At 37.8% G+C, this 57,671-nt stretch carries 45 protein-coding genes and 1 pseudogene (1 of these 46 running past the window's edge); 39 read left to right on the top strand and 7 right to left on the bottom strand.

Going from position 1 to position 57,671, the window contains the following annotated elements; genetic code table 11:
* Window positions 1–621 carry the 5' portion of a universal stress protein gene (locus LB465_RS09650; protein WP_224469660.1) on the bottom strand. It extends 210 nt beyond the left edge of the window, so 621 of the gene's 831 nt are visible here — the first part of the coding sequence; the start codon lies at window positions 619–621; its stop codon lies beyond the left edge, outside the window.
* A 159-nt stretch (window positions 622–780) separates the two neighbouring features.
* Between LB465_RS09650 and rimP the strand changes: the two genes are divergently transcribed.
* Genes rimP through infB form a run of 3 tightly spaced genes read left to right on the top strand, consistent with a single transcriptional unit; the run spans window position 781 to window position 5,302 of the window.
* Window positions 781–1,242 (top strand): ribosome assembly cofactor RimP, encoded by a 462-nt coding sequence (gene rimP, locus LB465_RS09645; protein WP_224469659.1) that lies wholly within the window; start codon window positions 781–783, stop codon window positions 1,240–1,242.
* 12 nt (window positions 1,243–1,254) lie between these two features.
* Window positions 1,255–2,487, top strand: coding sequence for a transcription termination factor NusA (gene nusA, locus LB465_RS09640; protein WP_224469658.1), 1,233 nt, complete (start codon window positions 1,255–1,257; stop codon window positions 2,485–2,487).
* Between the two features lie 55 nt (window positions 2,488–2,542).
* Window positions 2,543–5,302: a translation initiation factor IF-2 gene (gene infB, locus LB465_RS09635; protein ID WP_224469657.1), complete on the top strand. Its 2,760-nt coding sequence runs from the start codon at window positions 2,543–2,545 to the stop codon at window positions 5,300–5,302.
* A gap of 114 nt (window positions 5,303–5,416) precedes the next feature.
* Here the strand turns inward: infB and LB465_RS09630 are convergent, their stop codons facing one another.
* Entirely contained in the window at window positions 5,417–5,806 is a 390-nt protein-coding gene (locus LB465_RS09630; RefSeq protein ID WP_224469656.1) for an SPOR domain-containing protein, read from the bottom strand.
* 222 nt (window positions 5,807–6,028) lie between these two features.
* Between LB465_RS09630 and LB465_RS09625 the strand changes: the two genes are divergently transcribed.
* The 12 genes from LB465_RS09625 (at window position 6,029) to queG (ending at window position 22,258) form a co-directional block, all read left to right on the top strand.
* Complete coding sequence (locus LB465_RS09625; RefSeq protein WP_224469655.1) at window positions 6,029–7,399, top strand: cytochrome c3 family protein; 1,371 nt, start codon at window positions 6,029–6,031, stop codon at window positions 7,397–7,399.
* Between the two features lie 53 nt (window positions 7,400–7,452).
* On the top strand, window positions 7,453–10,518 hold the full coding sequence (locus LB465_RS09620; RefSeq protein ID WP_224469654.1) for a TAT-variant-translocated molybdopterin oxidoreductase: 3,066 nt from the start codon (window positions 7,453–7,455) through the stop codon (window positions 10,516–10,518).
* 32 nt (window positions 10,519–10,550) lie between these two features.
* Window positions 10,551–12,359: an NrfD/PsrC family molybdoenzyme membrane anchor subunit gene (gene nrfD, locus LB465_RS09615; protein ID WP_224469653.1), complete on the top strand. Its 1,809-nt coding sequence runs from the start codon at window positions 10,551–10,553 to the stop codon at window positions 12,357–12,359.
* A 5-nt stretch (window positions 12,360–12,364) separates the two neighbouring features.
* Window positions 12,365–12,892, top strand: a complete 528-nt coding sequence (locus LB465_RS09610; RefSeq protein ID WP_224469652.1) for a DUF3341 domain-containing protein — start codon at window positions 12,365–12,367, stop codon at window positions 12,890–12,892.
* Between the two features lie 5 nt (window positions 12,893–12,897).
* Window positions 12,898–13,593 (top strand): c-type cytochrome, encoded by a 696-nt coding sequence (locus LB465_RS09605; RefSeq protein ID WP_224469651.1) that lies wholly within the window; start codon window positions 12,898–12,900, stop codon window positions 13,591–13,593.
* Window positions 13,594–13,618: 25 nt separating this feature from the next.
* Window positions 13,619–14,992: a quinol:cytochrome C oxidoreductase gene (locus tag LB465_RS09600; protein WP_224469650.1), complete on the top strand. Its 1,374-nt coding sequence runs from the start codon at window positions 13,619–13,621 to the stop codon at window positions 14,990–14,992.
* A gap of 35 nt (window positions 14,993–15,027) precedes the next feature.
* The gene (locus LB465_RS09595; RefSeq protein WP_224469649.1) at window positions 15,028–16,095 is read left to right on the top strand and encodes a cytochrome c oxidase subunit II; all 1,068 of its coding nucleotides are present in this window, start codon (window positions 15,028–15,030) and stop codon (window positions 16,093–16,095) included.
* A gap of 29 nt (window positions 16,096–16,124) precedes the next feature.
* Entirely contained in the window at window positions 16,125–17,951 is a 1,827-nt protein-coding gene (locus LB465_RS09590) for a cytochrome c oxidase subunit I (protein WP_224469648.1), read from the top strand.
* A 171-nt stretch (window positions 17,952–18,122) separates the two neighbouring features.
* Complete coding sequence (ruvB, locus tag LB465_RS09585; protein ID WP_224469647.1) at window positions 18,123–19,145, top strand: Holliday junction branch migration DNA helicase RuvB; 1,023 nt, start codon at window positions 18,123–18,125, stop codon at window positions 19,143–19,145.
* Window positions 19,146–19,155: 10 nt separating this feature from the next.
* Entirely contained in the window at window positions 19,156–20,490 is a 1,335-nt protein-coding gene (locus tag LB465_RS09580; protein ID WP_224469646.1) for a cytochrome P450, read from the top strand.
* 248 nt (window positions 20,491–20,738) lie between these two features.
* Window positions 20,739–21,224 carry a nuclear transport factor 2 family protein gene (locus LB465_RS09575; RefSeq protein WP_224469645.1) on the top strand — a complete coding sequence of 162 codons (486 nt, stop codon included), beginning with the start codon at window positions 20,739–20,741 and terminating at the stop codon, window positions 21,222–21,224.
* 104 nt (window positions 21,225–21,328) lie between these two features.
* On the top strand, window positions 21,329–22,258 hold the full coding sequence (gene queG, locus LB465_RS09570) for a tRNA epoxyqueuosine(34) reductase QueG (RefSeq protein ID WP_224469644.1): 930 nt from the start codon (window positions 21,329–21,331) through the stop codon (window positions 22,256–22,258).
* Between the two features lie 50 nt (window positions 22,259–22,308).
* Here queG and LB465_RS09565 read toward each other — a convergent pair whose 3' ends face one another.
* Window positions 22,309–22,581, bottom strand: a complete 273-nt coding sequence (locus LB465_RS09565) for an energy transducer TonB (RefSeq protein ID WP_224469643.1) — start codon at window positions 22,579–22,581, stop codon at window positions 22,309–22,311.
* A 397-nt stretch (window positions 22,582–22,978) separates the two neighbouring features.
* On the opposite strand from LB465_RS09565, the gene LB465_RS09560 reads away from it, so the two are divergent.
* The 22 genes from LB465_RS09560 (at window position 22,979) to tsaB (ending at window position 50,287) form a co-directional block, all read left to right on the top strand.
* Complete coding sequence (locus LB465_RS09560; protein WP_224469642.1) at window positions 22,979–25,264, top strand: NADP-dependent malic enzyme; 2,286 nt, start codon at window positions 22,979–22,981, stop codon at window positions 25,262–25,264.
* A gap of 185 nt (window positions 25,265–25,449) precedes the next feature.
* On the top strand, window positions 25,450–26,031 hold the full coding sequence (gene ruvA, locus LB465_RS09555; protein ID WP_224469641.1) for a Holliday junction branch migration protein RuvA: 582 nt from the start codon (window positions 25,450–25,452) through the stop codon (window positions 26,029–26,031).
* Between the two features lie 25 nt (window positions 26,032–26,056).
* Window positions 26,057–33,199, top strand: a complete 7,143-nt coding sequence (gene sov / locus LB465_RS09550) for a T9SS outer membrane translocon Sov/SprA (protein ID WP_449619098.1) — start codon at window positions 26,057–26,059, stop codon at window positions 33,197–33,199.
* 62 nt (window positions 33,200–33,261) lie between these two features.
* Window positions 33,262–33,642, top strand: a complete 381-nt coding sequence (gene gcvH, locus LB465_RS09545) for a glycine cleavage system protein GcvH (protein WP_224469639.1) — start codon at window positions 33,262–33,264, stop codon at window positions 33,640–33,642.
* A 76-nt stretch (window positions 33,643–33,718) separates the two neighbouring features.
* The gene (locus tag LB465_RS09540; RefSeq protein ID WP_224469638.1) at window positions 33,719–34,036 is read left to right on the top strand and encodes a VanZ family protein; all 318 of its coding nucleotides are present in this window, start codon (window positions 33,719–33,721) and stop codon (window positions 34,034–34,036) included.
* A 44-nt stretch (window positions 34,037–34,080) separates the two neighbouring features.
* On the top strand, window positions 34,081–34,803 hold the full coding sequence (locus tag LB465_RS09535) for an energy transducer TonB (RefSeq protein WP_224469637.1): 723 nt from the start codon (window positions 34,081–34,083) through the stop codon (window positions 34,801–34,803).
* Between the two features lie 122 nt (window positions 34,804–34,925).
* Window positions 34,926–37,043 carry a gliding motility protein RemB gene (locus LB465_RS09530; RefSeq protein WP_224469636.1) on the top strand — a complete coding sequence of 706 codons (2,118 nt, stop codon included), beginning with the start codon at window positions 34,926–34,928 and terminating at the stop codon, window positions 37,041–37,043.
* 142 nt (window positions 37,044–37,185) lie between these two features.
* Window positions 37,186–38,088 carry a heme o synthase gene (gene cyoE, locus LB465_RS09525; protein WP_224469635.1) on the top strand — a complete coding sequence of 301 codons (903 nt, stop codon included), beginning with the start codon at window positions 37,186–37,188 and terminating at the stop codon, window positions 38,086–38,088.
* Window positions 38,079–38,660 (top strand): cytochrome c oxidase subunit 3, encoded by a 582-nt coding sequence (locus LB465_RS09520; protein WP_224469634.1) that lies wholly within the window; start codon window positions 38,079–38,081, stop codon window positions 38,658–38,660. The genes cyoE and LB465_RS09520 overlap by 10 nt, the downstream gene beginning before the upstream one ends.
* 47 nt (window positions 38,661–38,707) lie before the next feature.
* Entirely contained in the window at window positions 38,708–39,688 is a 981-nt protein-coding gene (locus LB465_RS09515; protein ID WP_224469633.1) for a cytochrome c oxidase subunit 3, read from the top strand.
* Between the two features lie 18 nt (window positions 39,689–39,706).
* On the top strand, window positions 39,707–40,069 hold the full coding sequence (locus LB465_RS09510) for a cytochrome C oxidase subunit IV family protein (protein WP_224469632.1): 363 nt from the start codon (window positions 39,707–39,709) through the stop codon (window positions 40,067–40,069).
* Window positions 40,070–40,154: 85 nt separating this feature from the next.
* Window positions 40,155–40,799 carry a hypothetical protein gene (locus LB465_RS09505; RefSeq protein WP_224469631.1) on the top strand — a complete coding sequence of 215 codons (645 nt, stop codon included), beginning with the start codon at window positions 40,155–40,157 and terminating at the stop codon, window positions 40,797–40,799.
* 1 nt (window position 40,800) lies between these two features.
* Window positions 40,801–41,538 carry an SCO family protein gene (locus tag LB465_RS09500; RefSeq protein WP_224469630.1) on the top strand — a complete coding sequence of 246 codons (738 nt, stop codon included), beginning with the start codon at window positions 40,801–40,803 and terminating at the stop codon, window positions 41,536–41,538.
* Window positions 41,535–42,074: a DUF420 domain-containing protein gene (locus LB465_RS09495; RefSeq protein WP_224469629.1), complete on the top strand. Its 540-nt coding sequence runs from the start codon at window positions 41,535–41,537 to the stop codon at window positions 42,072–42,074. Before LB465_RS09500 ends, LB465_RS09495 begins: the two co-directional genes overlap by 4 nt.
* A 91-nt stretch (window positions 42,075–42,165) precedes the next feature.
* Complete coding sequence (locus LB465_RS09490) at window positions 42,166–42,399, top strand: hypothetical protein (protein ID WP_224469628.1); 234 nt, start codon at window positions 42,166–42,168, stop codon at window positions 42,397–42,399.
* Window positions 42,400–42,505: 106 nt separating this feature from the next.
* A complete protein-coding gene (locus LB465_RS09485) occupies window positions 42,506–43,207 on the top strand; it encodes an ABC transporter ATP-binding protein (RefSeq protein ID WP_224469627.1) in 702 nt (233 codons plus the stop codon).
* Window positions 43,200–44,447: an ABC transporter permease gene (locus tag LB465_RS09480; protein ID WP_224469626.1), complete on the top strand. Its 1,248-nt coding sequence runs from the start codon at window positions 43,200–43,202 to the stop codon at window positions 44,445–44,447. The genes LB465_RS09485 and LB465_RS09480 overlap by 8 nt, the downstream gene beginning before the upstream one ends.
* Window position 44,448: 1 nt before the next feature.
* Window positions 44,449–45,714 (top strand): ABC transporter permease, encoded by a 1,266-nt coding sequence (locus LB465_RS09475; RefSeq protein ID WP_224469625.1) that lies wholly within the window; start codon window positions 44,449–44,451, stop codon window positions 45,712–45,714.
* A gap of 35 nt (window positions 45,715–45,749) precedes the next feature.
* Window positions 45,750–46,868 (top strand): efflux RND transporter periplasmic adaptor subunit, encoded by a 1,119-nt coding sequence (locus LB465_RS09470; RefSeq protein WP_224469624.1) that lies wholly within the window; start codon window positions 45,750–45,752, stop codon window positions 46,866–46,868.
* Between the two features lie 62 nt (window positions 46,869–46,930).
* Complete coding sequence (locus LB465_RS09465; protein ID WP_224469623.1) at window positions 46,931–48,370, top strand: TolC family protein; 1,440 nt, start codon at window positions 46,931–46,933, stop codon at window positions 48,368–48,370.
* 3 nt (window positions 48,371–48,373) lie between these two features.
* On the top strand, window positions 48,374–49,606 hold the full coding sequence (locus tag LB465_RS09460; RefSeq protein ID WP_224469622.1) for an efflux RND transporter periplasmic adaptor subunit: 1,233 nt from the start codon (window positions 48,374–48,376) through the stop codon (window positions 49,604–49,606).
* A 21-nt stretch (window positions 49,607–49,627) separates the two neighbouring features.
* Entirely contained in the window at window positions 49,628–50,287 is a 660-nt protein-coding gene (gene tsaB / locus LB465_RS09455) for a tRNA (adenosine(37)-N6)-threonylcarbamoyltransferase complex dimerization subunit type 1 TsaB (protein WP_224469621.1), read from the top strand.
* Here the strand turns inward: tsaB and LB465_RS09450 are convergent.
* The 3 genes from LB465_RS09450 to LB465_RS09440 form a co-directional block, all read right to left on the bottom strand.
* Window positions 50,284–51,168 carry a mechanosensitive ion channel family protein gene (locus LB465_RS09450; protein ID WP_224469620.1) on the bottom strand — a complete coding sequence of 295 codons (885 nt, stop codon included), beginning with the start codon at window positions 51,166–51,168 and terminating at the stop codon, window positions 50,284–50,286. The two genes, tsaB and LB465_RS09450, sit on opposite strands and share 4 nt — an antisense overlap.
* A gap of 72 nt (window positions 51,169–51,240) precedes the next feature.
* Complete coding sequence (locus LB465_RS09445; RefSeq protein WP_224469619.1) at window positions 51,241–53,283, bottom strand: thioredoxin domain-containing protein; 2,043 nt, start codon at window positions 53,281–53,283, stop codon at window positions 51,241–51,243.
* A 67-nt stretch (window positions 53,284–53,350) separates the two neighbouring features.
* Entirely contained in the window at window positions 53,351–53,551 is a 201-nt protein-coding gene (locus tag LB465_RS09440; protein ID WP_224469618.1) for a dodecin family protein, read from the bottom strand.
* Between the two features lie 241 nt (window positions 53,552–53,792).
* On the opposite strand from LB465_RS09440, the gene LB465_RS09435 reads away from it, so the two are divergent.
* Complete coding sequence (locus tag LB465_RS09435) at window positions 53,793–56,045, top strand: inorganic phosphate transporter (protein ID WP_224469617.1); 2,253 nt, start codon at window positions 53,793–53,795, stop codon at window positions 56,043–56,045.
* 12 nt (window positions 56,046–56,057) lie between these two features.
* Here the strand turns inward: LB465_RS09435 and LB465_RS09430 are convergent, their stop codons facing one another.
* Window positions 56,058–56,981 (bottom strand): NifU family protein, encoded by a 924-nt coding sequence (locus LB465_RS09430; protein WP_224469616.1) that lies wholly within the window; start codon window positions 56,979–56,981, stop codon window positions 56,058–56,060.
* Between the two features lie 129 nt (window positions 56,982–57,110).
* Between LB465_RS09430 and LB465_RS09425 the strand changes: the two are divergent.
* Window positions 57,111–57,620 (top strand): annotated as a pseudogene (locus LB465_RS09425) (PorP/SprF family type IX secretion system membrane protein); the annotation flags it as partial.
* Between the last annotated feature and the right edge of the window lie 51 nt (window positions 57,621–57,671).

Raw genomic sequence — 57,671 nt, 5'->3', positions numbered from 1 at the left:
AACAAAATGTTCTATCCGTTCCCTTACTTCGGTGCTGGTAATGAAATTGTTTGGTGTATTGATAAAAAGTAAATGAAATTGGGCTTCAATTAACTTTGAAAAATTGTAAGCTGTATCCAAGGTGTGTTTGTTGCTGGCATCGGCATCTGTAGCGAAAATAAAATTTTCAACCTCAAAATTTTCGTGTTCATTTTTAATTACAAGAACGGGTATGTGTGAAGAACGCACCACTTTTTCGGTATTACTACCTATAAACATTTCCTTAAAACCACTGGCGCCGTGGGAGCCCATAATAATTATATCACAATTATATTCTTCGCTTACTTCCATAATCCCTTCGAAAGCCTGGTGAAACATTACTGTCTCATGAATCTTAATATCTTTTAGAAAGGGTCTCTCCATAAGTTTGGCAAAACGTTGGTGAGCCAGTTTCATAAAAAAAATGGATTCGGGTAAATTCTGGCTATTGCCGCCTCCCACAGGGTCTATAAGTTGCATGGGCAGTTCTAACATATGTAGGAGATAGATCTCACTGTTGTGTTTTTTTGCCAGTTGCGCGGCAATTTTTAGTGCGTGCTCGGCGGTATCTGAAAAGTCGGTTGGAACAAGTATTTTTTTCATCAATTTACTCTAAAAGATTAAAAATGATTGCTTTATTAAAGTTAAGAATAAAATTTCATTTAAGGTCTGGTTTTCTTTCTCTGAAATTATTATTATATTTGCAGCGTTGAAACTAAAAAAGTACAGCGAGGGGACATAAAGTCCCCTCTTTTTATAGCTATGTTGCAGGATAAAGTAGAAAATTTGTTGAAGGAAGCTTTCCAGGAAAATAATTCACTATTTTTAATAGACCTAAACATTACCAACGACAACAAGATTTCTGTTGTGATTGATGGTGATAGTGGGGTTTCTGTTAACGATTGTATTGCGGTAAGTCGCAAAATTGAACACAATCTAGACAGGGAAGAAGAAGATTTTTCTTTGGAAGTTAGCTCGGCAGGAGTTTCTGAACCTTTACGCCTGGAACGGCAATACCGGAAAAACCTGGGGAGAAAACTGCAGGTGACTACCAATAACGAAAAAATTGAAGCAACTTTAACCGAAGTGGATCAGGACGGGATTAAGCTTAACTGGAAAGCCAGAGAGCCAAAACCGGTAGGAAAGGGAAAGCATACCGTAGAAAAAGAAGCGGTATTGCCATATTCTGAAATTGCAGACGCTAAAGTTATCATAACATTTTAACCTCAAATTGATATGGAAAATATCGCCTTGATTGAGTCATTTTCAGAGTTTAAGGATGACAAATTGATAGATCGTGTAACGCTTATGGCCATCCTTGAAGATGTGTTTAGAAGTGCGTTAAAGAAGAAATATGGTGAAGACGATAATTTTGATATTATTGTAAACCCAGATAAAGGAGATCTCGAAATTTGGAGAAACAGGGTTGTGGTAGCCGATGGTGAGGTGGAAGACCCAAACCAGGAAATTTCTCTTACAGAAGCTAGAAAAATTGAACCCGATTTTGAAGTTGGTGAAGATGTATCAGAAGAAGTAAAACTTGTAGATTTGGGGCGTCGTGCGATTTTAGCCTTAAGACAAAATCTTATTTCAAAAATCCACGAACACGATAATACTAATATCTTCAAGCACTTTAAAGAGCTTGAAGGCGAAATTTATACCGCAGAAGTTCATCATATTAGGCACAGGGCAATTATTTTGCTAGACGACGAAGGCAACGAGATCGTTCTGCCAAAAGATCGTCAGATTCCTTCAGACTTTTTCAGAAAAGGAGATAACGTAAAAGGAATAATAGAAAGTGTAGAGCTTAAAGGAAATAAGCCAACAATTATACTTTCACGTACTGCTCCGGTTTTCCTTGAAAAACTTTTTGAACAGGAGATTCCTGAAGTTTTTGACGGTTTAATTACTATTCAAAATGTAGTTCGTGTTCCTGGTGAAAAAGCTAAAGTGGCGGTAGATACTTACGATGATAGAATTGATCCTGTTGGTGCCTGTGTAGGTATGAAGGGGTCCAGAATTCATAGTATTGTACGTGAATTGGGGAATGAGAATATAGATGTGATTAATTTCACCACTAACGACCAGTTATACATCACAAGAGCTTTGAGTCCTGCAAAAATTACATCTATTAAATTAGATGAAGAAAATAAAACGGCCGAAGTTATGCTGAAGCCGGAAGAAGTTTCTAAAGCTATTGGCCGTGGAGGTCACAATATTAGGCTTGCCGGGCAATTAACCGGTTATGAAATAGATGTATTTAGAGAAGGTGTGGAAGAAGATGTAGAGTTAAAAGAATTCTCTGATGAAATTGAAGATTGGGTGATTAAGGAATTTTCCAGGGTTGGGCTGGACACTGCAAAAAGTGTTTTGGAACAGGAATTGGAAGACCTTATTAGACTTACCGATTTAGAAGAAGAAACCATTCGCGAAGTAGTGAAGGTTTTAAGAGAAGAGTTTGAAGAGTAGTAAAAAACTCATTGAATATATAATAATTAAAAGAGGTTAATTTAGAGGGCAATTTATGGCTGAAGCAAAAACAATGCGACTAAACAAAGTATTACGTGAATTCAATATTTCGTTAGACCGGGCTGTAGAATTTTTAAATTCTAAGGGTCACGATATTGAGGCGCGTCCTACTACTAAAATCTCATCCGAAGTTTATCAGGTGCTTTCTGATGAATTTGAGACCGACAAATCTAAAAAAGTCGAGTCTAAAGAGGTTGGTGAGGAAAAAAGAAAGGAGAAGGAAGAATTGCGTTTAGCAAGGGATAGAGAGCTCGAAGAAAAGCGCAAGGCCGAGGAGAAGAAAGAGGATGAGAAGCGTAAAGAAGAGGCAGTTACTGCCAGGGCTAAACTAGCCGGTCCTAAGAAAGTAGGTATGATTGATCTGGATAAAAAACCAGAGAAAAAAGCCGAAAAAGAAGAGGAAAAACCAGAACCAGCGCAACCTGAACAGCCCGAGGAAGCCAAAAAGCCTGAAGCCAAAGAAGAAAAGCCAGAAAAGTCCGAATCTCAAGAACCTAAGGAGGAAGCACCTTCTAAAGAGGAGAAAAAGACTGAGGAAGCTTCTAAGGAAGAAGCGCCTGCCGCTGCTGAAGAAGAGCGTAAGGATCCTGAGTCTATGACTCATAAAACAAATTACACCAAGCTTAACGGCCCTAATTTTACCGGAAAGAAAATTGACCTTTCTCAATTTAAAAAACCGGAAAAAAAGAAAGACGTAAAGAAAGCTGCTGATGACAAGAAGGAGCTGGAAAAACGTAAGAAGCGTCGTCGTAGAATTAGTAAAGATGTGAAGCCTGGAGCTTCAAATCAGGGAGCTAAAAAAGGAGGAGCAGCCAGAAAAAGAGCTAAACCTATTACTAAAGAAGAGCCTAGCGAAGAAGAAGTTCAAAAGCAGGTTAGAGAGACCCTTGAAAAACTTCAGGGTAAATCTGGTAAAGGTAAAGGAGCTAAATATAGAAGAGATAAAAGAGATCAACACCGTCAACGTTCAGAAGATGATCTTGCACAGCAGGAAACCGATAGTAAAGTTCTTAAAGTTACAGAGTTTGTAACTGTAAGTGAAGTTGCTACGATGATGGATGTGCCGGTAACGAAAGTGATTTCTGCCTGTATGTCTCTAGGGATGATGGTGACGATGAATCAGCGTTTAGATGCTGAAACACTTTCTATTGTTGCAGATGAATTTGGTTACGAAGTAGATTTTGTAACTGCAGATATCGAGGAAACAGTAGAAGAAGTTCCTGAAAATCCTGAAGATCTTGAAGATAGAGCGCCAATTGTAACTGTCATGGGTCACGTAGACCACGGTAAAACATCTTTACTGGATTATATTCGTAAAGAGAATGTGATTGCCGGTGAGAGTGGTGGTATTACCCAGCATATTGGAGCCTACAGTGTGAAGCTGAAAAACGGTGAAAAAATGACGTTCCTGGATACTCCTGGTCACGAAGCCTTTACGGCGATGCGTGCTCGTGGAGCTCAGGTAACAGATATTGCAATTATTGTAATTGCTGCAGATGATGATGTGATGCCGCAAACTAAAGAGGCTATTTCTCACGCCCAGGCTGCCGGTGTACCAATAGTATTTGCAATAAATAAATCTGATTTGCCAACAGCAAATCCGGAGAAAATTAAAGAGAAACTTGCGGGTATGAACCTGCTTGTGGAAGACTGGGGTGGTAAAGTTCAGTCTCATGATATATCAGCTAAAACTGGATTGGGAGTTGAAGAACTTCTAGAGAAAGTATTACTGGAATCTGAAATTCTTGAATTAAAAGCCAATCCTTCAAAAATGGCTTCAGGAACAGTAGTAGAAGCCTTCCTTGATAGAGGTAGAGGTTATATTGCGACTATCCTTGTGCAAACCGGAACTTTAAAAATTGGAGATTACGTATTAGCGGGTCGCCATAGTGGTAAAGTGAAGGCAATGCATGATGAGAGAGGCCACGAGGTTAAAGAAGCCGGACCCGCAACGCCTGTTTCTATTTTAGGTCTTGATGGTGCGCCTCAGGCCGGTGATAAATTTAAGGTGATGGCAGATGAGCGTGAAGCCAAAGATATTGCTGCTAAACGAACTCAGTTGCAACGTGAGCAGAGTGTGAGAACCCAGCGTCATATTACCCTTGATGAAATTGGGCGTAGAATTGCGTTAGGTGACTTTAAAGAACTTAATATTATCCTTAAAGGTGATGTTGATGGGTCTGTAGAAGCATTAACCGATAGCTTCCTGAAATTATCTACTGAAGAAATTCAGGTGAATATTATTCACAAAGGAGTAGGAGCCATTACAGAAAGTGATGTGTTGTTAGCTTCAGCTTCAGATGCGGTAATTATTGGATTTAACGTACGTCCTGCAGGAAATGCAAGACAGGTTGCCGATAAGGAAGAAATTGATATCAGGACTTACTCGATTATCTATGATGCGATCAACGATCTTAAAGATGCGATGGAAGGAATGCTTTCACCAGAACTTAAAGAAGAGATCACGGGTACTGCAGAGATTAGGGAAACCTTTAAGATCTCTAAGGTTGGAACCATTGCAGGTTGTATGGTTACCTCTGGTAAGATCTACAGAAGTGCTGGAATTCGTTTAATTCGCGAAGGAGTGGTAGTTTATACCGGAGAGCTTGCTTCACTGAAACGTTTCAAAGATGATGTGAAAGAAGTTGCTAAAGGTTACGACTGTGGTATCCAGGTTAAGAATTACAATGATATTAAAGAAGGGGATGTAATAGAATCATTCCGTGAAGTAGAAGTAAAGAAGAAGCTTAAGTAATTAGGTTTTATATTAAATAGAAAAAAGCGGCTTTAGGGCCGCTTTTTTTATTTTTAGGTTCAAATTAAATTCCAATAGGAATCATATTGAACTGTAATATATTTTTCTGAAAAATTATCTACGTCGCGGTTTTGGAATAAATGCGGAAGGAAAGCTTTCCTTTATTTTTAAAAGTGCTCTGTCTGCTTCCAAACGATTTCTAAAATTTCCTACCCAAACCTTATAGTTAGGTGCTTCGTAGGCAATTAGTGATGGATACTCAAATTTGCTTCGGTAATCTTTTATAACTTCATTGGCTTCGCCATTATTTCCGTAAAAAAGCTGAATTTTAAATCGATCACCAATTTCGTTGTCCTTGCTCATTTCAGATTTTAACTCTAAAAGTTTAGAAAGTTTAGCGTCATCACTTACATTTATTCGACTTTCTTGAGCTGTTAAATTCAGAAAAGAAAATCCTGAAAGAAAACAAATTAACAGAAGTTTGTTTATGCTTAATTTTCTCATAGTTATTTATTTAAGGCAAAAGTATAATTTAATAACTTAAACAAAGTTACTTTTATTATTTAGAACTGATATAAATTAAGGATTAACACTTATGTAACATTCCGAAAATCGACTATAAGTATTACTTTTGTTGCCGAATTTAAGGGTACAAAGAGTTAATATTACTAAGGCTTTAAGCTGTAAAAACCGTACCAAAGTTTAGACGTTAATTCAACTTATAATATGAAAAAGGTGAAATACCGCCACTCAACTTCGCGACTATTGCTCTTAAGTGTAGCATTTTTTATCTCATTTAGCGTTTTGGGAATTGCACAGGAAGAGGCCTCTCAGGATACTGCAGAGGAAGGCCAGGAGCAAACCGATGAATCATCGAGTGGATCTTCAGAGGCTGATGCAGCTGCATCAGGACTTGGGGATCCTGCGAATGGAAAGTCCTTGTTTAATTCACTTTGTGCTGCCTGTCACAAACCATATTCTGCTTCTATTGGTCCTGCTCTTCATGGCATTACTGAAAAAAGGGATATGGATTGGTTGTACCAATGGATTAAAAACAGTCAGGAGTTGATTTCTTCTGGAGATAATGAGGCTGTCGCGATTTACGAAGAGTATAATCAAACTGCGATGCCGGCTTTTCCTCAATTATCAGATGCTGACATTGATGATATTCTTGCTTATGTAGAGCAGCCGAAACCAGAACCTCAAACGGCGCAAGCCGGTGGTGAGTCTTCTGGCGGTGAATCTTCTGGAGGAGGTGTATCGGTAAATGTTATTTTAGGGATTCTGCTTTTTGTTTTGGTAATGCTGCTTGCGGTATTATTCCTTGTAAACAAAACGCTTCGAAATTTTGCTCAGGCAAGTGGAGTTGTTATTCCTGAAAAGCCAAAAAGAAAACCAATTTGGAAATCTTTTGTAGAGAACCAATTTCTTGTTTTGGTAAGTGCTGTGTTTGGATTGCTGGTTGTAGGCTATTTCGCTTATGGCTTCTTTATGCAGGTTGGAGTAGATCAGGGTTATGAACCAATTCAGCCAATTCATTATTCACACAGGATTCACGCAGGAGATAACCAAATAGATTGTAAATACTGTCACTCTTCAGCGAGGACGTCTAAGCAGGCGGGTATACCATCGCTAAATGTTTGTATGAATTGTCATAAAACAATATCTGAAGTGGCTCCTGAAACTGCTACTGCAGAATATTCAAAAGAGTTTTACGATGGTGAAATTGCAAAACTATACGATGCTGTAGGCTGGAGTCCTGCAGATCAGGATTACACTGGAGAAGAGAAACCGGTAAAATGGGTTCGTATTCATAATCTTCCAGATTTCGCTTACTTTAATCACTCTCAACACGTATCTGTTGCCGGGGTTCAATGTCAGAAATGTCACGGACCAATCGAGGAAATGGAAGTGGTTTATCAAGATGCTCCTTTAACAATGGGATGGTGTATAAACTGTCACCGCGAAACCAATGTTAGGATGGAAGGGAATGAGTATTACGAGAAAATTCACGAAGAATTATCCAAAAAGTACGGTGTAGAAGAGCTTACTGTAGCTCAAATGGGAGGCCTTGAGTGTGCTAAATGCCATTACTAAAAGTTTTTTCCCGGGTTTTCGGGGTTAATTAAGAAGTTAATATTTAGATATATATGTCATCAAACAAAAAATACTGGAAAAGTGTTGAAGAGCTAAATGAAAACAGCTCTGTTGTTGAGACGCTCCAACAAAAAGAATTTGCTGAAGAAATTCCGGTTGATGAATTTCTTGGGGATAAAGATTCCCTTGAAAGTTCAAAAACTTCAAGAAGGGATTTCTTAAAATATGTTGGGTTTAGTACAGCAGCAGCTTCTTTGGCTGCCTGTGAAGGGCCTGTTATTAAGTCTATTCCTTATGTGGTGCAGCCGGAGCGTATTGTTCCTGGGGTAGCTAATTACTATGCCTCTACAATTGCTGATGGTTTTGATTTTGCCAGCGTATTGGTAAAAACCAGGGAAGGAAGACCTATTAAGATTGAAAATAATGAATTAGCGAAGTCTAAAGGCGGTGTTAATGCTCGTGTACATGCATCTGTATTGTCAATGTATGACGTGAATAGGGTGAAACGCCCAATGATTGAAGGAAGAAATGTTTCGTGGGAAGAATTTGACCGTGAGGTTGGAAGTGCTCTTGATAATGTTTCTGGTGACATTGTTTTATTAACGCAAACTTTTGCTAGCCCTTCAACTACAAAATTAATTGGTGAATTTTCAGAAAAATATCCAAATGTACGTCACGTAGTTTACGATACGGTTTCTGAAGATGCTGCCTTAAATGCTTTTCAGGCTAAATATGGAAAGCGTGCATTACCAAATTACGATTTCTCTAAAGCAGAAACAATAGTTTCTGTTGGAGCCGATTTCCTTAGTGACTGGCAGGGTGGAGGATATGATTCGGCGTATGCTCAGGGTCGTATTCCAAAAAACGGGAAAATGTCCCGTCATGTTCAGTTTGAATCTAATATGAGTTTAACCGGTGCTAATGCCGATAAACGTTACCCTGTAACTCCATCTCAGCAAAAGGCTGTTTTAGCTGCGCTTTATGGTTATGTTGCGGGTGGTTCTTCTACGAGTGATTTGCCTGCTAAAATTGATGACGCTGTAGTTAAAGCTGCTCGCCAGTTAAGAAAAGCTGGAAATGGAGCTGTTGTTGTTTCTGGAATTCCAGATGAGAATGCTCAGGCTTTAGTACTTGCAATCAACGAAGCTCTTGGTAGTGTAGTGATGGATGCTGATAATCCAAGATTAACCCGCCAGGGTAATGCTGATGAAGTTATGCAGGTGGTCGAAGATATGAAATCTGGTTCTCTTGGCGCCGTGTTAATGGCGGGTGTGAATCCTGCTTATTCATTGCCTAACGGAGCAGAATTTGCTGAAGCTTTATCTAATGTAGAAGTTTCGCTTGCCTTCAGTATGAAGCCCGATGAAACTGCACAACTTTGTAAATATGTAGCTGCAACTCCTCATTATTTGGAGAGCTGGGGTGATATTCAATATACTACTTCAGAATTTAGTTTGATGCAGCCTGCAATCAGGCCATTGTTTGATACAAGGCAATTTCAGGATTGCTTGTTAAGATGGACTGATAATGATAAATCTTATCACGACTATATAAAAGAAACCTGGAGCGGTAATATTCCTTCTTGGAATACAGCGCTTCACGATGGTGTTTTTGAAGCAACTTCTCCTGTAGAGGTTGAAACTTCAGAGGTAGGTTCTGTAAATGTTGCGGCTGCGGCAAGTGAACTTGGGCGTCCTTCAGAAAATAAGGGGATGGAGTTAACGCTTTATACCAAAGTTTCTATGGGAGCCGGTGATCAAGCCAGTAACCCGTGGTTGCAAGAAATGCCAGATCCTCTAACCAGAGCATCCTGGGATAATTACCTTACGGTATCTAAAGCTGATGCCGAAGCTTTTGGTTTTGAAAGCGAACATGCTTCTAATGGAGGTTTAAACGGGAGCTATGCCAATGTAACTGTAGATGGTACGGTGGTTAAAAATGTTCCTGTAATTATTCAGCCGGGACAGGCAAAAGGTTCAGTGGGACTTGCGCTTGGTTATGGAAAGAAAGAAGGATTACAAGAGGAAATGCAAGTAGGGGTAAATGCTTATCCACTATATAAGAAATTAAATGCAGTGCAGTCGGTGACTATTGAAAAAGCTCCGGGAGTGCATGAATTTGCTTGCGTTCAGCTTCATAATACCTTAATGGGACGTGGAGACATTATAAAAGAAACTACCCTTGAAATATTCAATACTAAAGACGCAAGTGTATGGAATTCTGTTCCTCAGGTTTCTTTAGATCACGTTGAAAAACCAGTAACTTCTCCTGAAGTTGATATGTGGGATGGTTTTGACCGTAGTATTGGTCATCACTTTAACCTTTCTATAGATCTTAATGCCTGTACCGGTTGTGGTGCCTGTGTTATTGCCTGTCACGCCGAGAATAATGTTCCGGTGGTAGGAAAGAGTGAAATAAGACGATCTCGTGATATGCACTGGTTGCGTATTGATAGATATTATTCTTCGGAAGATAGTTTTATTGACGATCTTGATAAGAAAGAGAATATATCAGGTTTAGGAAGTTCTCTTTCTGAATTTGGTGAATTGGAAGAGCCTGCAGATAATCCTCAGGTAGTATTCCAGCCTGTAATGTGTCAGCACTGTAACCACGCTCCTTGTGAGACTGTGTGTCCTGTTGCTGCAACTTCTCACGGAAGACAGGGACAAAACCAAATGATTTACAACCGTTGTGTAGGTACAAGATACTGTGCTAACAACTGTCCTTACAAAGTACGTCGTTTCAACTGGTTTAACTATGCTCAAAACGAGGAGTTTGATTACCATATGAACAATGATCTTGGTAGAATGGTAATTAATCCCGATGTAACTGTACGTTCTAGAGGTGTTATGGAGAAATGTTCTATGTGTATTCAAAAAACACAAAAAACCATTCTTGATGCCAAACGTGAAGGTAGAGTTATTGAAGATGGAGAATTCCAAACAGCTTGTTCTTCTGCTTGTGATAAAGGAGCAATGACTTTTGGTGATATTAATAATGAAGGTGCTGTAATTCGCGATAGAAAAGAAGATGATAGAATGTATCACCTATTGGAATACGTGGGTACTAAGCCTAATGTGATGTACCAGACTAAGGTTAGAAATACAACAGAAGCTTAATAAATTAATAAAGAAATCAATTAAAAAAGGATATGTCTCATTACGAAGCACCTATACGAAAGCCTTTAGTTACCGGAGATAAAAGCTACCACGATGTGACCGTGGATGTGGCTGCGCCGGTAGAAGGAAGGGCAAATAAATCCTGGTGGATTGTCTTTTCAATTGCACTTGTTGCCTTTCTTTGGGGTGTAGGTTGTATAATTTACACTGTCTCCACAGGTATTGGTGTCTGGGGACTTAATAAAACAGTAGGTTGGGCCTGGGATATTACCAACTTTGTTTGGTGGGTAGGTATTGGTCACGCCGGGACTCTAATTTCGGCTGTACTTTTATTGTTCAGGCAAAAATGGAGGATGGCTATTAACCGCTCTGCAGAGGCGATGACTATTTTCTCTGTAATGCAGGCCGGTTTATTTCCTATAATTCACATGGGTCGTCCGTGGTTGGCTTATTGGGTACTTCCAATTCCAAACCAATTTGGTTCTTTGTGGGTAAATTTTAACTCGCCACTATTATGGGATGTGTTCGCTATTTCAACTTATCTTTCTGTTTCGTTGGTATTCTGGTGGACAGGTTTGCTTCCAGATTTCGCCATGATTCGTGATAGGGCAATTACTCCTTTCAATAAAAAAATCTACGGAATATTAAGTTTTGGATGGAGTGGGCGTGCAAAAGACTGGCAACGTTTTGAAGAAGTTTCATTGGTACTTGCCGGTTTGGCGACTCCTCTTGTACTTTCTGTACACACCATTGTATCTTTTGACTTTGCTACATCGGTTATACCTGGATGGCACACCACGATTTTCCCTCCTTACTTTGTTGCTGGAGCGGTATTCTCTGGGTTTGCAATGGTAAACACCCTTCTTATTATTATGAGAAAGGTGTCTAATCTTGAAGATTATATAACCATACAGCATATAGAATTGATGAACATAGTAATTATGATCACAGGTTCTATTGTTGGGGTAGCTTATATAACCGAGCTTGTTATCGCCTGGTATTCTGGAGTAGAGTACGAACAATATGCATTCCTTAACAGGGCAACAGGGCCTTATGCCTGGGCATATTGGGCAATGATGACCTGTAACGTGTTTTCACCCCAGTTTATGTGGTTTAAGAAATTACGTACGAGTATTATGTTCTCCTTCTTTATTTCTATTGTAGTAAACATCGGGATGTGGTTTGAGCGTTTTGTGATTATTGTTACTTCGCTTCACCGCGATTACCTTCCATCCTCGTGGACTATGTTCTCTCCAACATTTGTAGATATAGGTGTTTTTATAGGGACCATTGGATTCTTCTTTGTATTGTTCCTGCTATACGCTAGGTCTTTCCCTGTAATTGCACAGGCAGAAGTAAAAACAATCCTTAAGTCTTCAGGAGCGAAGTATAAAAAACTAAGAGAAGAACATGGGGATGATGTTAAACATTATACGCCGGTAAACATAGGTGAGCCTAAGAAAAATATCGCTACCAAAGTAGATAAGAAAATCGATGATGAGGATGCTTACAATAAAGACGATAGAGATGGACATAATAAAACTGTAAATGCAGATGCGTTAACTCTTTCTGAAGTTCAAAAGGATGGAATAGACGGAATGCTTGAAAGAACCGGCTCATTTAATCCAGAAAATCAAACGGCAGATGAACTACAGAAACTTAAAGCAGTAGGTCCTTTCCTTGAACAGCGCTTACATCAGTTAGGTCTTTATACCTATGTTCAGATAAGTAAACTTACCGAGGATGATTTTGAATTGCTTGATGAAGTGATAGAGAACTTCCCTAATGCGGCACAACGTGAAGATTGGGTAGCACAGGCAAATGAACTAAAAAATAAGTAATTAAGATGGCATCAAAAGTTATACACGCTATTTACAATGATGACGATCTGCTTTTACAAGCCGTAAAGCAGGTAAGAGAAGCCCGTTATCATATTGGTGAAATTTATACCCCAATGCCTGTTCACGGTTTAGATAAAGCAATGGGATTAGAGCCTACGCGTTTGGCAATCACTTCTTTTCTTTATGGTGTTGTTGGATTTGCAGTTTCGATTGCAATGATGAATTTTATTATGATCGAAGACTGGCCTCAGGATATAGGCGGTAAGCCAAGCTTTAGTTTTATTCAAAATATGCCGGCCTTTGTACCAATTATGTTTGAGCTCACCGTGTTTTTTGCGGCTCACCTTATGGTAATTACTTTTTATATGAGAAGTAGACTATGGCCATTCAAAGAAGCTGAAAATCCTGATGTTAGAACAACCGATGATATGTTCTTAATGGAAGTAGACGCTGCAAATCATAATGTAGATGAATTAACTAAATTCCTTTACGATACCGGTGCCGCTGAAATTAAATTAATAGATAATAAATAGCCAGAATGAGAAATTTGTTCTATAAAGCGATAATATTGTTCCTGGTTGGGGGCGTTGTAATATCTTGTGCAGATAGTGACTCACCTAATTACCAGTACATGCCAGATATGTATGAGCCTATAGGTTATGAAACCTATGGTGAATATGATATTTTTGAAAACGGACAGGAGGCTAAACTTCCTGTAGAGGGTTCTATCCCAAGAGGATGGATGCCTTATGATTACGAAAATACACCTGATGGGTTGGCAAATGCTAAAGCCAATCTTAATAATCTATTGCCATATACAGAAGAAAACCTAAACGAAGGAAAACAACTGTATACTATTTACTGTGCCGTTTGTCACGGAGACAATGGAGATGGTCAGGGAATTCTTGCCGAAAGGGAAAAAATACTAGGAGTTCCTTCTTACGATGATGCCGGGCGTGCTATTACTGAGGGAAGTGTTTACCACGTGATTTATTACGGATTAAACTCTATGGGTTCTTATGCTTCACAAACCAATGAAGAAGAACGTTGGCAAATCACCCATTACGTGATGTATCTTAAAAATCAGCTTGAAGGAGGCGAAGAAATTCCTTATGAAAACCCTTCTATTGCTGAAGCTAACCCAGTAGAAGTTCAAAGAGCTCAGGAAAATGCTGAAGAAGTGCAGGGAGAAGGTGGAGCTATGACTGATGACGAGGAAGAAAACAATAATTAAGAATAAAGCATTTAGATCTATAAATATGTATACGCTATCCAGTAAATTAAAATTAACAGCAATTATTTTTATGATTGTTGGTGCCATTGGGCTCGTAATTGGGTTTTTACAGGCGCCATCAAATTTGGATGATGTTAGGGAAATGATGGCTGCAGAGGAGCATCACGGGGAAACTTCGCATTCAGAGGAAGGTGAAACAACCTTTGCTGAAGCAGAACACAGCCTGTTATTAGATGATGAACCCAGTAGAAACGCAGAAGAAGATCACGGTGCTGAAGCTGGAGCGCATGACACTGAGCATCTTGAACATACATTGCATCAATTACAAAATAAGCCCTGGGCAGCAGTCTATGTGGCGGCATTCTTTTTCTTTATGATCTCTCTGGGGGTTTTAGCGTTCTATGCTTTGCAATATGCTTCACAAGCAGGTTGGTCTCCGGTTTTATTTAGGGTGATGGAAGCTATTTCAGCCTACATTGTCCCGGGTGGTATCATTATGTTTGTACTTTTAGCGCTTTCAGGCCTTCATATGAACCATCTATTTGTTTGGATGGACCCTGAAGTTGTAGCCCACGACGAAATTATTCAGAAGAAAACAGCTTATTTGAATGTACCTTTCTTCTTAATAAGAGCAGCTATATTTTTAGCCGGTTGGTTCTTATTTAGACATTTCTTAGTAAGAAATTCAAGAAGACTTGATGAAGCTACGGATAACTATTACTTTAAAAAGAACTTTAAACTGGCAGCAGGATTTTTAGTATTCTTCCTTATTTCAGAATCTATAATGAGCTGGGACTGGATTATGAGTTTAGATCCACACTGGTTTAGTACTTTATTTGGGTGGTATGTATTCTCTAGTATGTTCGTTTCAGGAATTACTGTTATTGCTTTGGTGAGTATTTATTTAAAATCAAGAGGTTATTTACCATTTGTTAATAATAGTCATATACATGATTTAGCCAAGTTTATGTTCGGTATAAGTATTTTCTGGACTTACTTATGGTTCTCACAATTTATGCTTATTTGGTACTCCAATATTCCTGAGGAAGTAGTTTACTTTATTAGTAGAATTGAGAATTATAGTTTGCCATTCTTTGGTATGGTAGTATTAAACTTTGTATTCCCACTATTGGTATTAATGAATAGTGATTATAAGAGAATAAATTGGTTTGTGGTAATGACAGGTATCGTTATACTTATAGGGCATTATTTAGATGTCTTTACTATGGTGATGCCGGCAACAGTAGGAGAATCATGGTTTATTGGAATTCCTGAGATAAGTGCAGTACTTTTCTTTGGAGGATTGTTTACTTTTGTGGTCTTTAATGCGCTAACTAAAGCTCCGTTACTTGCTAAACGCAACCCATTTATAAAGGAAAGTGAACATTTCCACTATTAATAAAAGATTTGATTGTTTAAAGAAGAACTTATAAAATGACCGTATTTTTAGTAATAATAGTATTAGCCCTTTTGGCCGTTACCGGTTGGCAAATGTCTAAGATTTTTCAGCTGTCTCAAGGTCCTGAGGCCGATAGTTCTGAAATAGCTAACGATAATGATAATAGACAACAAGCCAAGCTAATGCTTTGGTTTATGATCTTTCTCTATGTTGGTATGGCTTATAGCTTTTGGCAATGGAGTAAATTATACCTTCCAGAAGCTGCGTCAGAACATGGTAATCAAGTAGACACCTTAATGTTCATTTCTATCGGACTCATAATGGTAGTGCAGGTAATTACACAAGCATTACTACACTGGTTTGCCTATAAATATCAGGGAAAAAAGGGGAACAGAGCACTTTTCTTTGCCGATAATGATAAACTTGAATTTATCTGGACAATTATTCCGGTAATTACCCTTGCAGGTTTAATTATTTATGGATTATTTACCTGGAGTGATATTATGAATATTAGTGAAGATAACGATCCTATTGTTATTGAACTCTACGCTAAGCAGTTTAGCTGGCAGGCAAGATATGCCGGTGAAGATAATACCCTTGGTGAAGCTAATGTTAGATTCATAGAAGGTATAAACACGGTAGGGCTTAATGTAAATGATCCTTATGCAGATGACGACAAAATTACAACAGAGCTTCACCTTCCTGTAGGAAAGGAAGTATTGTTTAAATTTAGATCACAGGATGTGCTTCACTCTGCTTATTTCCCACACTTTAGGGCGCAAATGAACGTAGTACCTGGTATGGTTACCCAATTTGCTTTTACTCCAGATATTACTACTGAAGAAATGAGAACTTCAGAATATATGGTAGATAAAGTGAGAACCATTAACGAAATTAGAAAAGATAATAGCGAGGCTTTAATGGCTGAAGGAGAAGCACCATTAGATTCCTACGAGTTTGATTACTTCCTGCTTTGTAACAAAATTTGTGGTGACGCGCACTACAATATGCAGATGAAGATTGTTGTTGAAAGCGAGGAAGATTACAATGAATGGTTGAGTGAACAGGATACGTTTGAATCAACTATGGAATCAGTAGAATAATACAGAACTAAAAAGAAGATAATTAAGATATGTCAGCAATAGCAACAGCACCGGCTCAAGATCACCACGACGATCACGGACATCATCATAAACAAACTTTTATTACTAAATATATATTTAGTACAGACCATAAGATGATTGCCAAGCAATATCTTATAACAGGTATTTTAATGGGAATTGTAGGGATTATGATGTCCGTGCTTTTCCGTATGCAGTTAGCCTGGCCAGAAGAATCCTTTATGCTTTTCGAATGGCTACTGGGAGATAAATGGGCTCCAGACGGAGTTATGACGCCGTCTATTTACCTGGCTTTGGTAACCATCCACGGTACCATCATGGTATTCTTTGTATTAACTGCCGGTTTAAGTGGTACGTTTAGTAACCTGCTAATTCCCCTTCAAATTGGAGCTCGGGATATGGCCTCCGGTTTTATGAACATGCTGTCATACTGGTTGTTCTTCATCTCTTGTATGATTATGCTTAGCTCATTGTTTATTGAGTCTGGTCCTGCATCTGCCGGTTGGACGATATATCCTCCGCTTAGTGCCCTGCCTCAGGCTATTGGAGGTTCAGGAATGGGGATGACGCTTTGGTTAATTTCCATGGCAATCTTTATTGCTTCGTCACTTTTAGGATCACTTAACTATATAGTTACCGTTCTTAACCTTAGAACTAAGGGAATGTCTATGATGAGACTTCCACTTACAATATGGGCGTTTTTTGTTACTGCTATTATTGGTGTGGTTTCGTTCCCGGTACTATTATCGGCTGCGCTTCTACTTATTATGGATAGAAGTTTTGGTACTTCTTTCTTCCTAAGTGATATTTATCTGCAAGGAGAAGTATTAAGTCACCAGGGAGGTTCTCCGGTTTTATTTGAACACTTATTCTGGTTCCTTGGTCACCCGGAAGTTTATATTGTAATTCTACCTGCAATGGGTATTGTTTCAGAAGTTTTAGCAACAAATTCACGTAAACCAATCTTTGGTTACCGTGCGATGGTTGCGTCAATTCTGGCAATTGCATTTCTGTCAACAATCGTATGGGGTCACCATATGTTCGTTTCAGGGATGAATCCATTCCTTGGTTCAGTATTTACATTTACAACATTATTAATTGCAATTCCTTCTGCAGTAAAAGCCTTTAACTGGATTACAACGCTCTGGAAAGGTAACCTGCAAATGAACCCTGCGATGCTGTTCTCTATTGGTTTTGTATCAACATTCATTACCGGTGGTTTAACAGGAATTATCCTTGGAGATTCAACATTAGATATTAACGTTCACGATACTTATTTCGTAATTGCTCACTTCCACCTGGTAATGGGTATCTCTGCGATCTACGGACTTTTGGCCGGTGTTTATCACTGGTTCCCGAAAATGTTTGGTAGAATGATGAACAAGAACCTTGGTTATGTTCACTTCTGGATAACAGCAGTTGGTGCTTACGGGGTATTCTTCCCAATGCACTTTATTGGTTTAGCAGGTTTGCCAAGACGTTATTATACAAACACGGCATTCCCATACTTTGATGACCTTGCCGATGTTAACGTGATTATCACCATTTTTGCCCTTATAACGGCTGGTGTACAGGTAGTTTTCCTATATAATTTCTTTAGCTCTATTTTCTCCGGACAAAAAGCTACACAGAACCCTTGGAATGCAACTACCTTAGAATGGACAACTCCGGTAGAACACCTTCACGGAAACTGGCCTGGTGCGATTCCTTCAGTTTATCGTTGGTCTTACGACTATAGTAAGATGAACCTTGAAGGAACCGATTATGTCATTCCTGGTCAGGACTTTGTTCCGCAGAATGTTCCGCTTCAGGATCACGAAGAAGAATTGAATCATTAGAATTGATTAAAAGATATTATAAAAAACCTCTTCAGAAACGGAGAGGTTTTTTGCTTTTAGTATATTTTGAAATGCTTGCTAATTGAATTTATAACTTATGTTCTTTTAAATTTGGCCCACGCTATTTTACTTATCTTTGTTAATCAAGCACGTCTTTAATCTTGTTGATTTATGAATGAAAACCTGGATCCCAGTGGAGAAAATTTCACTCCTGAAGAATTTGATATCGAAAGGGCATTGCGCCCCTTAAGTTTTGATGATTTTGCCGGCCAGGATCAGGTTCTGGATAATCTTAAGGTATTTGTTGAAGCCGCCAATCAACGTGGTGAAGCTTTAGACCATACACTATTTCACGGCCCTCCCGGATTAGGGAAAACTACCCTGGCACATATTCTCGCTAATGAATTGGAAGTAGGTATAAAAGTTACTTCAGGTCCCGTATTGGATAAACCGGGAGATCTCGCCGGTTTACTTACTAATCTCGAAGAAAGGGATATCCTTTTTATCGATGAAATTCATAGGTTAAGTCCTGTTGTTGAAGAATACCTCTATTCGGCAATGGAAGATTATCGTATAGATATTATGATTGAATCTGGGCCAAATGCAAGAACAGTTCAAATCAATTTAAATCCGTTCACACTTATTGGTGCTACAACGCGTTCAGGTTTGTTAACAGCGCCTATGCGGGCACGTTTTGGTATTTCCAGCCGCTTACAGTATTATTCAACAGAATTGCTTTCAGATATTGTACAACGTAGTTCTGAAATTCTTCGTGTTCCAATTAGTATTGATGCTGCTATAGAAATTGCAGGCCGAAGCCGGGGAACTCCGCGAATTGCCAATGCTCTACTGCGCCGGGTTAGAGATTTTGCCCAAATTAAAGGAAATGGTAAAATCGATATGGAAATCGCTAGATACGGACTTAAAGCATTAAATGTAGATGCCCACGGTTTAGATGAAATGGATAATAAGATCCTGGAAACCATTATTGATAAATTTAAAGGTGGCCCGGTAGGATTAACTACCTTATCTACCGCGGTAAGCGAAAGTGCCGAAACCATTGAAGAGGTGTACGAGCCTTTTCTTATTCAGCAAGGGTTCATTTATAGAACTCCAAGAGGAAGGGAAGTTACCGAAGCCGCTTACAAACATTTGGGCAGGGTAAAAGGAGATATTCAGGGCGGACTTTTTTAAACAAAAATTTATGACTGAATCTGGCAAAATACCTGAAGTATCTTTAATAAAATTTCTAAAGCATTCTGCTAATATCTTAAAAAATCCTCTGCCCTTTCATCATGATAATTTTCAGAAGAAAGGAGATACATTTCGGTTAAATATTGGATTTAATAAATCGGTGATATTTTCCAGGGATGCGGGATTGGTGGAATATGTACTTCAAAAGAATCGGAAGAATTTCGTGAAGTCTGAAATCCAAACTAAGGATCTGGTGAAATATGTTGGAAAAGGTTTGCTTACCTCAGAAGGGGAGCACTGGAAAAAACAACGAAAGCTAATTCAGCCGGCATTTCATAAAAAACAACTTGCCAATCTGCTTGATTCCATAAAGCAGGCAATATTACTGGAGTATAAAGAGATCAAAGTAAATGAAGAACTGGATATTTTTCCTATTTATAATGATCTCGCTTTTCAAACCGTGGTAAAATCTTTGTTTAGTAGTGCCGCGAATCAGGATGAGATCAACAGGCTGCAATATATTACGGAAGAGACCCAGAAAATGCTTGTTAAGGAACTGCGGCAGCCCTATCTGGGTTGGTGGTTTAGAGCAAGCGGGAAGATTGATAGCTATCTTAAACTTACTGCCGAAGCCCGGAACATTCTAAGAAAGATAGTTCAGGAAAGAAGGGACTCAAAAGAAAAATATGATGATCTTTTGGATATGTTGCTGGAAGCAAAGTATGATGACGGAAATTTTATGGATGAGGAGCAACTTATTGATGAGATTCTGATCCTTTTTACGGCCGGTCACGAGACTACTTCCAATTCACTAACCTTTACGGCTCAATTGCTGGCGCTAAATCCGCAATGGCAGGAAAAGATCTATGAAGAGATTTATACCTTAAAAGAACAGGAGTTGGACTTAATGAACTATGTAACCCAATGCCAGATTACTCAGCAGGTGATTGAAGAGTCTATGAGATTATATCCGCCGGCATATTTTATAGACCGGGTTAACCTGGAAGAAGATAATTTCGAAGGAAAATATTTCGAACCTGGTTCAAATTTATTGTTCTCCATTTATGAGGTTCATCGTCACCCTGATCTATGGGAAGATCCCGATGCTTTTAAACCGGAACGTTTCGCAGAAGGAGGAAGAAAATTTTCTTCGCAATATTTTCCTTTTGGCGCCGGTCCCAGGAAGTGTATAGGTAATAACTTCGCCATGTTCGAGATGATCATTGCAGTCGCCGAATTGGTAAGCCGGTATAAAATAGTTCCTGGTTTTGATGAGATCGATATTAAGCCACTTATTACACTCAAACCAAAAAATGCTATTCTAAAATTTCAAACAAGATCCTGATTTTATATTCTGTTAAAACCATCTACTTTATTACTGATTACCATAATATTGATCTGGCTTCAGATCAATAAATAATCGATTTCACCTTATTATTACTTAAAGCACTTAAGTTTTCTAAAAAACTATTCTTCCAAAAGATCGCTCAGGTAACATTTTAAAAACCCCTGCAAACCCTTATTGTTTTGTAAATCAGTTAGTTGTAAATTAGGTGATCACATATTTGAAAAAAATTAACCTTAAAACTAAATATGATGAAAGCTAAAATTTTTATTCTAATTGCCTTACTTTTTGGATTCAGCTCGGCTTACTCCCAAATTGATCTGACTAAGGAATACGCGCAAGAAAAGGAGGAAGTGAAGGAAGCTCTTGACGAGATTGAGCAAAGCATAAGAAATAACGAGACAGATAAATTAATCTCGATGCATGCCTACGGACCAAAATTTACCGAATTCCAGGATGGCGGTAAAAGACAGGGTCCTAAAGAAAATGAAGAATTCGAACGAAATTTTCTTGGTAGCATTACTGAAGTTGAAAAGTGGGATTGGGAAGACCTGGAAATCCATATATATGGTGGTGACGTAGCTAATGTGACTTTTCATACCAATTTCAAATTTGAAAGGGGCGAAGAAGCTTATGATTTTAAGATGCAGGGAACTTTACTCTTCATTAAAACCAGTGATGGCTGGAAAATCACCCATGAGCATATGGCTCCACTAGCCGAAAACACACCATAGCCATATTTACCGAATATTTTTCAAAGCAAGGATATAATTTTGTTTCCAGAGCTCTTGGTTTTTAAATCCTTCAAATGTTTTAAAAATCGCATCTTTGTAAAACTATGAAGGATACTCTGAAGGAAGCTTACACAAATTTGATAAAATCCGAAGCCGAACGCCTCGGATTTTTATCTTGTGGTATCTCCAAAGCAGAATTCCTGGAGGAAGAAGCACCGCGTTTAGAAGAATTTCTCAAGAAAAACCATCACGGTGAAATGCGCTGGATGGAGAATAACTTTGATAAGCGACTGGATCCTACAAAATTGGTAGAAGGTTCTAAAAGTGTGATTTCACTCTTGTTAAATTATTATCCAGGCGAAACCCAGAGAGAAGATTCTTATAAAATCAGTAAATATGCTTATGGAAGGGATTATCATTTTGTAATTAAAGATAAGCTGAAACAATTATTGCAGTTTATGCAAGATGAAATTGGAGAAATTAATGGGCGTGCTTTTGTAGATTCGGCACCGGTTATGGATAAAGTCTGGGCAGCAAAAAGCGGACTCGGCTGGATTGGGAAGCACTCCAATTTGCTCTCCAAACAAACAGGTTCTTTCTATTTTATCGCCGAATTAATTGTAGATCTGGATCTGGAATACGATACACCGGTTACAGATCATTGCGGAAGCTGTACCGCTTGTATAGACGCCTGTCCTACTCATGCGATTGTAGATCCTTATAAGGTAGATGGCAGCAAATGCATTTCATATTTCACCATAGAGCTTAAAGACGAATTACCTAATTCTTATAAAAACCAGTTTGAAGACTGGATGTTTGGCTGCGATATTTGCCAGGATGTTTGCCCCTGGAATAGATTTTCAAAACCGCATAATGAACCATTATTTAATCCGCATCCCGAATTATTGGAAAAAGATAAGCAGGGCTGGGAGGAACTTACCAAAGAAACTTTTAATGAAATCTTTAGAAAATCAGCAGTAAAAAGAACCAAATTTGAAGGGTTAAAGAGAAATATTGAGTTTCTGCAGAAATGAGAATCCAATGTTTTCCGACGTAAATATCAAGTTTACCTAATTAAAGAAAACTAATTTTTGCTTTTTAATTTTCTCCCGAATTCCTCATAACTATCGAATTCTGATAAGTTAAAAGTGATTGGGATGGTGTGTTTTAAGGAAACATTTTTAGAATTTATTATAGCCGGTTGTTTAATTTTGAGATCGGCAAATAACCTTATGGCCTCCTTCTCTAAATACTTATTTCTTGTTCTAACTTTTACCTTTTTAACTTCTTCTGTTTCTTTAATTACAAATTGAACATACGCTTTACCGGGCAAATTTTTCTTTTTTACTAGCTTCATTATATCAATATTCCTTTTTATATATTGATTCAGTTTTTCAGTAAAACAATCTGCAGAGTTGATACTATCTGTACATTTGGAAATAAGTGGAGCTTTATCAACTTCCGATAGGCTAAATGTTTGAGATTGAGCCAGAATATTGACAGGAAATAAAAAGAAGCAGGAAAAAATAAATATAAGATGTTTCAAAAAACAATTAGATTTTGAAGCGTAAATTTACATTTATTTGATAAAATTAATAGCATTTTGAAGATAAGTTTAAAATTAGATGATATCAAGTGCCGAACTTCAATTTTTATAAGTATACACCATCAAAAAATAATACTTTCTTTTATACATAGAAGTTCAATATTGCAGCTGAGCTTGCTACCTTTGTAGTAAGTAGAAAAATTAAATTATGAGCAATAATCCTAGAAAGAGAAGAGAAGCACTGGTTTACCACGCCAAACCCAAGCCAGGGAAAATAGAAGTAGTACCTACCAAAAAATATGCAACACAACGGGATCTTTCCCTCGCATATTCCCCTGGAGTGGCAGAACCTTGCCTGGAGATAGAAAAAGATAAAGAAAACGCTTATAAATATACTACCAAGGGAAATCTCGTTGCGGTTATTTCTAACGGAACAGCCGTTTTAGGACTTGGAGACATTGGTCCTGAAGCCTCTAAACCGGTTATGGAAGGAAAAGGTTTGCTTTTTAAGATTTTTGCCGATATAGATGTTTTTGATATTGAAGTAGATACTAAAGATGTAGATAAATTCATTGAAACGGTAAAAAATATAGCGCCCACTTTTGGGGGAATTAACCTTGAAGATATCAAAGCTCCCGAGGCTTTTGAGATTGAAAGAAGATTAAAAGAAGAGCTTGATATCCCGGTGATGCATGACGACCAGCATGGGACAGCCATCATATCGGCTGCAGCATTATTAAATGCGCTGGAGCTGGCTAAGAAAAAGATGGAAAAAGTGAAGATCGTGATAAGCGGTGCCGGTGCAGCAGCGGTTTCATGTACTAAACTTTATAAAGCTTTTGGAGCAAAAGCCGAAAATATTATAATGACAGATAGTAAGGGCGTAATTAGAAAAGATCGTCCAAATCTTTCTGAAGAAAAAATGGAATTTGCCACTTCCAGGAAAATAGATACCCTTGAAGAAGCCATGAAAGATGCCGATGTTTTTGTAGGCCTTTCTATCGCTGATATTGTTTCTCCTGAAATGCTAAAAAGTATGGCGAAACGCCCTATCGTTTTTGCCATGGCGAATCCAAATCCAGAGATCGATTATCAACTGGCAATGGATACCCGTAAGGACATTATTATGGCTACGGGTAGAAGTGACCACCCAAACCAGGTGAATAATGTTCTTGGATTTCCTTTTATTTTCAGGGGTGCTTTAGATGTTAGGGCAACAAAGATTAATGAAGAAATGAAAATGGCCGCGGTAAAAGCTTTAGCCGAAATGGCCAAGGAACCGGTGCCGGAACAGGTGAATATCGCTTATGGTGAAACCCGTCTAAATTTTGGTTCAGAATATATTATTCCGAAGCCATTTGATCCGCGTTTAATAGCCAAAGTACCACCGGCTGTTGCTAGGGCGGCGATGGAAAGCGGTGTGGCGAGACAACCTATCCAGGATTGGGATAGATATGAAGAAGAACTGCTTGAAAGAATGGGCAGTGACAACAAGATCACCAGGTTGTTACTTAACCGTGCGAAAATGAATCCCAAACGAATTGTTTTTGCTGAAGCCGATCATCTTGACGTGCTTAAAGCAGCGCAAATTGTTCACGACGAAGGAATCGCAATTCCAATTTTACTTGGTCGTCGTAAAGTTATTGAGGAGTTAATGGCAGAAATAGATTTTCACGAAGAAGTTGCCATTATCGATCCAAAATCTGATGAGGAAGAAGAGCATAGAAAGGCTTACGCCCAGGTATACTGGAAAACCAGAAATCGTAGCGGGGTTACCCTTTATGATGCCGAAAAACTAATGCGTGAACGTAATTATTTTGCTGCAATGATGGTTAATGAAGGAGATGCCGATGGCTTGCTTTCAGGATATTCCAGAGCATATCCTGCGGTGGTAAAACCAATGCTGGAACTTATTGGAATGGCGCCCGGTGTAACTCGTGTGGCAGCTACCAACCTTATGAATACTTCCAGAGGGCCACTTTTTATAAGTGATACCTCTATCAATATAGATCCGCCGGCAAAAGATCTTGCTAAAATTGCGCAAATGACGGCTAGAACTGTGCAGTTATTTGGTTTAGAACCGGTAATTGCAATGATGTCTTATGCCAATTTTGGGTCGTCCAAAGATCCGCGCGCTACGAAGGTGAAAGAAGCAGTTTCTTATCTACACCGTAATCACCCGGAATTAAATGTTGATGGAGAGTTACAGGCAGATTTTGCCCTAAACCGAGAAATGCTTCAAAATAAATTTCCGTTTTCGAAACTGGCTGGAAAAAAAGTGAATACTTTAATTTACCCTAACCTAGACTCAGCTAATAGTACTTATAAACTTATTAAAGAACTTAATAAGGTAGATTCTATTGGGCCTATTATGATGGGAATGCGCAGGCCAGTTCATATTCTTCAACTTGGAGCAAGTGTAGAGGAAATTGTGAATATGACGGCGGTTACTGTGGTAGATGCCCAGGAAAAAGTAAAAAAGCAAAAGAAGTAAATTATATTCGGGGATAAGATTACGATACATTTAAAGGAAAGAAGATATTAGTTATAAAATTAACCCGAAACACATAAATATCGATTACCTACTAAAATAAGTTGGAAATACAGTAGTTAAGCCCGGGTCAAAGATTTCGGGCTTAACTTTTATTTACTACATTTGGCTCGTTAAGTTTAAATTTTATGATTCATCATCTTAAGGGGCAATTAATAGAGAAGAATCCTACTTACTTAGTAATCGCTTGCAATGGCGTTGGGTATATGGTTAATATTTCTCTTCATACCTTTTCCCTCATCCCAGCTTCCGAAAATATAAGTATTTACACCCATTTACATGTAAAGGAAGATTCCCATACGCTTTATGGTTTTTATCAAAAGTCTGAACGGGATATTTTTAGGTTACTAATTTCTGTTTCCGGCGTGGGGACTAGCACTGCAAGAACAATGTTGTCTTCTTTAGAACCCAATCAGGTTAAAGACGCCATTGCCAATGGCGATGTGCCTACCATACAGAGTGTAAAAGGAATTGGAGCAAAAACAGCACAACGGGTAATTTTAGATTTAAAAGATAAGATATTGAAAGTCTATGGGGACGATGAAGTTTTTGTTCCTAAAGACAATACTATAAAAGAAGAAGCGTTATCTGCATTAGAGACTCTCGGCTTCGCAAGAAAGCAGGCTACCAGGGTAGTAGATAAAATCATGAAAGATGCTACCAACCCTACCGTAGAATCTATTATAAAAATGGCTCTTAAAAATTTGTAAAGAATTGAGGCACAATTACTGGAAATTGTCAACTTCGGTTAAGCTCAGCTTGTTGTTGTCATTGATAATTTCATTGAGTTCCACTGCACAAGAAACCCCTCAGGATACCACCGAAACCGGGTATGCTTTGGGTGAAATATCGCTGCCTGATTCTGAATTAATCTCTTCTTTCTACGAATACGATCCTATTTTAGACCGCTATATTTACCGCGAACAGTTAGGAGATTTAGATCTTTCTATCCCTTTAATTTTAACTCCCGAAGAATACGAAAATCTCGTTTTAGATGAAGAAATGCGCGATTATTTTAAACGTAAAGTTGATGCGCAAGCTGGTCGTAAAGAGGGAACAGAGGCAATTCAGCGAGATTTGTTACCGGACTTTTATGTAAATAATAATTTTTTTGAAAGCATTTTTGGAGGTTCAGAAATTAATATTGTTCCGCAGGGAACGGTAGAGATGGACCTGGGTTTGCTTTATACCAAACAGGATAATCCAGCCTTTTCACCGCGAAATCGTAGCAATCTTACTTTTGATTTCGACCAGCGAATAAGTCTTAGTTTACTTGGTCAAATTGGGGAACGCTTACAAATTACCGCCAATTACGATACAGAGTCTACTTTCGACTTTCAAAATCAATTAAAACTCGAATATACACCTACTGAAGACGATATAGTTCGAAAGATTGAAGTGGGTAACGTTAATATGCCGCTCAATAATGCATTGATGCAGGGCGCCCAAAGTCTATTCGGATTTAAAACCGAATTGCAATTTGGAAAAACCCGAATAACCGGGGTTTTTTCTGAACAAAAATCTGAGCGAAGAACAGTAAATGTTGAAGGTGGATCTACTGTTGAAGAATTTGAAAAATTTGCTCTTGATTATGATCAGGACAGGCACTTTTTTCTTTCACATTACTTCAGGGATAATTATGATGACGCACTTCAGGATTATCCGTTTATCAATACTAATATTCAAATTAAAAGAGTTCAGGTTTGGGTAACCAACCGAACCAATAACGTACAAAACCTTACCGATACCAGGAATATAGTAGGTATTCAGGATTTAGGAGAAACCAATATTCCCGGGAATATTGGTTTAGATAATATTCCCGCCGGATTCTTTAACCAGCCAGGGGGAAGCTTTCCTGATAATGCTAACAACGATTTTAATCCGTTTGGGATAGATGGTTCAGTAGAATCTGTACTAACACCTGCCATTAGAGACGTGGCTACCGTAGATAATGGTTTTAGCGGGGTTCAGGTTTCGGAAGGCTTGGATTATGTAAAGCTGGAGAATGCACGCCAATTACAGCCTAATGAATACAGCTTAAATACCCAATTAGGATATATTTCGTTAAATCAACGCTTAAGTAATGACGAAATTCTTGCAGTGGCTTATCAATATACTGTAAATGGAGAAGTTTACCAGGTTGGAGAGTTTGCCAATGATGGGGTAAATGCCACGGGAGATAATAATGTTGAGCAAGATCCGATGGAACCTAGCTCTAACCAGCGGGTAAACCGAAACCTGGTAGTTAAAATGCTCAAAAGCACCATTACCAATGTAGATGAGCCGGTTTGGGATTTAATGATGAAGAATATTTATAGTCTTGGAGCTTATCAATTAGAGCGTGAAGATTTCAGGTTGAATATTCTGTATACAGATCCACAACCTTTAAACTATATAAAACCGGCTGGAGATGGTTCTGTCTCGCTTCCGGAAGATGTTAGCGATACGCCGCTGCTTCGTGTGTTTAATTTAGATAAACTGAATAATAATAACGATCCTATAAATGGCGGGGATGGTTTCTTCGATTATGTGCCGGGCCTAACAATAGACCCTCAAAACGGAAATATCATCTTCACAACGGTAGAACCTTTTGGTAGACATTTATTTGAAGAACTTGATAATTCCCCAAATACAGGAACCGAGGAATATGATAATCCCGAAACCTGGAACACCAATCAAGAAAAATATGTTTTCAGATCCTTATACAGGACTACGAAAACCCAGGCAGAACAGGAAGACGCCGATAAAAATAAGTTTCAGTTAAAAGGAAGGTATAAGTCTGGAGAAGTTGAAGGAATTCCAATTGGTTTTAATCTCCCACCAGGATCAGTAACCGTAACCGCTGGCGGTAGGATTTTGCAGGAAGGTGTAGATTATGTGGTGAATTATGAATTGGGTAGAGTGCAAATTCTGGACGAGGCTTTGCTTGCTTCAGATATTCCAATTCAGGTAAATACCGAAAATAATGCATTGTTTGGTCAACAAACTAAACGATTTACCGGAATAAATGTTGAGCATCAGTTTAATGAAAATCTTCTGGTTGGAGCCACTTATTTAAACCTCAAAGAACGTCCGCTAACCCAAAAAGCAAATTATAGTTACGAGCCGATAAATAATTCAATTTTCGGATTCAATGTAAATTATTCTACCGAGGTTCCTCTGTTTACAAGATTGGTAAATAAATTACCAAATATTGATACCGATGTGCCATCTAATTTTTCAGTAACGGGGGAATTTGCCTATTTACAACCGGGAGCACCGGCAATTAACGACTTCCAGGGAGAGGCAACGACATATATTGATGATTTTGAATCAGCCCAAACAACTATAGATATTAGTTCTCCACTAAGCTGGGATTTAAGTAGTGTTCCCCTGGGTTATGGAGGGGAATTGGCCAATGGCGATATTAAAGTTGGGCAAAAAAGGGCAAAAATGGCCTGGTATACCATAGATCCTATTTTTTATAGCAGCAACCGTCCCGACGGAATTACAGATAACGACATTTCTACCTACGCAACCAGAAGGGTAGCCTTAAGTGAGATTTTCCCAAATACCGATGTTGTGCAAGGGCAACCACAGGTGGTTTATACTATGGATGTGGCTTATTTTCCTGAAGAACGTGGGCCTTATAATTTTAATCCCGCAGCAACAGATGGCACTTTGCCAAATCCTTCGCAAAGTTTCGGCGGAATAATGCGCGGAATAAACACTACGAATTTTGAACAAAGCAATGTAGAGTTTATAGAATTTTGGGTGATGGACCCCTATATTTATTCAGAAAACAGCGGGAATTCAGCCGGAACTATCAATTTTAATTTGGGAAATATTTCTGAAGATGTTTTAAAAGATGGTAGAAAGCAATTTGAAAATGGATTACCACCCACGGGTGGTACTGAAAATACCATAGAAACCCAGGTAGCAAAAGTTCCGGCAGATCAATCTTTAATTTACGCTTTTGATTCTGAAGGAGAAGAACGTCTTAATCAGGATGTGGGTTACGATGGGTTTTCAGATGCACAGGAAGCTTTGAAATTTCCTGAATTCAGTAATTTTCCCGATCCTGCCGCAGATAATTATGAATATTTTTTAAATACCGATGGTGATATTGTTAATCGCTACCGAAATTATAATGGCCCCGACGGGAATTCACCGCCGGAAATTGGCGCGACCAATAGGGGAAATACCACTTTGCCAACTACCGAAGATGTGAATCGAGATAACACGATGAACACTATTGATAGTTATTTTGAATATGAAATACCTTTCTTCCCCGGAATGGGCGTTGAGAATAATCAATATATCACCGACGAGAAAGAACTTACCACCACGCTTAGAAATGGAAATGAATTACCCGTACGTTGGCTCCAATTTAAAATTCCAATTTATGAACCCACAGATGCTAAAGGAGGTATAGCCGATTATAGATCTATACGTTTTATGAGAATGTTTCTTAGTGGTTTTGAAGAAGAAACTTTGCTGCGTTTTGGAACTATGGAGTTGGTGAGAGGAGATTACCGGCGTTATAATCGCGGTTTAAGAGATAGAAACATTCTTCCGGAAAATCAAAATACCCTTTTTGAAGTTTCAGCAGTAAATATTGAGGAAAATGAAAATCGACAACCGGTACCGTATGTATTACCTCCGGGCGTAATAAGGGAAGAACTTTTTGAAAACAATACAAATATTAGGCAAAATGAGCAATCTCTTTCTCTTAGAGTTTGTGATTTAGAACCTCAGGACGCAAGAGCGGTTTACAAGAATTTCCAGATAGATATGCGGCAATATAAGAATCTGGAAATGTTTTTACACGCTGAATCGCTACCCAACCAAACTCCTCTAAAAGATGGGCAGTTGGTAGCTTTTGTGAGAATGGGAACCGATTTCACCGATAATTATTATCAAATGGAAATCCCTTTAAGTCCAACTGCTTTTGGAGCGATGAGTGCCGAAGAAATCTGGCCTCAAGTTAACCGAATGAACCTGCCGCTGGAATTGTTGCAGCGAGTAAAAACAAGTGTATTAGGAGATCCTTCCTTAAACTCTGGAGAGCTTAATTTCTTTACCGAGAATTTAGATTTGGTAGATGAAGAAGATTCTTATGAAATGGATCAATTGCGATTGGGAATAAAAGGAAATCCCAGTTTTGGAAATGTTCGGGTATTGATGTTGGGATTAAAGAACGGAACTCCTACCAATGGCGTTCAGGATTTATGTGGAGAGGTTTGGTTTAACGAATTAAGACTTTCAGATCTTGATAACGAAGGCGGTTGGGCGACCATAGTTAATATGGATACCAATTTAGCCGATTTTGCTACGGTAGCCGCCACCGGTAGAAAAAGCACCGTGGGATTTGGAACTATAGAGCAGGGTCCTAATCAGCGAAGCAGGGAAAATTCTCAGCAGTATGATGTTGTGACCAGTATAAACGCAGGGCAATTACTTCCTCAGAAATGGGGTGTGAAAATTCCGTTTAATTATAGTAGGGGAGAAGAATTAATTACACCCAAATACGATCAGGAATTTCTTGATTTAGAATTGGATACCAGACTGGCAGATATTGTAGATCCCGCAGAAAGAGAACTGGTTAAAAAGCAATCGCAATCTTATACAAAACGACAAAGTGTAAATATTATCGGTTTGCGTAAAGAGCGCACCGGGGAGGCAAAACCTATGCCTTACGATATTGAAAATTTTGCTTTTACAACTGCTTATAATCAGGTAAATCATCGTGATTTTGAAATTGAAGAGTCTTTAGACCAAAATGTGCGGGCGGGCGCCACCTATGAGTTTAATTTTGAGCCAAAACAGGTAGAGCCTTTTAAAAATATTTCGGCTTTAGATAGCAGCGATTATTATTCGTTGGTGAGAGATTTTAATGTGAATTTATTGCCTTCTAATATCAACGCCAGTTCTACTATTTTAAGACAATATAACGAGCAAAAGTTTAGGTCGCTAGAGCTTTCAGACGAGGATTTAGGGATTCCAACCTTATACCAACGAAACTATATGTTTAACTGGGAGTACGGTGTAAATTATAATCTTACTAATTCTTTGAATTTCAGTTTTAATGCTTCTAACAATCGTATTGTTAGAAATTATATAGATGAAGAAGGTTTTGCCAATAATAATATTGGGGTTTGGGATAATTTTTTCAGTATCGGTACACCAGATTTGCATTATCAAAACCTACAGGTAAATTATGATATTCCTTTTGATAAAATTCCTGTTCTCGAATTTATAAATGCTACTTATTCTTATACCGGCGATTTTCAATGGCAGCGTGGATCGAGGATCTATGAAAACCTTGAAGGGATTCCTGATATTGGAAACAGTGTTCAAAACTCAAGTTCTCACCAAATAAATGCCAGCCTGGATATGGAGAATTTATATTCATACTTGGGTCTGGAAAAGAAAGAAGGTCGTAACGGGCAAACTATAAAACAGCGAAGCGCCGGTGTTCCTACATTAGATGGAAGCCCACAAGATGCAGAGCGTACTCAAAATGCCGAAGTAGTTGAGAAAACCAGCAAAAGCTTCAATACTTTTGTAGATTTCGTGACTATTTTAAGCAGATTACAAATAAATTATCGCCAAAATGAAGGAACTTTTCTTCCGGGCTATACTCCTAGTGTCGGGTTTATGGGAACTCTACAACCCAGCACAGCCTTTACTTTTGGTTGGCAGGAGGAGGTGAGGTACGCCGCGGCCAGAAGAGGTTGGTTAACCTTGTTTCAAAATTTTAATCAGCAGTTTTCTACTTTAGAAAACGAGCAATTAGATGTCCAGGCTTCTTTGAATATTATCCCGGATCTTACGTTAGACATTAGCGCAAACCGGAATTATTCAGAAAATTTTTCAGAGAATTATAGAGTAAATCCCACTACCTTGGAGTATATACCTTTAACGCCTTATAACTATGGTAACTTTAATATCTCTACTATTCTTATAAAAACAGCTTTTAATCAGTCAGACGAACAATCGTCAGAAACTTTTGAAAGCTTTAGGGAAAACCGTCTTGATATAGCCCGCCGACTTGCCAGGGAGCGAGGTTTAGATCCTAATGATGTAGATGAAGATGGCTATCCAGTAGGGATTGGTAAAACAAACCAGGCGGTATTATTACCTGCTTTTGTTTCGGCTTATGCCGGGAAAGATCCTGAAAATATAAAGCTGGGTGCATTCAGGGATATGCCTTTGCCTAACTGGAATATGAAGTATACCGGATTAATGCGAATTGGTTGGTTTAAAGATAAATTTAGAAGGATTTCTATAAATCACGGCTATCAGTCTAACTATACCATCAATCAATTTCAAACTAACCTGGATTACGATCCTGACAATGAATTCGACACCAACCAGGCAGGAGATTTTAAAAACCCCATGTTGTATTCCAATATTGTTTTAACTGAATTATTTACGCCGCTTTTTCGTTTAGATCTGGAAACTCAAAATGCAATTCAATTATTGGCTGAAATAAGAAAAGACCGAATGCTTTCCCTTAGCTTCGATAATAATTTATTAACCGAGACAACCGGAAACGAATACATACTTGGTGCCGGTTACAGAATTAGCGATTTAAGGATAGCGACCGGCCTGGGAGGAACCAACCGAATTTTAAGCAGTGATCTTAACTTTAAAGCCGATGTTTCCTTTAGGAGAAATAAAAGCATAATCAGGTATTTAGATTTAGAAACCAGCCAGGTAATTGCCGGCCAGGATATATGGCGTATTAATTTTACTACAGATTATGCCATTTCCAGTAATCTTACTGCGATATTCTATTACGAGCATAATTTCTCTGAATATGCAGTGTCTACTGCTTTTCCGCAAACAACCATAAGATCTGGGATCACACTTAGATATAATTTTGGAAATTAATTGAGGCTTGTTTGAAGTATTGCTTTAAAAAATTAACTTTGCTATAATATAAAATAGAACTAATGAATATTCCACAGGATTTAAAGTACACCAAAGACCACGAATGGATTAAGGTGGAAGGCGATACGGCTACAATAGGTATTACAGATTTCGCTCAAAGCGAATTGGGAGATATCGTTTATGTAGAAGTAGAAACCGTAGATGAAACCCTTGATAAAGAAGAGGTTTTTGGGACAGTTGAAGCTGTAAAAACAGTTTCAGACCTTTATTTGCCTTTATCTGGCGAAATAATTGAATTTAACGAGAGCCTTGAAGATGAGCCGGAAAAAGTAAATTCAGATCCTTATGGAGAAGGGTGGATGATTAAAATAAAATTTTCTGATGAATCTCAGCTGGAAGATCTTTTAAGTGCTGATGCTTATAAAGAAGTTCTTGGTAGCTAAAATAACTTTATTTGTAGCGGCCCTTTATACTATTCTGCTTACTGTTTCATCTTTAGTGAAACTCGGTAAAATTAGTATGGGGAGCTTTAGTCCTACAGATAAACTTTTGCATCTTGGAGCTTATTTTGGACTTGTAGTATTGTGGAAGGTGTATTTTATGCAAAAAGATAAACCTCACAATACTTATAAAAAAAACCTTTTTAAAATAGCCGGCCTCTCCATACTTTTTGGTATGTTAATTGAGGTTTTACAGGGTGTGCTTACCAGTTATAGAGAGCCAGATTGGTTTGATATTTTGGCTAATACTACTGGAATTTTCCTTGCTGTTATTATCTTTCTCTTATTTGAAAAGAGTCTAAAAAGGTTAAATAGTAAGATTAATTTAATTTTTTAGAAAAAATATTTAATTTAGCAATCCTTATTAATCAATAACCTATTATGGAACCAAAGAAAAATCCAAAAGCCGATTTAACCAGAAGAAGTGTATTCTTTCTGCAAGTGGGGCTTATCATTGTCCTGTTAATTACCTGGAGGGCAATTGAATGGAAGACTTACGACAAGGAAGCCATTGATACCGGCCAGTTAAATATGGACGATTTAGATGATGAAGAAATCCCAATTACAGAGATGCAGAATACGCCACCACCTCCACCACCTCCACCACCGGCACCAGAGGTTATTGAAGTTGTAGAGGATGAGGAAGAGGTAGAAGAAGATGAAATTGAGTCTACTGAAACTAATTTGGATGAAATCGTTGAGGTAGAAGAGGTGGTTGAAGCTCCTACTGAAGAAGAAGTAGCCGATGTTCCTTTTGCAGTAATTGAAGATGTACCAATTTTCCCAGGTTGTGAAAACCTGAAAAACAACGAAGAGCGTAAGCAATGTATGAGCCAAAAGATTAGTCAGTTTGTTAACCGGGAGTTCGATACAGATCTTGGTGCGGAACTTGGTCTTTCTGGTGTAAACAGGGTAATCGTTCAGTTTAAAATTGATGAAAAAGGGAATATTACCAACGTACAATCCAGAGCGCCACACCCAAGGTTAGAGCGTGAAGCAGCAAGGGTAATTAATAAATTACCAAGTATGCAGCCAGGTAAACAACGTGGTAAGGCAGTAGGAGTTATGTACTCTTTACCAATTGTATTCCAGATTCAAGACTAAGAGATTATTTAGTATAAATTTAAATCCCGGGCTCGTCCCGGGATTTTTTATTTTAAGCTGGTTTACTCTATTTAAAAAAATGTATATTTCGAAGGTGTAACCAATCTTTCCCTACTTATAGTATGAAGAACTACCTGTTTCTTCTTTTCTTGCTAAGTGCGATTAGTTCAAAATCTCAGGCCCAGGATAATAGCCAGCGCTTTCCGGAATTTCCTCAATGTGCTCAAGTAGACTTTGCTAATAAGGAAACTTGCTTTAAAAATACCCTTACCGCATTTGTTTTAAATAACTACAAGGTCCCGGCAGAGGTGACCAGGGAGAATTACAGAGGTGAAATTACCGTAATTTTTGAAATTGATAAAAATGGTGATTTTCAAATTATTTATCTTGATGCCGTCTATACTGAACTAAAGGAAGAGATTCACCGTGTTTTTGATTTGCTTCCACAAATTAAACCTGCTACTTATAATTCGCGGCCAATTTCTGTTCAGTTTAAAATGCCGGTAAAAATTCCCCTGGAGTTAAATCCTAAAGAATTTTCTACTACATCTCAAGTTCAGCCTAATATTCCTGAAATCAATGTTAAGCAACCCGATGAGGATGACCTAACTGATGAATATGATGAAATTCAATCTGGAGAGTTTACACGACCACGTTATGAAAGTCAGATAAATATTCCGCTATCACACGAATATTATAGTCGTTTCGACGCTGAGTTTAATAAAATTGGAGTAAATACTCACGCGGCTTCAAAGCCTTTGCTTTTTTCTGAAGTTTCCAAATATTACGATTTTAAGGCTGAAGAAGATAAAATGCTTCGGGATGCAAATTCCTGGTTTGGAAGAAAGTTATGGAATGAACATTTGGTGCAATATCAAACTGAAGATTACTGGTTTACCTTAGATTTTGCGTTAGATCTTCAGCTGGGGAAAGATTTTCAGCAGACAGATTTCGATTTCACTTATAACAATACCCGCGCCCTAATTTTTCAGGGAGGTTTAGGAAAAAACTTTAATTTTTATACTGTAGCCTACGAAAACCAGGGCAGATTTGCCGATTATTACAATCGCTTTGCAGAATCGATACGGCCAGATGGCGGTGATCCAGCTATAATTCCCGGGAGGGGAATTGCCAAACCTTTTATGGACGAAGGGTACGATTACCCTGTAGCCGAAGGTTATTTGTCTTATACGCCTAATAAAATCTTTAATCTTCAATTTGGTCACGGCAAAAATTTTATTGGTGATGGTTATCGTTCACTTTTAATGAGTGATAATGCTACTCCATACCCTTATTTTAAATTGAATACTACTTTTTGGAAATTAAAATACACCAACACCTGGATGTCTTTACGCGACGTCAGGCCTGCCGTTACAGAGAATGGTTCTTTCAGAACAAAATATATGGCTAATCATTATTTAAGCTATAATGTTACCAAACGGCTTAATATTGGTTTGTTTGAATCTGTAGTTTGGGAAAATGACAATAGCAGAGGTTTCGATTTAAATTATTTGAATCCTGTGATTTTTTACCGCGCTATAGAATTTTCTACAGGAGCTCGTGGGGGAAATGCAATTATTGGTTTAACTTCAAAGTATAAGTTTTCAGATAAAATCAATGTGTATGGCCAAATGATCATAGATGAATTCTCTACTTCAGATGTTTTTGGTGGACAGCAGAGCTGGAAGAACAAATTGGGCTATCAATTAGGGTTAAAATATTTTGACGCTTTTAATATTTCGGGTCTATTTCTTCAGGCAGAATATAATCAGGTTCGGCCTTATACTTATTCGCATAATACAGGAGTTTTAAATTACGGACATAACAACCAGTCAATGGCTCATTTATGGGGTTCAAATTTCAGGGAAATTCTGGGTATTGCGCGCTATAAAAATGATAGATGGTATGGAAATGCTAAGGTAATTTATGGTAAAAGAGGTTTTGATTATAATATGGCAACTAATCAGGCTGCTTACGGAGGAGATATTTATACCAGTGAACGCCAGCGACCCTTTGAAACCGGTGTGGAAATTGGTCAGGGAAACACTACTACTTCCTTCTTTTCCAGTATTGAGGCCGGTTATATAGTAAATCCTGCGACAAACTTAAAGCTCTATGGAAGCTTTATTTATCGCTCTTTTGACCCTGATGTTAAAACTTTCCAGACCTTTGATAATACGACTTCCTGGATAAATTTTGGGCTGCGAACCGATATTTTTAATTGGTATTACGATTACTAGGGAATCAGTATTTTTAAGAAAGGACTGGTATAAGTTTTTTTGAATATTTCTTCAATTCGCTAAGTGCTGAAAATTAACATTTTTGCCCCCTTGCCAAAACCCAATTAAGGAGTATCTTTGCGCCAATTGAAAAAACCTATTTTTGAGCAGCACCGGCGTACATAATCCCTCGGCTTCTATCTTAACAGACTTTAAAGAAATAACCAAGGTGCGGCTTGCCGTAAGCGTAGTTTTTTCTTCGATTGCAGGCTATTTTCTGGGTGCTGATAATATAGATTTCGTTACCGTTTTTTTGCTGGCTATAGGTGGTTATTTTATGGTTGGGGCATCTAATGCGTATAATCAAATTATAGAGCGCGATCTTGATGCGCTTATGGATCGCACTAAAAACCGGCCTATCCCCGATGGGAGAATGTCTGTAAGTATGGCTTTTTTAATAGCCAGTGTTTTTACCATCGCCGGGCTTATAGTTTTATATATTATTAACCCTAAAACAGCGATGTTTGGGGCGATAAGTATCTTTTTGTATGTAAGTTTATACACACCTCTTAAGACTAAAACACCATTATCAGTTTTTGTAGGTGCAATTCCTGGAGCTATTCCTTTTATGTTGGGTTGGGTCGCGGCAACCGGAGATTTCAGTATAGAACCCGGTACTTTATTTATGATACAGTTCTTCTGGCAGTTTCCCCATTTTTGGGCAATTGGTTGGTGGCTGTATGACGATTATAAAAAAGGAGGCTTCTTTATGCTGCCTACTGGAAAAAGGGATAAAGGAACCGCAATACAGATAATTCTTTATACGGTCTGGACCATTTTAGTATCCTTGATTCCTGTTTTTGGAGTAACAGGAAAACTTTTTCTGTCTCCGGTAGCGGGGGTAATCATCCTTTTATTAGGACTGGGAATGCTGTATTATGCTTTGAAATTGTATAAGGAAAAAACGGCGCAGGCCGCTAAAAAATTAATGTTTGCAAGTGTATCTTATATTACGCTTCTTCAAATAGTATATGTTTTCGATAAATTTATAAGAGAATGGATTTAACTCAGGGTGCAGAAAAGCACAAATACGACAGGGCAAAGAAGATGATGCTCTGGTTTGGTATAATAAGTATGATAATGACCTTTGGTGGTTTAACCAGTGCTTATGTGGTAAGTAAAACAAGACCAGATTGGTTAACTGAATTTGATCTGCCAAATGCCTTTTTTTGGAGTACTATTGTAATAGTTTTAAGTAGTGTCACTTTTATCCTGGCCAAACAAAGTATTCTTTCCGGAAATCGAAGAAACGCTTCAGCTTTACTCATAGGAACACTGATACTTGCTGTACTTTTTGTAGCTCTTCAATTTAATGGTTTTACTGAGATTATTGGAGAAGGTTATTACTTCACAGGAAGCGAAAGTAGTATTACAACTTCCTTCATTTATGTGTTGGTTTTAGTGCATATGGCGCATCTATTGGCGGGTGTTATCACGCTTTTAGTAGTAATTTATAACCATTTTAAACAACGTTATAAAAAAGGTCAAATGCTTGGAATTGAGCTGGGTGCGACTTTTTGGCATTTTGTTGATCTTATGTGGATATACCTGTTTGTGTTTTTATATTTCTTTAAATAATAAAATTGCGTATTTTTGCGCAATACTTAAAATTTAAATACTCTTCTATGGAAGCTACTGTTGTTAGAACAGGCACCGAAGGTAAAACCTGGGGTGGTGGTAATGAGCCTTTAAAGGCCAGTTATGGCAAATTGATGATGTGGTTTTTTATCACTTCCGATGCACTTACCTTCTCTGGTTTTCTTGCAGCTTATGGGTTTTCCCGCTTTAAATTTATGGATTCGTGGCCAATTGCCGACGAAGTTTTTAATCACTTTCCATTCTTACACGGTGTAGATGCACCTATGTATTATGTGGCATTAATGACATTTATCCTTATTTTTTCTTCGGTAACAATGGTATTGGCGGTAGATGCTGGTCACCAGTTAAACAAAGCGAAAGTTACCTTTTATATGTTCCTTACCATTATTGGAGGGGTTATTTTCCTTGGTTCTCAAGCCTGGGAATGGAAAAATTTTATCAATGGTACTTATGGAGCTGTTTATACTGAAGGAGGGAATATCCTACAGTTTATTGATGGCGATGGTCACAGGGTAGCCCTGGCGGATATCGCTGCTCCTGCGGCATCAGTGAGAGTAGAACACGAAGCAAGAAATGGTGTATGGTTTGAGAGTGAAGGATCTTTGCCATCTTATTCTATAGAAGAAGTAAAAGCTGGTTTTGTTGCAAATCCAGATCTTTTAATAAGAACGCAAATAATGACCGAAGAGGGTGAAAAAACCATCCTTTCTCGTGAAGAATCTTTAGCTAAATTAGATAATGAAGCTGCAGGTGTGGTAGAAGGAGCTAACCTTACACGTAACGAATATGGTCCGCCATTATTCGGAGATTTCTTTTTCTTTATTACCGGTTTTCACGGTTTTCACGTTTTTACAGGGGTTCTTATTAATATCATTATTTTCTTTAACGTAATTCTTGGTACTTACGAACGAAGAAAGAATTACGAGATGGTGGAGAAAGTTGGTCTTTACTGGCACTTTGTAGATTTAGTTTGGGTATTTGTTTTCACATTCTTTTACCTGGTATAATTTCAGAAAATATTAAAAATGGCACACGGTACAGCACATCATCACGAATCTAACACAAAGAGAATCTGGACGGTATTTGTAATCCTATCTATCGTTACACTTATAGAAGTTGTTTTAGGGATTTTAAAACCGGAATTTCTTACAGATACTTCTTTTTTAAGTATGTCGCTCCTTAACTGGATATTTATCATACTTACAATTTATAAAGCTTATTATATTGCCTGGTCTTTTATGCACCTTGAAGGTGAAACCAAAGGACTGCGAAGAGCAATAGTTTGGTCGTCAGTCTTTCTTATTAGTTATCTTATTTTTATACTCTTAACAGAGGGTAATTATATTTATGAGGTATTTAAAACTAACCACGTAGCCTGGGATTTTTAAAAGAGCTTAAAAGTTAAAAATGTATAGAAAGGCGGTTTTTTGAAACCGTCTTTTTATTTTTGCACCCACTTCTATAGATCGGATTATGAAAAAGTTTTTAGTACTTTTAGTGCTCTTCGCATTACCTATCCTCGCTTATATGTTTTTTGCTTCAGGTCAAAATAATTTTGCCAAATTGCCTGTGTTAACTGAAGGTGTTAACGATGTTTCAGAATTTGAAAGTTTTGATGGAAAACCGATTAGTTTAGAAGATAAAATAAGCATTGTTGCTTTCTTCGGAAAAGACCTTGATAACCTAAAAGGCAACACCTTTAATCTCGATCAAAAAATACTTGAAAAATATTACGAATTCAACGATTTTCAGTTTGTGGTTGTTTTGCCCGAAGAAGCCAGGGAGGAAGCTGAAAAATTTAAAGAAGAATTTAGCGGTATTTCTAAAACTGAAAAATGGCAATTTATTTTTGGAACATCGGCCGAAGTAAAAGAAATCTTTGAGAGTTTTAATACCCCACATGAACTTGATGATACTTACACTCCATACGTTTTTATTGTAGATAAAGAACTTAATTTAAGAGGTCGTGATGAGGATGAAGACTTGGGGAAGGTTTATGGTTACGATTCCCGTTCGGTTGCCGAACTGAGCGATAAAATGAATGACGATGTAAAAGTGATTCTTGCCGAGTACAGGCTGGCTTTAAAAAAGAACAATGCCGAAAGAAAAAATAATTAAAATGAAAAGGAAATATTCTTACATAGGGCTTTCACTTATTATTCTTGTTTTTGGAATTATGTTTATTCCAAAAATTGTGGAAACAATAAATAGCGATGAAGTCGTGAAATCTGATAGATTAAATATTAAAGGTGCCGATAAAAGATTAAATACCGATAAGGCACTTTCTTATATTGAAATAAACGGTAGAAAGAAAAAAGCACCCGAGTTTGAATTGATAAATCAGGATGGCGATACTATTACAAATGAAGATTACCTGGGGAAGGTTTATGTCGCAGAATTCTTTTTTACTACCTGCCCAACCATTTGTCCAATTATGAATCAAAATCTGGTAGAAGTTCAGGAAGAATTTGAGAATAAAGAAGATTTCGGGATAGCATCTTTTACTATAGACCCTAAACACGACACTCCTGAAGTGTTAAATTCCTATGCTGAAAATTATGGAATAGATCACCCAAACTGGAATTTATTAACCGGTGAAAAAGATTCAATTTACAGTCTTGCCAATGTTGGTTATAATATTTATGCAGGAGAGAATAGTGAAGTTCCCGGCGGGTTTGCTCATCAGGGTTTATTCGCTTTGGTAGATAAGGAAGGTTATATTAGATCCCGGCTGGATGATTATGGAAATCCAATAATTTACTATCGTGGATCTGTAGAAAGAAATAAATCGGTTGCAGAAGGTGAAGAAGAGCCTCAAATTGAAATTTTAATTGAAGATATTAAAAAACTACTGTGAGAAGAACGTTAACAAAAACCGATAAAATAGCGGTTCCGGTTATTATTGCTTTGTCCGTACTGGTACCTATTTTAGTACTTATTCTTATGTACTTGCCCGAGCGTTATAATATTTTTGGCGCACAAACAGGAACATTCCCGTTTTTTCACGCAGTTCTAAATGGTTCTACGGCTATTTTATTGATGCTAGGCTATTTCTTTATGACTATCAGGGAATATAAATTGCATCGTAATGTTATGATTACCGCATTTATACTTTCGGCTATATTTCTGGTTAGTTATGTAATTTCTAAAATTAGTAACGATCCTGTGCCTTATGGTGGGGAAGGTATTTTACGCACGGTTTATTTCTTTATCCTTATCACACATATCGTACTTTCTGCAATTATAGTTCCTTTGGTACTTTTTACAATGTATCGTGGATTAACCGGGGAATATCAGAAACACGCTAAAATCGCCCGCTGGACCTTTCCTATTTGGTTATATGTGGCAGTTACCGGGGTTTTGGTTTATATTTTTATGCTTCCGTATTATTAAGCTGATTTACTTCGGAAGAAATTAAGTCTTAACAACTGTAATTGAAGCTTATTAATAAAATTTCTTAAATTTACCTTCAGAAATTATCGCTATGAAAATCAGGTTTTTAATTATTTTCTTCTTTCTGCTTTTACTTCCTGAATTAGCTGAAGCACAATGCTCTATGTGCCGGGCCGTTTTAGAAAGTGATACCGATCAAAGCGCTGCAAAGGGTATCAATAACGGAATTCTTTACCTAATGGCTTTTCCATATTTACTTGTTGGAGGTTTAGGATATTTTATATATCGATCCCGTAAAAAAGCTAAAAGGTCGGAAGAAGCTTAAACAACTTCAAAATATTTTCTTCAATTAAATGTAACATTTCGCTTTTCGTAGAGTCTTATGGGTGACACTTTTGGTTAAAAGTTAGCAACCCGTAATTTTCACTACGATGATAGAAATTAAAGATCTTCACAAATCCTATAAAATGGGCAGTAATTCGCTGCACGTCTTAAAAGGAATTAATTTTAGCGTTGCTGAAGGCGAACTCGTTTCTATCATGGGATCTTCTGGATCTGGAAAATCTACGTTATTGAACATTCTTGGGATGCTTGATGAGGCCGATGAAGGTTCTTACACTTTAGATGGCGTTGCAATTAAAAATCTTAACGAAAAAATAGCTGCCCGCTACAGGAATAAATTCCTGGGTTTTATTTTTCAATCTTTCAACCTTATTTCTTATAAAAATGCTTTGGATAATGTAGCACTTCCGTTGTATTATCAGGGAGTTAAGCGCGGGGAACGCATTGATAAAGCAATGAGTTACCTGGAAAAAGTTGGCCTGGCCGATTGGGCAGGACATTTACCAAATGAACTTTCCGGAGGGCAAAAGCAGCGTGTAGCAATTGCGAGGGCGCTTGCCAGCGATCCAAAAGTGCTTTTAGCCGATGAACCTACTGGGGCTTTAGATTCAAAAACATCTTATGATGTGATGAATTTAATTCAGGAAATTAATGATGAAGGTCGAACCATACTTGTTGTAACACACGAACCCGATATTGCAGCAATGACAAAACGAATCGTCAATCTAAAAGACGGTAGAATTATTCAGGATACACAGGTTAACCAGGTTAGAGCGCAACAAAATGTTTGATCTTGAACGTTGGGAAGAGATATTTGAAACGATTCGTAAAAACAAATTACGAACGTTTTTAACCGGGCTTTCGGTAGCTTCGGGAATTTTTATTTTAGTGGTTCTTCTTGGCATTGGTGAAGGAATGCGTAATGGTATTTCACAGGAATTTAAAAGGGATGCCGCGAATATTATGTATGTCTATACCGGCGTTACTTCTAAAGAATATAAAGGCCTGAATCCCGGTAGAAGAATTCAGATGAAAAATGAAGACTTCAATTACACCACCTTAAAATATCAGGACGATTTAGAATATAAATCTTCTATTTATAGAATTTGGAATGGTATAGTGAATTACGGAAAAGAATCGGGTTCCTATCGTGTAGAAGGCGTTTATCCCGATTATCAGTTTCTGGAAAACAGCGGTATGATAGAGGGTCGCTTTGTAAATTATAAAGACCACGAAAACTTCGAAAAAGTGGTGGTGGTTGGAAATAAAGTTCGGAACGACCTTTTTAAAGACAGTAAAGACCCAATTGGTGAATATGTTCAAATTTCCGGAGTAAATTTTAAGGTAGTCGGTGTTTTTACCGATCCAGGCGGTGAACGGGAAGAAAGTAGGGTATTTATGCCTATTTCTACCGCCCAGCGTGTTTTTGGAGGTAGCAATAATATCGCCAATATGGCTTTTACCTTAGAGCCCGAAGATAACTTTGAAGCTGCGCTTGCCGCTTCTAATCGTTTTTCTGAAGCGATAAAAAATCAACTTAAAGAAACACACACCATAGCTCCCGACGATGAAAGTGCAATAAGCATTAATAACTCGTTGGAGAATGCCAAACGCTTTTTCGACCTTATGGATATGATAAAATTCTTCTTTTGGGGAGTGGGTATTTGTACCATTATCGCAGGAGTAGTGGGAGTGAGTAATATTATGCTCATTATCGTAAAAGAAAGAACCAGGGAAATAGGCATACGAAAAGCACTTGGTGCTGAGCCTCTCTCTATTGTGGGGATGGTTTTACACGAGTCTATTTTTGTAACTGCTATCGCCGGATTCATAGGCTTAATTGCCAGTTTATTGTTGTTAGAATTTGTGGGGCCACTCATAGAAACCCAGTATATCTCAAATCCCGCAGTTAATTTTAATGTGGCGCTTACTACCGTTTTTATCCTGGTTTTGGCTGGTGCAATCGCCGGATTCTTCCCTGCCTGGAGGGCGGCAAGAATTAAACCTATTGTAGCATTAAGAGACGAATAATATGTTCAGCAGGGATAAATGGAGCGAAATAATTGAAGCCTTAAGTGCTAACTGGTTTAGAACTTTACTTACGGCTTTTGGTGTAATGTGGGGTATTTTTATCCTTGTTATTTTACTAGCAGCAGGTAAGGGGCTTGAAAATGGTGTAAAGCAGGGTTTTGGTGGTATTGCTACCAATACAATGTTTATGTGGACACAAACCGCATCAAAACCCTATAAAGGCCTTCCTAAAGGTCGACGCTATAATTTTAAAACTTCTGATGTTGAAGCTCTGCGGGAAAATGTACCAGGGCTTCGATTTATTTCTCCCAGAAACCAATTAGGTGGCTTTGGAGGCAATAACAATGTGGTACGTGGGCTTCAAACCGGTGCTTTTAATGTATATGGTGATTACCCCGAAATCATTCAGCAGGAACCTATGGATGTTACTTCCGGAAGGTTTATAAATTATCTCGATATTCAGGATAAGCGAAAAGTTGCCATAATTGGTGAAGGTGTTCGGCGGGAATTGTATGAAAAGAATGAAGAGGTTTTGGGGACCTATCTCAAAATAAACGGCGTTAATTTTATGGTAATCGGCACCTACAAGAAAAAAGGTGGTGGCGGTGGAAATGCCGAAGAAGCTCAGAAAGAAATTTATGTTCCATTTACTGCGTTTTCCCAGGCTTTTAATATGGGAGATACTGTGGGATGGATGGCGATTACCGCCAATGATGAAAATTCTATTACAAGTTTAAAATCAAGTGTTTTAGATCTTATAAAAAGCCGGCATTCCATTCATCCTGAAGACGATAGGGCGGTTGGTAATTTCGACTTATATGAAGAATTCAATAAGATAAACGGATTGTTCGTAGCATTAAAAGCCGTCGCCTATTTCGTGGGGATTCTGGTTTTACTATCTGGTATTATTGGAATTAGCAATATTATGCTAATTGTGGTAAAGGAAAGAACCAACGAAATTGGGATAAGACGCGCACTTGGCGCTACACCATGGTCTATTAGAGGTCAAATTTTAATGGAGTCTATTTTTCTTACCATTATTTCAGGAATGACTGGAATTATTTTCGCCACCGGAATTATTGCTGGAATTAATTATGCCTTAAGCGGAATGGATACCTCAGAAATGATGTTTGCCAACCCAAGTGTAGACCTTGGAGTGGTAATTACTGCTTTAATGATTTTAATATGTTCAGGCTTGCTGGCCGGGCTAATTCCGGCGCAAAACGCGATTAAAATCAAGCCCGTAGATGCTCTAAGAACCGAATAAAATAAAAAAGTAAAGAAGACTAATTCAATCAAAAAATGAAAAAAACAGTTACCATCTCAATTTTAGTATTGATCGCCGTGGTTTTTGTAGGTGCATTGTACTATTTGTTTCAAAAAAATCAGGAGGATCCTACGGTTTACGAAACCGAGCAGGCTTCGATAGAAACCATCGTAAAGAAAACGGTGGCGACGGGAAATATTGTTCCGAAAGAAGAAGTGCTTATTAAGCCTAATATTTCAGGAATTATAGATGAAATATATATTGAAGCGGGAGAGAAAGTTAAGGCCGGCGATCTTATTGCAAAAATTAGAGTAATCCCGAATGTAAATTCTTTGCAAAGTGCTAAAGATGCTGTAGCTACAGCAAAGATCAATTTAGATAATGAGCAAAAAACGTACGAAAGACAAAAAGCTTTGTTTGAAAAAGGGGTGATCTCTCAAAACGATTTTGATAATGCTGAAGCGAACTATAAAAGAATGCAGCAAAATTACAGATCTGCACAGCAAAATTTTGAAATTGTGCAAACAGGAACCACCAGTGGTATAGGTAGTGCCGCCAACACCCTTATTAGATCTACTGTAGATGGAATGGTGTTAGATGTGCCGGTACGGGTTGGAAACCAGGTTATAGAAAGTAACAATTTTAACGATGGAACCACTTTGGCCACACTTGCCGATATAAATGAAATGATTTTTGAAGGTAAAGTTGACGAAAGTGAAGTTGGGAAAATTAAAGAAGATTTGCCGCTGGAAGTAACAGTTGGTGCAATAGAAAATAAAACTTTTAATGCAATTTTAGATTACATCGCACCAAAAGGTGTAGACGAAAACGGAGCGATTCAGTTTGAAATAAAAGGAACTTTGGATAAAGCCGATACTACTTTTATTCGTGCCGGTTTAAGTGCAAATGCATCTATTATTTTAGATAGGGCCGATGAGGTTTTAGCCATTAAAGAAGCACTGGTTCAATTTGATCCAGACACCCAGGAGCCTTTCGTGGAAGTGGAAACCGGAGATCAGGAATTTGAAAGAAGAGATTTGGAATTAGGGATAAGTGATGGAATTCAGGTAGAAGTGAAGAATGGTATTTCCAAAGACGATAAAATAAAGGTTTGGAATAGGGTTCAGCCAAGTCCGGAATTTGCCGGAGGTTAGATTTTTAAATCAAAATGTAACAAGTTTAGAATTTCATAGACTCATCAACTACAATTCCTATTATGAAAAAATACAGCTTACTAACCATATTTTTATTTTCTGCGTTATTTATACAAGCACAGGAAGACGATAAATGGACACTTCAGGAATGTGTTAATTATGCCCTGGAGAATAATATTTCAGTAAAACAAAGCGAACTCGATGTAGAGCTTGCTGAACTGGGTAGAAGAGATGCGATTGGTAATTTTTTACCAAATATAAATGCTTCTGCAACGAATTCCTGGAACACAGGTCTTACCCAAAATGTCACTACCGGGGTTTTACAAACACAAACAACGAGAAACTTTTCTGCAGGGGTTACCGCAAGTCTTAATCTTTTTGACGGACTTAGAAACTTTAAACAGTTGCAACGTGCAAAAATCTCTGAACTTGCAAGTCAGTATGCGCTGGACAGGATGAAAGATGATATCACTTTGTTTGTGGCAGATTCTTATTTACAGGTGCTTTTTAATAAGCAAAACCTGGAGATTCTTAGAATGCAAAATGAAGTTACCCAGGAACAATTAGAAAGAACACAGCAGCTGGTTGAAGCGGGATCTTTACCGCAGGGAGATCTTTTAGAGATTGAAGCTACCAATGCAGATGAACTTCAGCGAATAATTGTTGCCAAAAATAATATTAGAATCTCGCTTATAAGTTTGGCGCAAACTTTACTCATAAAGGATTACGAAAATTTTGATATCGTAGAAAGGGATTATGATATTTTCGGTACCGAGATTTTAGATAATTCGGTAGATGATATTGTTGAACAGGCCAAAGAAGAGCGATCTGAAATTAAAATTGCTGAAGCCAATCGTGAAATTGCTCAAAAAGATGTAGAAATTGCCAAAGGAGCTTACTACCCAAGTGTGGGAGCTTTCTTTAACTACAATACCAGAGAATCTGGCCAGGGAAGAATTGTTGGGGCAGAAATAGACCCTAATGATCCTACCCGCGAAATTGGTGTGGTAGAAGAAACCGGCGATATTGTGGTTGCTCCAAATACACTTACTACTATTGGTAGTCCGCTGCCATTTTTCGAACAATTACAGCGTAACGATGGTATTACTTACGGGGTACAGGTAAGTGTTCCAATTTTTAATGGTCTTGCCACTAGAATTCAGGTTAGAAGAAGCCAGGTGAACGCCAGACGAGCTGAATATGAATTAGAACAGGCAGAACTGGATCTTGAAGCAAATGTTTATCAAGCGTATGTAGATGCTGAAGGAGCTTTTGAAGCTTACGAAGCGGCGCTTGTTGCAGCTAATGCACAGGAGCAGGCTTTTGAATATTCTACTCAACGTTTTGATGTGGGAATGTCTAATGCTTTTGAATTTAGCCAGGCTAAATTAAGGTATGAAAATGCACAAAGTGAAGTGCTAAGAACCAAATACGATTATATTTTTAAACTAAAAGTACTTGAATTATATTTTGGAGTACCGGTGACCGATCTTAAATTTTAAACTATGAAGAAAAAGACTCTTTTTATAATAATCGGAATTGCTCTCGCACTTATTGTCCTGCTTATAATAGGCAAAAAGGCGGGCTGGTTTGGTAAATCTGGCAATTTTAAAGAAGTAGAAATAACTAAAATTGAACCTATAGATATTATAGAAACTGTTTCAGCAACCGGAAAAATTCAGCCGGAGATTGAAGTAAAACTTTCTTCAGAAGTTTCAGGAGAAATAATTGAACTTCCTATTGTAGAAGGCCAGGCAGTAGAAAAAGGAGATTTATTGGTTAGGGTAAATCCAGATATCTATCAGTCTAACGTAAATAGAGCACAGGCGGGGTTAGAAACTTCCAAGGCTAATTATGCGCAAGCAGAAGCAAGTTTAAAGCAAGCTGAAGCTAATTATAACCGAAACAAAAGCCTTTTTGAAAAAGGAGTAATTTCTAAAGCGGAGTGGGACAGGATTGTTTCAGAATATGAAGTAGCACAGGCCAATAAAGAATCGGCTTACTACAATATGCAAAGTACTGCTGCTACAGTAAAAGAAGCTCAGGATAACCTGGGGCGTACCAATATTTATGCGCCTATGAGCGGTACAATTTCAAAATTAGATGCAGAACTGGGAGAAAGGGTTGTGGGAACTCAGCAAATGGCCGGTACCGAAATTCTTAGGGTGGCTAATCTAACTAATATGGAAGTGGAAGTAGATGTGAATGAAAATGATATTGTAAAGGTTGAGGTTGGAGATTCTACAATTGTTGAGGTTGATGCCTATTTAGGAAAAGAATTTAAAGGAATTGTTACCGAAATCTCAAACTCGGCTGATGCTACGCTTACCACAGATCAGGTGACTAACTTTAAAGTGAAAGTTCGTATTTTAGAAAAATCTTACGAAGATCTTTTGGAAGGAGAAGATGATAATTACTCTCCGTTTAGACCTGGGATGACGGCTACAGTAGATATAATTACGAATAGAAAAAATAATATAATTGGAATTCCAATTAGTGCAATTGTAATTAAAAATGATACTTCAGCAACTGGAAGCGCTGATCGAAAATATGAGGCTGTTTTTCTTAAAGAAGGAACAAAAGCTGAGCTTAGAAAAGTTTCTACCGGAATTCAGGATGATAGTAATATTGAAATTACTGAAGGTTTAACCGAAGGGGAGACCGTGATTACAGGACCATATAATACCGTGACAAAAAGCCTGAAAGAAGGTGATGATGTTGAGGTAATTAATAAATAGGAATTGGAAAAACTTTAGAATTTGGCATTAATACTTTGTTTAGAAACCGCTACAACTAATTGCTCTGTCGCACTTTCAAAAAATGGCGTTCTACTTGCGCTTAAGGAAGATAATAGCAGTAATTATTCCCACGCCGAGAAGTTACATGTTTTTATAGATGAAATTCTAAAGGAGAATAATCTAAATGTGGCAGATCTTGATGCCATAGCAGTTAGTAAAGGTCCTGGGTCTTATACAGGATTAAGAATAGGTGTTTCTACCGCAAAAGGGCTATGTTTCTCGTTGGATATCCCGTTAATTTCTATCGCTACCTTAGCTTCTTTAGCTGCGCAGGTAGACCTGGAGAAAGCATTTATAATTCCAATGTTAGATGCACGAAGAATGGAAGTTTATTCGGCTATTTTCGATGAAAAGTTTAATGAAATTAGAGAAACAAAAGCTGAAGTTTTAGATGAAAATTCTTTCACTGATTATCTTGAAAAGGATAAAACAGTGTTTATAGGAAATGGTGTGGAAAAATTTAAGGCTATTTGTACACATTCCAACGCTGAATTTGTTTTAGATAAATTACCATCTTCAAGAGAAATGTGCAGTTTAGCAGAAGCCAAATACAAAATAAGCGACACCGAAGATGTCGCTTATTTTGAACCTTATTATTTAAAAGATTTTATTGCCGGTTAATCGGCGGAGTTAGCACCGTTGTTTTTCGATCTCTTTTCAATCGTTCCATTCATCTTTGTTTGATCATAAAGATAAACATCACGTTGAGGATAAGGAATTGTCATTCCGGCTTCTTCTAGTCTTATTTTTCCTTCTTCAATCATAAACCAGTGTAGATCCCAGAATTTACTGTTTTCAGCAAAATATCTCACTGAGAAGTTAACAGAATCGGCGCCAAGTTCAGAAACAATAATTTGCGGTGCCGGGTCTTTTAGAACATCTTCCTGCTCTTCAACAAGTTTTCTAAGTACTTCTTTAGCCTTTTTTAAATCGTCGTCATAAGAGATCCCAAAGCTTAGGTTTTCTTTTCTTGTTCCATTAAAGCTGTAATTTATAATATTATCATTACTCAATTCTCCATTTGGAATTACAGCACGCTGATTTCCGAAAGTGTCTAATTTCGTGTAGAATAAAGATATCTCTACCACACTTCCCGAAACGCCTTGAACTTCTATCCAATCCCCAACTTTAAAAGGTTTTAATATGATTAGGATAACACCACCGGCCAAATTAGAGAGTGATCCTTGCATAGCAAGACCAATAGCTAAACCTGCAGCACCAATCGCGGCTACCAGTGAAGCGCTCTGCACACCAAGTTGTGTGATAAAAAGGACAAATAATATTATTTTAAGTCCCCACTTTAGAGCATTTAGTGTGAAAATTTCTAAGGTTTTATCGTAATCTTTCTTTTGGAATATTTTTTCTACATATTTTACAATTAAACCAATTACCCAAAGGCCAATTATTAAAAGTGCCAGAGATCCAATTAAAGTAGGTAGGTAATCAATAAATTTTTCAGCGTATTCTTTTGCGATATCGCCCCAATCGTTTAGTCTATCCATAATTTCAATTTTTTGAGAAACAAATTGACTATAAATTTTTTATTTATAATAAATTTCGCTGTTTAATTTTTGTTAAAACTGTTTTATTCTTTTGATAGAATCTTCCACAGAATTTAAAGGGAGATCACATTTTCCGTCACTGCAGATAAAGATTAAATCCTGGTTTTCTTTAAACCTGTTTTTGAGAAGTGATATTTCTGAAACATTAGCACTTCCGGCAAATACAGTGTACGGGAAGTATTCCCGTTGAAGTTCTTTCCTTATTGGAAGTGCATTTTTTCCCGTAATCGCTATTTCATTAAATGTTCCAGTAAAATTTAGCATCAAATCCAGCCAGTTGGCATAAGAATGCGGGTGGGTTTTTATTTGTGGTTGCACTGTTTTCAGCATTTTAGCCGCTAAATCGGAATAATCCCGGTTTCCGGTTATTTTAGAAATTGTGAATAAATTCTTGGCCATAACAGAATTTGAAGCCGGCATCACATTATCGTTCAACTCATAATTTCTTGTAATAAGCGCCTCATCTTTTGCGGAAGTGAAATAAAATAATCCGGTCTTTTTATCCTGAAAATCTTCAAGACCAACTACGATTAATCGCTCCGCAATTTCCAACCATTTTTCTTCAAAAGTAGCTTCGTATAAATTCAGGAAAGCTTCGGTGCAAAACACATAATCTTCCAGGTAAGCATTTATAGAACTTTTACCGTTTTTATAATTATGCCAAAGTCGGTAGTCTTTTTTAAACTGATATTTTTGAAGAAATTCGGCATTTTTTAAAGCTTTTTCCAGGAACTGCTGTTTGCCAAAAGCTTTGTAGGCGTCAACGTAACCATTAAGCATTAAAGCATTCCAGGAAGTTAGGCTTTTATCATCTAATCCCGGTTTTACTCTTTTATCACGCTCTTGTTTTAAAATTTTTGTCCAGTGTTTTTTCTTTTCTTCTAATTCAGAAAGGCTAATGTTGAATTCCTCAGCAATTGTTTCATCATTTTTGGAACGAATAAGCACATAATTATTTTCTTCCCATTTTCCGAAGGAATTTATATTGTAATAGGCTTCAAAAATTAAAAAATCTTCTTTTAGTAAATCTTGCAGATTATCTTTAGTCCAAACATAATAAGCACCTTCCGTTTTACTTCCGTTTTCATCTTCACTATCGGCATCTAAAGCCGAATAAAATGCGCCGGTGGCATCGGTAAGTTCTTCTTTTATGAAATCCAGGGTTTTAAAAACCACTTCTTTATACCAATTATCTTTTGTTAGGGAAAAAGCTTTACTGTAAAGACTAACTAATTGTGCATTATCATAAAGCATTTTTTCAAAATGCGGAACGTGCCAGCGTTCGTCTATCGAGTAGCGGGAAAATCCTCCGCCTATATGGTCAAAAAGGCCACCGTAAGATATTTTATTAAGGCTATGCAGAGAATGTTCCAGAAGATCCTTTTCGTTTAGCTGAACGCCGCTACGCAATAAAAATTCCTGGTTTACCGGCAGCATAAATTTTGGAGCTCCAGGCGAACCGCCGTTTTTTTTATCGAAGGCTTTCTTCCATTTTTCAAGGATCTCATTCAGAAAATCGGTAGTAAAGGAAGTTTCTTTTTCAGGAATTTCAATGAGTTGTAATTGCTGAAGCCCTTCTTCGAGCCTGGAGGCATATTCTTTCATTTTTTCAGGCTTGGTTTTATAAAGCCCGGAAAGTTGTTTTAAAGCGTCTTTCCATTGTTCCTTTCTAAAATAAGTGCCACCCCAAACCGGGCGACCGTCGGGGAGGGCAACAATATTCATTGGCCATCCGCCGGCTCCGGTCATTACTTGCACTGCATTCATATACACCTGGTCAACATCTGGGCGTTCTTCCCGATCTACTTTAATATTTATGAAATTAGAATTCATAATTTCAGCCACGGCTTCATTTTCAAAACTTTCGTGTTCCATCACGTGGCACCAGTGGCAGGCTGAATATCCCACACTAATAAGTAAAAGTTTATCTTCTTCGCGAGCTTGTTGCAGGGTTTTGGAATTCCACGCCTCCCAATTTACGGGATTATGCGCGTGCTGTAAAAGGTAAGGACTGGTCTCGTTAATTAGGCTATTGGTGAATTTAGGTGTAGACATGTTTATTTTTTAAAATGAAAACGCTCCCCGGAATCCCAGAGAGCGTTGCCATTATTTTGAATGAAAATTAATTGACTTCAAAAGAGATTTTTACATCAACTCTAAATTCGGTAATGTTTTCTCCATTCACAAGTGCGCTTTGATCTTTAACATAAACCGATTTTATGTTTTTTACGGTTTTAGAAGCGTGTTTTACTGCTTTTTTTGTGGCATCTTCCCAGCTTTCGGTAGAATTCGCCAAAATCTCAATTACTTTTACAATAGACATAATAGATTGGTTTTAAAATGTTAGAATTCAATTAACTAAATATAACTTTAATTTATTCGGAAATAAAAATTGATTTAAAAATAGGGGTTATTACCAATAAGTTATCGACCTAAACCTCCCTGAAATTTCATCTGATTTGAATGCTATTTTTTATATTATTAATTAAAGTTTTAATAACCTTCATTAGAGAGATATCAGGAAAAATTCACTGAATTTTGCAGGTTAAAAGGAGGGTGTTTCCATGCAGGATGTTTATCTAATTATTCTTGGGTTTTTATTTATTCTTGCCATCACCGATTTGGTGGTTGGGGTGAGTAACGATGCTATTAATTTTCTGAATTCTGCAGTGGGATCCAAGGCAGTTTCCCTACGTTCTATCCTTATTATCGCAAGTCTTGGAGTCGCAGTTGGAGCAATATTTTCCAGCGGATTAATGGAAGTAGCCCGAAAAGGGATATTTCTTCCGCAGGAATTCTATTTCGAAGAGATCATGGTCATATTTATGGCTGTTATGCTTACCGATGTTTTACTGCTGGATTTCTTCAATTCAATGGGTTTGCCAACCTCTACCACGGTATCAATAATGTTCGAATTACTGGGCGCCGCGGTTAGTATTTCTCTTATCAAGATCTTTAGTACTACCAATGATATTTCACATCTGGTCGATTTTATAAATGTTGAAAAGGCTTCTGAGGTCATTTTTGGAATATTGCTTGCCATAGTCATTGCTTTTGTAGCAGGTGCCGTTGTTCAGTATTTTTCACGGCTGGTACTTTCATTTAAATATGAAAGGAGGCTGAAATATACCGGGGCTATTTTTGGAGGGGTTTCTCTTGCGGCAATTTTTTATTTTATCCTGATTAAAGGTCTTAACAGCATGGCTTTTGTATCAGATCATTTTGTAGAAGATGTAAATAATAATCGTATACAGATAATTATTTTTAGCCTTCTTGGTTTCACCATTCTTTCTAAAGTCCTTATAAGTTTTTTTAAGATAAATATTCTTAAAATAATTGTGGTTGTTGGGACGTTTGCTTTGGCTCTCGCCTTCGCCGGAAACGATTTGGTAAACTTTATAGGTGTGCCAATAGCAGCATGGCAATCTTACGAAATTTGGAGCGCTTCCGGAGTTCCGGCTTCAGAATTATTAATGAGCGATCTCGCCGGCAGTGTTCCCACACCCGAAATTATATTGATTTTTGCCGGAGGTGTAATGGTGCTTACCATTTGGTTTTCGGGAAAGGCAAGGGCTGTAGTAGATACCGGCGTGAAATTATCCAGGCAAAATGAAGGTTCTGAACGTTTTGGAGCCACCTATTTATCGCGAACCATAGTTAGATATTCTATTATTTTTGGAGCCGCAGTTTCAGAAGTTCTTCCAAAGAAAGTACGAAAGCACATAAATAATCAGTTTGAAACCCCTAAAGCAAAAATTTCGTCTAGGGAAATAGCGCCCCCGGCATTCGATTTGGTAAGAGCTTCAGTGAATTTGGTTGTGGCCAGTATTTTAATTTCTATGGGAACTAATTTGCAGCTGCCGCTTTCTACTACCTATGTAACTTTTATGGTGGCGATGGGTACATCTTTGGCAGATAGGGCCTGGAACCAGGAAAGTGCAGTCTATAGGGTAGCCGGAGTACTAAATGTGATTGGAGGCTGGTTCGTTACCGCTTTGGTAGCGTTTTTTGGCGCAGCGATATTTGCGGCAGTAATTTATTTTGGAGGTCTTATCGCTATTGCTATTCTGGTTTGCATTACTGCATTTTTAATCGTTAAAAACACAATGTCTCACACTAAAAAAGCTAAAGCCGATAAGCGCCAGAAAAGATACAAGCGTACCGATATTATTACCATTAATGAAATTACTGCCGAGAGTTCTGTAAATATTTCCCAGGTAATTTCCGGAATTAGTAAGCGCTATACCAAAACCGTAGATAACCTGGGTTACCACGATTTAGCAAAACTAAAGAAGAATAATAAAAAAGTTGGGGAGCTTGAAAGCGAAGTAGACGATCTAAAAGGGAATATCTACTATTTTATTAAATCGCTGGATGAAGATTCAGTTGAAGCGAGCCGTTTTTATATCCATTTGCTGGATTATTTGCAGGAAATGGTGAATTCTACCCGGTACATTACCCGGAACTCGTTTGAGCACGTAAATAACAATCACAAGAACCTAAAATTTAATCAGATTAGGGATTTGAAAAAGATTGACAGGAAGCTTCAGGAGTTATTTGAAGAGATAAAATACACCTTTGATGAACACGATTTTGAGCGTTTAGATAATATTCTGGCCGAAAAGCAACAATTGCTCGATACGGTTTCAGAAATGATAGAGAAGCAAATAAAAAGAATAAGGACTTCAGAAACCAGTCCTAAAAACACCAAACTTTATTTTGGGCTTCTACTGGAATCTAAAGACCTTATTTCGTCTACGCTTAATCTAATTCAGTTATTCAGGGAATTTTATATTGAAGCAAAATCTACGCTTTAGTGCTTTTAGAAATTATCCGTTTACCGCTTCTACATAATCTACTTTTCCTCGAAGCATATCCCTTAACATTGTTTCAATTCCGCTTTTAAGGGTCATTGTCGAAGATGGGCACCCACTGCAAGCTCCCTGGAGGATCACTTTTACGGTTTTACTTTCAGCATTATAAGAATCAAACAGAATATTTCCCCCATCGCTGGCAACAGCAGGTTTAATATATTCGTCTAAAATTGCGATTACCTGTTTTGAAGTATCGTCAAGATCTTTTATTTCCTGACTTACCTCTGGATTAGCAGGGTGATTCGATGCTTCTGTTTGTTGTGGTACTGATGCTTCAGCTTTTAAAACCTCTTTACCGTCCTGCAGATAATTAGTAATGAATTCCCTTAACTCTATTGTGATTTCTTCCCATTGGGCAACATCGTATTTATGAATAGAAACGTAGTTGGAATCAATAAAAACAGCTTTTACGAACGGAAAATGAAAAAGTTGTTGCGCTAGCGGGGCATCTTTAGCTTCGTCTATATTTTTAAACTCTGCAGTTTTTAAAACCAGTTTTTTGTTAGCGACAAACTTCATTACTCCAGGGTTGGGCGTGCTTTCAGCATACACCGTAACTGGTACATTCTTAGCTTCATTAGCCTCTTCTTTTACAACCACGCCGCCTTTATTTAAAAATTCTTCTATTTGGCCGGCAACTTCTTCCTGTACATCGTCCCATTCAACAATATCATATTTTTCTAGCGCGATAAAATTTTGTGCGATATAAACCGTTTTTACAAATGGTAAATAAAATAACTGTTGAGCTATTGGCGATTTCGCTGCTTCATCTATATTGTTAAACTCGTAATTGTCGTGCCGGGTTAGAAATTTGTTGGTCTCAAATTTTATGATTCCCGGTTTGTTTGTGGCTTGTATATTTATGGTGAAATTGCTCATATCAATTTTTTTGCAAAAGTACTAAAGAAAACTTAGTTAATCTATATCTTTACCTTTCTTATGGGGATTAGAACTTTATTTATTGGGGATTATAATGTTTTTTTAAGAGCTAATCAAATTAGCCTAACTATTAAGTTTATCTTCCTAATATTATTTATTCTTTTAACCGGTAGTTCGGTGAAGTCCCAGGAGGTAATTCCTATATACTCAGATTATTTAACCGATAATCTTTTCCTTATTCATCCTTCTATGGCCGGTGCTGCCAATAGAAATCAAATTAGACTTACGGCCAGGCAACAGTGGTTTGACGTAGATAATGCGCCTAGCTTACAAACCCTTGCTGTTAATGGCAGGGTAGGCGACAAACTTGGCCTGGGCGGAATTGTTTTTAACGACCAAAATGGAAATTTCTCTAAAATAGGTGCTTACGGAACAGTGGCTTATCATTTACTTTTTTCCAGAAGTGAATTAGATTTGAACCAGCTTTCTTTTGGAATTAGTGCAGGGATTGTTCAGCATAGATTAGATCAGAGTGGTTTTACCGAGTTTGATCCTATTGTAAGGTATCCATCCGAGCAACTACAAGTAGTAGATGGGTGGTATAATACTCAGAATTTAGGAATACCGATTTCTTTCTATCCCCCTGCTAGTATTGGTTATAGCCCTACTGGGTTTCAAAGCACTGAATGA

It is taken from the genome of Salegentibacter lacus (genome assembly GCF_020164555.1).
GTDB lineage: Bacteria > Bacteroidota > Bacteroidia > Flavobacteriales > Flavobacteriaceae > Salegentibacter > Salegentibacter lacus.
Note: the sequence above shows the minus strand (reverse complement) of the source record. Positions and strands in the feature narration are given on the sequence as shown.

Bases quoted from the DNA above. Each gene is read 5' to 3' on its own strand.
- rimP (WP_224469659.1), top strand. From the start codon at position 781: ATGTTGCAGGATAAAGTAGAAAATTTGTTGAAGGAAGCTTTCCAGGAA.
- nusA (WP_224469658.1), top strand. From the start codon at position 1,255: ATGGAAAATATCGCCTTGATTGAGTCATTTTCAGAGTTTAAGGATGAC.
- infB (WP_224469657.1), top strand. From the start codon at position 2,543: ATGGCTGAAGCAAAAACAATGCGACTAAACAAAGTATTACGTGAATTC.
- LB465_RS09630 (WP_224469656.1), bottom strand. From the start codon at position 5,806: ATGAGAAAATTAAGCATAAACAAACTTCTGTTAATTTGTTTTCTTTCA.
- LB465_RS09625 (WP_224469655.1), top strand. From the start codon at position 6,029: ATGAAAAAGGTGAAATACCGCCACTCAACTTCGCGACTATTGCTCTTA.
- LB465_RS09620 (WP_224469654.1), top strand. From the start codon at position 7,453: ATGTCATCAAACAAAAAATACTGGAAAAGTGTTGAAGAGCTAAATGAA.
- nrfD (WP_224469653.1), top strand. From the start codon at position 10,551: ATGTCTCATTACGAAGCACCTATACGAAAGCCTTTAGTTACCGGAGAT.
- LB465_RS09610 (WP_224469652.1), top strand. From the start codon at position 12,365: ATGGCATCAAAAGTTATACACGCTATTTACAATGATGACGATCTGCTT.
- LB465_RS09605 (WP_224469651.1), top strand. From the start codon at position 12,898: ATGAGAAATTTGTTCTATAAAGCGATAATATTGTTCCTGGTTGGGGGC.
- LB465_RS09600 (WP_224469650.1), top strand. From the start codon at position 13,619: ATGTATACGCTATCCAGTAAATTAAAATTAACAGCAATTATTTTTATG.
- LB465_RS09595 (WP_224469649.1), top strand. From the start codon at position 15,028: ATGACCGTATTTTTAGTAATAATAGTATTAGCCCTTTTGGCCGTTACC.
- LB465_RS09590 (WP_224469648.1), top strand. From the start codon at position 16,125: ATGTCAGCAATAGCAACAGCACCGGCTCAAGATCACCACGACGATCAC.
- ruvB (WP_224469647.1), top strand. From the start codon at position 18,123: ATGAATGAAAACCTGGATCCCAGTGGAGAAAATTTCACTCCTGAAGAA.
- LB465_RS09580 (WP_224469646.1), top strand. From the start codon at position 19,156: ATGACTGAATCTGGCAAAATACCTGAAGTATCTTTAATAAAATTTCTA.
- LB465_RS09575 (WP_224469645.1), top strand. From the start codon at position 20,739: ATGATGAAAGCTAAAATTTTTATTCTAATTGCCTTACTTTTTGGATTC.
- queG (WP_224469644.1), top strand. From the start codon at position 21,329: ATGAAGGATACTCTGAAGGAAGCTTACACAAATTTGATAAAATCCGAA.
- LB465_RS09565 (WP_224469643.1), bottom strand. From the start codon at position 22,581: ATGAAGCTAGTAAAAAAGAAAAATTTGCCCGGTAAAGCGTATGTTCAA.
- LB465_RS09560 (WP_224469642.1), top strand. From the start codon at position 22,979: ATGAGCAATAATCCTAGAAAGAGAAGAGAAGCACTGGTTTACCACGCC.
- ruvA (WP_224469641.1), top strand. From the start codon at position 25,450: ATGATTCATCATCTTAAGGGGCAATTAATAGAGAAGAATCCTACTTAC.
- gcvH (WP_224469639.1), top strand. From the start codon at position 33,262: ATGAATATTCCACAGGATTTAAAGTACACCAAAGACCACGAATGGATT.
- LB465_RS09540 (WP_224469638.1), top strand. From the start codon at position 33,719: ATGGGGAGCTTTAGTCCTACAGATAAACTTTTGCATCTTGGAGCTTAT.
- LB465_RS09535 (WP_224469637.1), top strand. From the start codon at position 34,081: ATGGAACCAAAGAAAAATCCAAAAGCCGATTTAACCAGAAGAAGTGTA.
- LB465_RS09530 (WP_224469636.1), top strand. From the start codon at position 34,926: ATGAAGAACTACCTGTTTCTTCTTTTCTTGCTAAGTGCGATTAGTTCA.
- LB465_RS09520 (WP_224469634.1), top strand. From the start codon at position 38,079: ATGGATTTAACTCAGGGTGCAGAAAAGCACAAATACGACAGGGCAAAG.
- LB465_RS09515 (WP_224469633.1), top strand. From the start codon at position 38,708: ATGGAAGCTACTGTTGTTAGAACAGGCACCGAAGGTAAAACCTGGGGT.
- LB465_RS09510 (WP_224469632.1), top strand. From the start codon at position 39,707: ATGGCACACGGTACAGCACATCATCACGAATCTAACACAAAGAGAATC.
- LB465_RS09505 (WP_224469631.1), top strand. From the start codon at position 40,155: ATGAAAAAGTTTTTAGTACTTTTAGTGCTCTTCGCATTACCTATCCTC.
- LB465_RS09500 (WP_224469630.1), top strand. From the start codon at position 40,801: ATGAAAAGGAAATATTCTTACATAGGGCTTTCACTTATTATTCTTGTT.
- LB465_RS09490 (WP_224469628.1), top strand. From the start codon at position 42,166: ATGAAAATCAGGTTTTTAATTATTTTCTTCTTTCTGCTTTTACTTCCT.
- LB465_RS09485 (WP_224469627.1), top strand. From the start codon at position 42,506: ATGATAGAAATTAAAGATCTTCACAAATCCTATAAAATGGGCAGTAAT.
- LB465_RS09480 (WP_224469626.1), top strand. From the start codon at position 43,200: ATGTTTGATCTTGAACGTTGGGAAGAGATATTTGAAACGATTCGTAAA.
- LB465_RS09475 (WP_224469625.1), top strand. From the start codon at position 44,449: ATGTTCAGCAGGGATAAATGGAGCGAAATAATTGAAGCCTTAAGTGCT.
- LB465_RS09470 (WP_224469624.1), top strand. From the start codon at position 45,750: ATGAAAAAAACAGTTACCATCTCAATTTTAGTATTGATCGCCGTGGTT.
- LB465_RS09465 (WP_224469623.1), top strand. From the start codon at position 46,931: ATGAAAAAATACAGCTTACTAACCATATTTTTATTTTCTGCGTTATTT.
- LB465_RS09460 (WP_224469622.1), top strand. From the start codon at position 48,374: ATGAAGAAAAAGACTCTTTTTATAATAATCGGAATTGCTCTCGCACTT.
- LB465_RS09450 (WP_224469620.1), bottom strand. From the start codon at position 51,168: ATGGATAGACTAAACGATTGGGGCGATATCGCAAAAGAATACGCTGAA.
- LB465_RS09445 (WP_224469619.1), bottom strand. From the start codon at position 53,283: ATGTCTACACCTAAATTCACCAATAGCCTAATTAACGAGACCAGTCCT.
- LB465_RS09440 (WP_224469618.1), bottom strand. From the start codon at position 53,551: ATGTCTATTGTAAAAGTAATTGAGATTTTGGCGAATTCTACCGAAAGC.
- LB465_RS09435 (WP_224469617.1), top strand. From the start codon at position 53,793: ATGCAGGATGTTTATCTAATTATTCTTGGGTTTTTATTTATTCTTGCC.
- LB465_RS09430 (WP_224469616.1), bottom strand. From the start codon at position 56,981: ATGAGCAATTTCACCATAAATATACAAGCCACAAACAAACCGGGAATC.